General features: G+C 73.2%; 57 protein-coding genes (2 of these 57 only partly in view). 20 read left to right on the plus strand and 37 right to left on the minus strand.

Translation table 11 applies throughout. From position 1 onward, the window contains the following. A protein-coding gene (locus PV410_RS13440; RefSeq protein ID WP_500324337.1) for a hypothetical protein crosses the window boundary here: on the minus strand, positions 1 to 1310 show its 5' portion. The gene continues 991 nt to the left of window position 1, outside the view; the window shows 1310 of its 2301 coding nt (coding positions 1-1310); it begins with the start codon at positions 1308 to 1310; its stop codon lies beyond the left edge, outside the window. 249 nt (positions 1311 to 1559) lie between these two features. On the opposite strand from PV410_RS13440, the gene PV410_RS13445 reads away from it, so the two are divergent. Beyond that, positions 1560 to 2423: a DeoR/GlpR family DNA-binding transcription regulator gene (locus tag PV410_RS13445; RefSeq protein ID WP_500324338.1), complete on the plus strand. Its 864-nt coding sequence runs from the start codon at positions 1560 to 1562 to the stop codon at positions 2421 to 2423. A 25-nt stretch (positions 2424 to 2448) separates the two neighbouring features. Next, the gene (locus PV410_RS13450) at positions 2449 to 2925 is read left to right on the plus strand and encodes an SRPBCC family protein (protein WP_500324339.1); all 477 of its coding nucleotides are present in this window, start codon (positions 2449 to 2451) and stop codon (positions 2923 to 2925) included. A 26-nt stretch (positions 2926 to 2951) separates the two neighbouring features. Here PV410_RS13450 and PV410_RS13455 read toward each other — a convergent pair whose 3' ends face one another. The 3 genes from PV410_RS13455 to PV410_RS13465 all read right to left on the minus strand — a co-directional run bounded on the left by PV410_RS13455 (position 2952) and on the right by PV410_RS13465 (position 6824). Then, complete coding sequence (locus PV410_RS13455) at positions 2952 to 4142, minus strand: hypothetical protein (protein WP_500324340.1); 1191 nt, start codon at positions 4140 to 4142, stop codon at positions 2952 to 2954. A gap of 90 nt (positions 4143 to 4232) precedes the next feature. Next, on the minus strand, positions 4233 to 5633 hold the full coding sequence (locus PV410_RS13460; protein ID WP_500324341.1) for a GlnX family signal transduction membrane protein: 1401 nt from the start codon (positions 5631 to 5633) through the stop codon (positions 4233 to 4235). Between the two features lie 93 nt (positions 5634 to 5726). Further along, a complete protein-coding gene (locus PV410_RS13465) occupies positions 5727 to 6824 on the minus strand; it encodes a PLP-dependent cysteine synthase family protein (protein WP_500324492.1) in 1098 nt (365 codons plus the stop codon). A gap of 158 nt (positions 6825 to 6982) precedes the next feature. Here PV410_RS13465 and PV410_RS13470 point away from each other — a divergent pair, with 158 nt between their 5' ends. Both PV410_RS13470 and PV410_RS13475 read left to right on the plus strand, forming a co-directional pair. Beyond that, on the plus strand, positions 6983 to 7291 hold the full coding sequence (locus PV410_RS13470; protein WP_500324342.1) for a hypothetical protein: 309 nt from the start codon (positions 6983 to 6985) through the stop codon (positions 7289 to 7291). A gap of 188 nt (positions 7292 to 7479) precedes the next feature. Further along, positions 7480 to 8037: an ATP-binding protein gene (locus PV410_RS13475; protein ID WP_500324343.1), complete on the plus strand. Its 558-nt coding sequence runs from the start codon at positions 7480 to 7482 to the stop codon at positions 8035 to 8037. Positions 8038 to 8101: 64 nt separating this feature from the next. Here PV410_RS13475 and PV410_RS13480 read toward each other — a convergent pair whose 3' ends face one another. Genes PV410_RS13480 through PV410_RS13490 form a run of 3 tightly spaced genes read right to left on the minus strand, consistent with a single transcriptional unit; the run spans position 8102 to position 11750 of the window. Further along, positions 8102 to 10678 (minus strand): ABC transporter permease, encoded by a 2577-nt coding sequence (locus tag PV410_RS13480; RefSeq protein ID WP_500324344.1) that lies wholly within the window; start codon positions 10676 to 10678, stop codon positions 8102 to 8104. Next, on the minus strand, positions 10675 to 11445 hold the full coding sequence (locus PV410_RS13485) for an ABC transporter ATP-binding protein (protein ID WP_500324345.1): 771 nt from the start codon (positions 11443 to 11445) through the stop codon (positions 10675 to 10677). Before PV410_RS13485 ends, PV410_RS13480 begins: the two co-directional genes overlap by 4 nt. Further along, on the minus strand, positions 11442 to 11750 hold the full coding sequence (locus PV410_RS13490) for an SHOCT domain-containing protein (protein ID WP_500324346.1): 309 nt from the start codon (positions 11748 to 11750) through the stop codon (positions 11442 to 11444). The genes PV410_RS13485 and PV410_RS13490 overlap by 4 nt, the downstream gene beginning before the upstream one ends. 148 nt (positions 11751 to 11898) lie before the next feature. Between PV410_RS13490 and PV410_RS13495 the strand changes: the two genes are divergently transcribed. Continuing rightward, positions 11899 to 12795: a DUF2797 domain-containing protein gene (locus PV410_RS13495; protein ID WP_500324347.1), complete on the plus strand. Its 897-nt coding sequence runs from the start codon at positions 11899 to 11901 to the stop codon at positions 12793 to 12795. 30 nt (positions 12796 to 12825) lie between these two features. Here PV410_RS13495 and PV410_RS13500 read toward each other — a convergent pair whose 3' ends face one another. After that, positions 12826 to 14049, minus strand: coding sequence for an ROK family protein (locus PV410_RS13500; protein ID WP_500324348.1), 1224 nt, complete (start codon positions 14047 to 14049; stop codon positions 12826 to 12828). Between the two features lie 17 nt (positions 14050 to 14066). On the opposite strand from PV410_RS13500, the gene PV410_RS13505 reads away from it, so the two are divergent. The 3 genes from PV410_RS13505 (at position 14067) to PV410_RS13515 (ending at position 16805) form a co-directional block, all read left to right on the plus strand. Next, positions 14067 to 15305 carry an MFS transporter gene (locus PV410_RS13505; RefSeq protein WP_500324349.1) on the plus strand — a complete coding sequence of 413 codons (1239 nt, stop codon included), beginning with the start codon at positions 14067 to 14069 and terminating at the stop codon, positions 15303 to 15305. Between the two features lie 216 nt (positions 15306 to 15521). Next, positions 15522 to 16268: a maleylpyruvate isomerase family mycothiol-dependent enzyme gene (locus PV410_RS13510; protein WP_500324350.1), complete on the plus strand. Its 747-nt coding sequence runs from the start codon at positions 15522 to 15524 to the stop codon at positions 16266 to 16268. A gap of 69 nt (positions 16269 to 16337) precedes the next feature. Further along, the gene (locus tag PV410_RS13515; RefSeq protein WP_500324351.1) at positions 16338 to 16805 is read left to right on the plus strand and encodes a DUF4442 domain-containing protein; all 468 of its coding nucleotides are present in this window, start codon (positions 16338 to 16340) and stop codon (positions 16803 to 16805) included. Between the two features lie 30 nt (positions 16806 to 16835). On the opposite strand, the gene PV410_RS13520 is transcribed toward PV410_RS13515, so the two are convergent. Further along, complete coding sequence (locus PV410_RS13520) at positions 16836 to 17231, minus strand: MarR family winged helix-turn-helix transcriptional regulator (RefSeq protein ID WP_500324352.1); 396 nt, start codon at positions 17229 to 17231, stop codon at positions 16836 to 16838. Between the two features lie 87 nt (positions 17232 to 17318). Here PV410_RS13520 and PV410_RS13525 point away from each other — a divergent pair, with 87 nt between their 5' ends. Continuing rightward, entirely contained in the window at positions 17319 to 18815 is a 1497-nt protein-coding gene (locus PV410_RS13525; protein ID WP_500324353.1) for an MFS transporter, read from the plus strand. A 55-nt stretch (positions 18816 to 18870) separates the two neighbouring features. Here the strand turns inward: PV410_RS13525 and PV410_RS13530 are convergent, their stop codons facing one another. From PV410_RS13530 to PV410_RS13540, 3 genes are read right to left on the minus strand one after another with little or no spacing between them, the layout of a single operon-like run. After that, the gene (locus tag PV410_RS13530; protein ID WP_499510704.1) at positions 18871 to 19536 is read right to left on the minus strand and encodes a transcriptional regulator; all 666 of its coding nucleotides are present in this window, start codon (positions 19534 to 19536) and stop codon (positions 18871 to 18873) included. Then, positions 19533 to 20798, minus strand: a complete 1266-nt coding sequence (locus tag PV410_RS13535; RefSeq protein WP_500324354.1) for a sensor histidine kinase — start codon at positions 20796 to 20798, stop codon at positions 19533 to 19535. The genes PV410_RS13530 and PV410_RS13535 overlap by 4 nt, the downstream gene beginning before the upstream one ends. A 58-nt stretch (positions 20799 to 20856) precedes the next feature. After that, a complete protein-coding gene (locus PV410_RS13540) occupies positions 20857 to 21576 on the minus strand; it encodes a TetR/AcrR family transcriptional regulator (RefSeq protein WP_500324355.1) in 720 nt (239 codons plus the stop codon). Positions 21577 to 21726: 150 nt separating this feature from the next. Between PV410_RS13540 and PV410_RS13545 the strand changes: the two genes are divergently transcribed. Continuing rightward, positions 21727 to 22185, plus strand: a complete 459-nt coding sequence (locus tag PV410_RS13545) for a nitroreductase/quinone reductase family protein (protein WP_500324356.1) — start codon at positions 21727 to 21729, stop codon at positions 22183 to 22185. Here PV410_RS13545 and PV410_RS13550 read toward each other — a convergent pair. Both PV410_RS13550 and PV410_RS13555 read right to left on the minus strand, forming a co-directional pair. Further along, positions 22178 to 22849, minus strand: coding sequence for a DUF4230 domain-containing protein (locus PV410_RS13550; RefSeq protein ID WP_500324357.1), 672 nt, complete (start codon positions 22847 to 22849; stop codon positions 22178 to 22180). The genes PV410_RS13545 and PV410_RS13550 overlap by 8 nt on opposite strands. A 57-nt stretch (positions 22850 to 22906) precedes the next feature. Next, a complete protein-coding gene (locus PV410_RS13555) occupies positions 22907 to 24136 on the minus strand; it encodes a geranylgeranyl reductase family protein (protein ID WP_500324358.1) in 1230 nt (409 codons plus the stop codon). Between the two features lie 157 nt (positions 24137 to 24293). On the opposite strand from PV410_RS13555, the gene PV410_RS13560 reads away from it, so the two are divergent. Beyond that, on the plus strand, positions 24294 to 25652 hold the full coding sequence (locus tag PV410_RS13560; protein WP_500324359.1) for a dipeptidase: 1359 nt from the start codon (positions 24294 to 24296) through the stop codon (positions 25650 to 25652). 35 nt (positions 25653 to 25687) lie between these two features. Here the strand turns inward: PV410_RS13560 and PV410_RS13565 are convergent, their stop codons facing one another. Then, the gene (locus PV410_RS13565) at positions 25688 to 26728 is read right to left on the minus strand and encodes an NUDIX hydrolase (protein ID WP_500324360.1); all 1041 of its coding nucleotides are present in this window, start codon (positions 26726 to 26728) and stop codon (positions 25688 to 25690) included. A gap of 155 nt (positions 26729 to 26883) precedes the next feature. Between PV410_RS13565 and PV410_RS13570 the strand changes: the two genes are divergently transcribed. After that, positions 26884 to 27213 carry a hypothetical protein gene (locus PV410_RS13570; protein WP_500324361.1) on the plus strand — a complete coding sequence of 110 codons (330 nt, stop codon included), beginning with the start codon at positions 26884 to 26886 and terminating at the stop codon, positions 27211 to 27213. A 151-nt stretch (positions 27214 to 27364) separates the two neighbouring features. Here PV410_RS13570 and PV410_RS13575 read toward each other — a convergent pair whose 3' ends face one another. Further along, positions 27365 to 28372 (minus strand): ROK family protein, encoded by a 1008-nt coding sequence (locus tag PV410_RS13575; protein ID WP_500324362.1) that lies wholly within the window; start codon positions 28370 to 28372, stop codon positions 27365 to 27367. 86 nt (positions 28373 to 28458) lie between these two features. On the opposite strand from PV410_RS13575, the gene PV410_RS13580 reads away from it, so the two are divergent. Beyond that, positions 28459 to 29445 carry a LacI family DNA-binding transcriptional regulator gene (locus PV410_RS13580; protein WP_500324494.1) on the plus strand — a complete coding sequence of 329 codons (987 nt, stop codon included), beginning with the start codon at positions 28459 to 28461 and terminating at the stop codon, positions 29443 to 29445. A 16-nt stretch (positions 29446 to 29461) separates the two neighbouring features. Here PV410_RS13580 and PV410_RS13585 read toward each other — a convergent pair whose 3' ends face one another. Both PV410_RS13585 and PV410_RS13590 read right to left on the minus strand, forming a co-directional pair. Next, on the minus strand, positions 29462 to 29800 hold the full coding sequence (locus tag PV410_RS13585) for a hypothetical protein (RefSeq protein ID WP_500324363.1): 339 nt from the start codon (positions 29798 to 29800) through the stop codon (positions 29462 to 29464). Continuing rightward, complete coding sequence (locus PV410_RS13590) at positions 29790 to 30281, minus strand: hypothetical protein (RefSeq protein ID WP_500324364.1); 492 nt, start codon at positions 30279 to 30281, stop codon at positions 29790 to 29792. Before PV410_RS13590 ends, PV410_RS13585 begins: the two co-directional genes overlap by 11 nt. 84 nt (positions 30282 to 30365) lie before the next feature. Between PV410_RS13590 and PV410_RS13595 the strand changes: the two genes are divergently transcribed. Next, positions 30366 to 31349 carry an acetylxylan esterase gene (locus PV410_RS13595; protein ID WP_500324365.1) on the plus strand — a complete coding sequence of 328 codons (984 nt, stop codon included), beginning with the start codon at positions 30366 to 30368 and terminating at the stop codon, positions 31347 to 31349. 24 nt (positions 31350 to 31373) lie between these two features. Here PV410_RS13595 and PV410_RS13600 read toward each other — a convergent pair whose 3' ends face one another. Continuing rightward, complete coding sequence (locus PV410_RS13600; RefSeq protein ID WP_500324366.1) at positions 31374 to 31784, minus strand: Fur family transcriptional regulator; 411 nt, start codon at positions 31782 to 31784, stop codon at positions 31374 to 31376. A 380-nt stretch (positions 31785 to 32164) separates the two neighbouring features. Between PV410_RS13600 and katG the strand changes: the two genes are divergently transcribed. Continuing rightward, positions 32165 to 34396: a catalase/peroxidase HPI gene (gene katG, locus PV410_RS13605; protein WP_500324367.1), complete on the plus strand. Its 2232-nt coding sequence runs from the start codon at positions 32165 to 32167 to the stop codon at positions 34394 to 34396. A 72-nt stretch (positions 34397 to 34468) separates the two neighbouring features. Here the strand turns inward: katG and PV410_RS13610 are convergent, their stop codons facing one another. The 5 genes from PV410_RS13610 to PV410_RS13630 form a co-directional block, all read right to left on the minus strand. Next, on the minus strand, positions 34469 to 35752 hold the full coding sequence (locus PV410_RS13610; protein ID WP_500324368.1) for a DUF6986 family protein: 1284 nt from the start codon (positions 35750 to 35752) through the stop codon (positions 34469 to 34471). Positions 35753 to 35922: 170 nt separating this feature from the next. After that, complete coding sequence (locus PV410_RS13615; RefSeq protein ID WP_500324369.1) at positions 35923 to 36885, minus strand: electron transfer flavoprotein subunit alpha/FixB family protein; 963 nt, start codon at positions 36883 to 36885, stop codon at positions 35923 to 35925. Between the two features lie 45 nt (positions 36886 to 36930). After that, a complete protein-coding gene (locus PV410_RS13620; protein ID WP_500324370.1) occupies positions 36931 to 37716 on the minus strand; it encodes an electron transfer flavoprotein subunit beta/FixA family protein in 786 nt (261 codons plus the stop codon). A gap of 191 nt (positions 37717 to 37907) precedes the next feature. Beyond that, on the minus strand, positions 37908 to 38513 hold the full coding sequence (locus PV410_RS13625; protein WP_500324371.1) for a flavin reductase family protein: 606 nt from the start codon (positions 38511 to 38513) through the stop codon (positions 37908 to 37910). 217 nt (positions 38514 to 38730) lie between these two features. Then, positions 38731 to 39144 (minus strand): TlpA family protein disulfide reductase, encoded by a 414-nt coding sequence (locus PV410_RS13630; protein WP_499510722.1) that lies wholly within the window; start codon positions 39142 to 39144, stop codon positions 38731 to 38733. A gap of 87 nt (positions 39145 to 39231) precedes the next feature. On the opposite strand from PV410_RS13630, the gene PV410_RS13635 reads away from it, so the two are divergent. Together PV410_RS13635 and PV410_RS13640 are read left to right on the plus strand one after the other, a co-directional pair. Next, positions 39232 to 39648: a DUF4395 domain-containing protein gene (locus tag PV410_RS13635; RefSeq protein WP_500324372.1), complete on the plus strand. Its 417-nt coding sequence runs from the start codon at positions 39232 to 39234 to the stop codon at positions 39646 to 39648. 139 nt (positions 39649 to 39787) lie between these two features. Continuing rightward, entirely contained in the window at positions 39788 to 40528 is a 741-nt protein-coding gene (locus PV410_RS13640; RefSeq protein WP_500324373.1) for a lysophospholipid acyltransferase family protein, read from the plus strand. A gap of 14 nt (positions 40529 to 40542) precedes the next feature. On the opposite strand, the gene PV410_RS13645 is transcribed toward PV410_RS13640, so the two are convergent. Both PV410_RS13645 and PV410_RS13650 read right to left on the minus strand, forming a co-directional pair. Beyond that, the gene (locus PV410_RS13645) at positions 40543 to 41247 is read right to left on the minus strand and encodes a B3/B4 domain-containing protein (protein ID WP_500324374.1); all 705 of its coding nucleotides are present in this window, start codon (positions 41245 to 41247) and stop codon (positions 40543 to 40545) included. Further along, on the minus strand, positions 41244 to 41861 hold the full coding sequence (locus PV410_RS13650; protein ID WP_500324375.1) for a transglutaminase-like domain-containing protein: 618 nt from the start codon (positions 41859 to 41861) through the stop codon (positions 41244 to 41246). Before PV410_RS13650 ends, PV410_RS13645 begins: the two co-directional genes overlap by 4 nt. A gap of 85 nt (positions 41862 to 41946) precedes the next feature. Here PV410_RS13650 and PV410_RS13655 point away from each other — a divergent pair, with 85 nt between their 5' ends. Next, complete coding sequence (locus PV410_RS13655; protein WP_500324376.1) at positions 41947 to 42963, plus strand: DUF3048 domain-containing protein; 1017 nt, start codon at positions 41947 to 41949, stop codon at positions 42961 to 42963. A gap of 2 nt (positions 42964 to 42965) precedes the next feature. On the opposite strand, the gene PV410_RS13660 is transcribed toward PV410_RS13655, so the two are convergent. Continuing rightward, on the minus strand, positions 42966 to 43358 hold the full coding sequence (locus tag PV410_RS13660) for an STAS domain-containing protein (RefSeq protein WP_500324377.1): 393 nt from the start codon (positions 43356 to 43358) through the stop codon (positions 42966 to 42968). A gap of 131 nt (positions 43359 to 43489) precedes the next feature. Continuing rightward, positions 43490 to 44614: a M24 family metallopeptidase gene (locus PV410_RS13665; RefSeq protein ID WP_500324378.1), complete on the minus strand. Its 1125-nt coding sequence runs from the start codon at positions 44612 to 44614 to the stop codon at positions 43490 to 43492. A 71-nt stretch (positions 44615 to 44685) separates the two neighbouring features. Here PV410_RS13665 and PV410_RS13670 point away from each other — a divergent pair, with 71 nt between their 5' ends. After that, positions 44686 to 45306: a uridine kinase family protein gene (locus PV410_RS13670; RefSeq protein WP_500324379.1), complete on the plus strand. Its 621-nt coding sequence runs from the start codon at positions 44686 to 44688 to the stop codon at positions 45304 to 45306. A gap of 395 nt (positions 45307 to 45701) precedes the next feature. Continuing rightward, the gene (locus PV410_RS13675; protein ID WP_500324380.1) at positions 45702 to 47606 is read left to right on the plus strand and encodes an AAA family ATPase; all 1905 of its coding nucleotides are present in this window, start codon (positions 45702 to 45704) and stop codon (positions 47604 to 47606) included. 58 nt (positions 47607 to 47664) lie between these two features. Here PV410_RS13675 and PV410_RS13680 read toward each other — a convergent pair whose 3' ends face one another. The 9 genes from PV410_RS13680 to PV410_RS13720 all read right to left on the minus strand — a co-directional run. Next, on the minus strand, positions 47665 to 48777 hold the full coding sequence (locus PV410_RS13680) for a hemolysin family protein (protein ID WP_500324381.1): 1113 nt from the start codon (positions 48775 to 48777) through the stop codon (positions 47665 to 47667). Then, positions 48774 to 50114 carry a hemolysin family protein gene (locus PV410_RS13685; RefSeq protein ID WP_500324382.1) on the minus strand — a complete coding sequence of 447 codons (1341 nt, stop codon included), beginning with the start codon at positions 50112 to 50114 and terminating at the stop codon, positions 48774 to 48776. The genes PV410_RS13680 and PV410_RS13685 overlap by 4 nt, the downstream gene beginning before the upstream one ends. A 136-nt stretch (positions 50115 to 50250) precedes the next feature. After that, positions 50251 to 50742, minus strand: a complete 492-nt coding sequence (locus tag PV410_RS13690; protein WP_500324496.1) for a PH domain-containing protein — start codon at positions 50740 to 50742, stop codon at positions 50251 to 50253. After that, entirely contained in the window at positions 50739 to 51599 is an 861-nt protein-coding gene (gene hisG, locus PV410_RS13695) for an ATP phosphoribosyltransferase (RefSeq protein ID WP_500324383.1), read from the minus strand. The genes PV410_RS13690 and hisG overlap by 4 nt, the downstream gene beginning before the upstream one ends. Positions 51600 to 51672: 73 nt before the next feature. After that, positions 51673 to 51945: a phosphoribosyl-ATP diphosphatase gene (locus tag PV410_RS13700; protein ID WP_499510735.1), complete on the minus strand. Its 273-nt coding sequence runs from the start codon at positions 51943 to 51945 to the stop codon at positions 51673 to 51675. A 34-nt stretch (positions 51946 to 51979) separates the two neighbouring features. Beyond that, the gene (ribH, locus tag PV410_RS13705; protein ID WP_499510736.1) at positions 51980 to 52465 is read right to left on the minus strand and encodes a 6,7-dimethyl-8-ribityllumazine synthase; all 486 of its coding nucleotides are present in this window, start codon (positions 52463 to 52465) and stop codon (positions 51980 to 51982) included. Positions 52466 to 52551: 86 nt separating this feature from the next. After that, on the minus strand, positions 52552 to 53841 hold the full coding sequence (locus PV410_RS13710; protein WP_500324384.1) for a bifunctional 3,4-dihydroxy-2-butanone-4-phosphate synthase/GTP cyclohydrolase II: 1290 nt from the start codon (positions 53839 to 53841) through the stop codon (positions 52552 to 52554). Further along, the gene (locus PV410_RS13715; RefSeq protein WP_500324385.1) at positions 53838 to 54491 is read right to left on the minus strand and encodes a nicotinamide mononucleotide transporter family protein; all 654 of its coding nucleotides are present in this window, start codon (positions 54489 to 54491) and stop codon (positions 53838 to 53840) included. Before PV410_RS13715 ends, PV410_RS13710 begins: the two co-directional genes overlap by 4 nt. Then, positions 54488 to 54675, minus strand: the 3' portion of a protein-coding gene (locus tag PV410_RS13720) for a riboflavin synthase (RefSeq protein WP_499510739.1). 433 nt of this gene lie beyond the right edge of the window; 188 of the gene's 621 nt are visible here — the last part of the coding sequence; the start codon falls outside the window, past its right edge; it ends in the stop codon at positions 54488 to 54490. The genes PV410_RS13715 and PV410_RS13720 overlap by 4 nt, the downstream gene beginning before the upstream one ends.

The raw sequence follows: 54675 nt of genomic DNA on the forward strand, positions 1-54675 counted from the left end.
AGCACCAGCAGCAGCAGCGGGATCGCCGATGCCTGCCAGGACAGCAGCACGGGCGGCCCGGCGACGGCTCCGTCCCCGCCGCCCGGCGTGGCCCCGCGGTCCAGCCAGTCCGCGACCCGCTGGGCGATCCCTCCGGTGAGCACCCCGCCGAGCGAGCACGCGAGCAGGGCCACCGCCGGCCCGCCGAGACCTCGCAGCTCCGCCCGCCCGCCGCCGGAGCGGTGCATCAGATGCGCGACGCATGCCAGCGCCACGAGCAACAGCCCCTGTGCCAGGGCGAGCCAGCCGAAGGCCTCCCCTGCGGGCAGCCGCCCGCCGGCGTTCCATCCCGGCCGGTGCCAGCAGGCGTATCCGGCCGTGGCCAGCAGCGCGGCGGCCGCCCCGCCCAGCATCGCCCGGGCGAGCCGTGGATCCAGGGCCTCGTCCGGCGCGTGCTCGCTGCGTCCCATGCCGCAGGTCACGGCGATCGCCGCGACGGTCAAGCCGGCCAGGGCGCCCGTCAGCAGCCAGCCGACCGCGGCGAGTATCCGGATCCCGCCGACGTCCATGTCCCTTTCGAGCGGCGGGACGACCAGGGCGACCGCGACCGTGAGCAGCCCCGCCGCCGTATGGGCCGCACGGAGCCTGGCGACCAGCCGCCGCCCGTACCAGAAGCCTCGCCGGGCCAGCGGCGTGACGTCCGGCCCCTCCCGCTCTTCCGGATGCGGGCCCGGCAGGGGCCGCTGGGACTCGTAGGCGTACCAGGTGCGCCGGGAGAGCCACCACAGCAGCAGGGTCAGCCCGACGGGCAGCGCGGCCCCGGCGGCGATCCGGCGCCCCGGCTCGCCGGCGGCGAGGAACGACAGCCAGCTCTTCCCGCCCGCACAGGCCGCGTTGCCCGCGCACTGCCAGGCCACCAGGTCCATCGCGACCTCGCAGGCCGCCGCCACCAGCAGCACCGTCAGCGACAGCGCCAGCAGCCGCACCAGCACGTCGTACGCCCGGTCCAGGCGCGGCCGGGAGACCGGCGGCCGCATCCAGTGCGCCAGGTTGGCCACCATGAAGGGCAGCAGGAGCAGCCACAGCGCACGACTGCCGTCCCCGGACGTCAGATTGCACCAGGAGTAGGCGTCGGGCACCGGGCCCTCGCCGTACTCCTGCGGACGCCGCTCCGCGTCGGCGTCGTCGGCACGCCGGTAGATCCCGGCGGTGTCGTCACCGCAGACGCGCGTGATGCGCGGGTCGTTGAGCATCGTCTGCGGCGTCGTCCCGCCGACGCCATGGACCAGCAACTCCAGCGCCAGTTCCGTCCTTACCGTATCCGACCGCATCGCGATCGCCTCCCCGTACTTTCCCCGTGACGCGCGTACGGCATCGCGCGTATTCAGAATCGGGCACACGTACCAGTACGGGACAGAGGTGTTCACGAATGCCACCCGAACGTGTCACACGCGGTACGTGTGGGACCGGTCACCCCGCGCCCTTCGTCCCCCGTCCGGCGGGGGCGGTCGTGGAAGGATGGCGAGACTGCCGGTCCGGGCAGCATCGGGATCACATCAGAGGATGGGACGGGACCTCGGGTGAGCGACAACCAGAACCTGCTCGCGGAACAGCGGCGTGCGCTGATCCTGGACGAGGTCCGGCGCCGCGGCGGGGTCCGGGTCAACGAGCTGACCCGGAAGCTGAACGTGTCGGACATGACCGTCCGCCGCGACCTCGACGCGCTCGCCCGTCAGGGCGTGGTCGAGAAGGTCCACGGCGGCGCCGTGCCGGTCGCCCCCGCCAGCAGCCACGAGCCGGGCTTCGAGGCGAAGGCGGGTCTCGAGCTCGGGGCCAAGGAGGCCATCGCGCGCGCCGCCGCCCGCCTGGTCACCCCCGGCAGCGCCATCGCGCTCACCGGCGGCACGACGACGTACGCCCTGGCGCAGCACCTCCTCGACGTGCCCGACCTCACCGTGGTCACCAACTCCGTCCGCGTCGCCGACGTCTTCCACTCCGCGGCCCGCGGCGCGGGCGGCGGCCGCGAGGGCGCCGCGACCGTCGTCCTCACCGGCGGTGTGCGCACCCCCTCGGACTCCCTCGTCGGCCCCGTCGCGGACCGGGCGATCGGCTCGCTCCACTTCGACCTGCTCTTCCTCGGCGTCCACGGCATCTCGGTCGAGGCCGGCCTGTCCACCCCCAACCTCGCCGAGGCGGAGACCAACCGGCGCTTCGTCCGCTCCGCACGCCGGGTGGTCGTCATCGCCGACCACACCAAGTGGGGCACCGTGGGCCTGAGCTCCTTCGCCACCCTGGAGGACGTGGACACCCTCGTCACCGACGCGGGCATCCCCGAGGTGCTCCGGGCGGAGATCGCCGAGCACCTGTCGGACCTGATCGTCGCCGGCGAGCCCGGGGAGGCCGAGCCGGGCGGCGCCTTGCGCGAGAGCCCCGCAGACAACTGACGGGGCATCAACTACCGTACGGTCCATGACCCGCCGACTGCGCCCCACACGTCAGGTGGACCTGGGCTTCCTCGCCTCGGCGCCGCTGCGTCTCGTCTTCGCCGCCGACGTCACGGCACCGCCCGACGCCGTGCACGCCGCCCTGGCCAAGGACACCGAGGGCTGGACGGCGTGGTTCGGCGCCGTCACGGCCGCCGTGCCGACCGCCACGGGCCGTGCGATCGGGCTCCGGGCAGGAGTGCGCTTCGAGGAGACCGTCCTCGCCGACGAGCCCCCGCGGCGCTTCGCCTACCGCGTCGACGCCACGAACGCCCCGGGCCTGCGCGCCCTGCTGGAGGAATGGGCGCTCTCCCCCACCCCGGGCGGCGGCACCCACGTGCGCTGGACCTTCGCCGCCGACGGCCCCCCGCCCCTGCGCACCTTCCTGCTCCTGTCCCGCCCGGGCCTCGGCCTGTCGTTCCGTTCCGCGGTCCGCTCGCTGGACCGCCGGCTGGCCTCCTGAACGGGCCTCCCGGCGGGGCCGGGGCCTCAGGTACGGGAGACGGTGCCGCAGCCCTCTGACCCCGTCCGCTCGGCCTCGAGGTCCCTGCTGCGGTCGTAGGGGTCCACGGTGGGCCCCGACCGACCGGGGTCGTCACCCGGCGAGGCGCCGGAGGCGAACTGCGGGTGGAGCCAGCCGTCGTGGACGGAGCAGGCCGTGTTGGCGACGTCGTCGACGTACAGGGTGATCGCGAGCTTGCCGGGGGTCACCCGGTAGCGGGACGGGTCGGGGAACTCCACGTCCAGGATGCGGCGGATGATCGTCCGGGCGACCTCGGTGGAACCGGACCCTGCCTGCACCAGGGGGTACACGAAGGTGTAGTCGGCGTGGACGACGACGGCGCGGTCCTTGCCCTTCGCGAAGGTCATCCGGCCGCGGGTCTTGACCACGTCTCCCGCCAGGGCGACTTCGGAGGGCTTGAAGCGCACCGCGAGCCGGAGCGGGTCGTTCTTCTCGGTCGGCTTGCGGAAGGCCGTCTCGAACCGGGTGCGCAGGTCGCGCTGGCTCGGATCGATCATCCCCAGGGCGGCGTCGGGCCGTTCGCCCCGAAGCGTCGCGGGGTTCAGGTTGGTGTCGACCAGGTACGCCTTGACGTTCTTGAGGGCCGCCTTCACCTGCGCCGACGTCATCCAGCCGGCCGACCGCGCCTTCGGCGGGACGATCCCCGCGGCGCCGTCGGCGTACTGCTTCGCCGGGGAGCCGGCGAACGGGTCCCCGAGCGTGGGCGTGCCGGGGAACGCCTCCTTCGACGGGGCGCTCGTCGGCCGCGCGGTCTCCGCGGGGAGCGGCGAGGGGGCCGGGGCCGCGCTGCCGCGCATCGCGTCCAGCGCCCAGCCCGGGTTCAAAGCGAACAGCAGCACCCCGACGGCGACGAGGACGCCGACCAGCCCGAGCCACCGGCGGCGCCGGTGGCCGCGCGCCTCGACCGCGTAGACCGCCGGGCCGGTGCGCCAGCCCTCGGGCTGCGCGGGCGGCGGGTTGCCGCGCCCTTTGCGCTTGGTGCGGCGCGCCGCCTCCGCGTCCTGCTGCCGCAGTCGCTCGGTGACCATACGGGCCCGCGCCGAGGGTTCCTTGGGCGCCGACGCGCGGATCTCCGCCTCGCTGTCCTGGACGAACCGCTCCCAGACGTCGTCGGGCACGGAGGGGACGTCGTCGGGGGGCGGTGGAGTGGTGGTCACCGGAGGCTCTTTCACAAGATCGGACTGACAGGCCTTTCTATAACCGAACGCAGTTTCCCCACAAGCCCCGTCGGCCCCGGGACCACCGCCTCACCGGTACTCCGCGAGCCGCGGCCGCACACCGACCACGACGAGGGCCGCGGCGATGCCGAGGACGCCCGCGGGAACGGCGGGCCAGCCGTCGAGCGCGGAGCGCGCGGCGTCCGTGCGCACGGTGAAGTCGGCCTGCTGTTCCTGCGCGAGGACGTCCAGGGTGGTCGAGAAGTCCCAGAAGTCGAACCCCACCTCACCGCGTCCGACGTCCGTGAGCACCACGGCCGCCTCGTCGATCCGCTGGCCGGCCATCAGCTCGACGAGCTTGCGGTCGTCGGCGCGGAAGTGCCCGTAGCGCTCGTTGACGTCGGCGTACGCGGGACGCTCGTCCGCCGCGGCCCAGCCGTCGGGGGCCAGCAGGCCGTCCAGCCGCCGGTTGAGCGCGTCGAGTTCGGCGCGCTGCTGCGGCTCGGCGCCGTTGACGAGCCAGCGGCTCTGCGTGGCGGCGGCCTCCGCGGCGACCGCGCGGGCCTGTGCGAGCCGGGACCAGGGGCGCAGTCCGTCCCGGGTCCCGGCGTCGAGGTCGGCGGCGGCGCCGGTGAAGGAGAACACGCCGGCGAGGGTGACCCCGAGCGCCGCGGTCGTGGCGGCGGCCAGCGCCGGGTTGAGGACACGGCGGTAACGGCGGGTCAGGTCCCGCTGCCACCACAGGAGCACGGCGACGGCGACCAGGCCCAGCAGCCCCACGGTCACGGCCGAGCCCACGGCGGCGTCCTGCGCGGTGCGCGACGCCGCCGTGGCCTGCGCGTCGTAGGCCTTCGCCAGGGTCGCGACCTTGGGCAGCAGGTGGCTGTGCATGATGTCGCCCGCCTCGGCGGAGAAGGCGACGGCGACCACCGGCGGGTGGCCCGCGGCCCGCTCGTGGTGCTGCTCGTCGACGTAGGCGGCACGACCGCTGGCGTCGTCGTAGCGCCCGAGCAGGTCGAGGATGCCGCGCACCTGCGCGGCATGGGCCTCGTCGCCGCCGAGCTGCCGGAGGAGGTCGCTGGCCTGGGCCCGGCGTTGCTGGGCGGTGATGAGTGCGAGGAGGCGGTTGCCGACCGACACCTCGGGGTCGTCGACCGCGTGGCCGGGCACCAGCTGGTTGGCGCGCTGGGCGTCCAGATCGGCCAGGGCGAAGCGGAGTTCCGCCGTGACGGCGGCGCGGTGCGCGGAGGTGTCGCGCAACTGCTCGGCGTCCGACCGTACGGTGACGGCCCCGACGACCACGGCGAGGCACAGGGCGAGGACGGCCACCAACGCGGCGGTCGCCTGGACGACCAGGCGCGCCGGGGGCGGCATGCGCCGGCGCCGCGCCTGGACGGGCGGTACCGGCGCCCGGCGCACCGGCGGTGCGGCCGCACCGGGCGCGGGGGTCGGCGGCGCGACCGCCGGAGGCGCGACGTGAGAGATCGTCATATCCGGACGCTAAGAGCGCCCGTGGAAGGGAAGGCGGTACTCCGGCGGACTCCTGGTGACCACGACGTAACAGAACGGAACGGGCGGACCGCGTCAGTCCGGCCAGGTCCCCGCCGTCAGGAAGGTGTCGATGGTGACGGCGTACGGCGTGACGTCCAGGCCCTGTCCGGTGACCCAGGCATCGGAATAGTACTTGTCCAGGTACCGGTCGCCGGGGTCGCACAGCAAGGTGACGACACTGCCCGTGCGGCCCGCCGCGAGCATCTCCGAGACGATCTTGAAGGCGCTCCACAGGCCGGTGCCCGTCGATCCCCCGGCCTTGCGCCCGATGGCCGCCTCCAGGGCGCGGACCGCCGCCACCGACGCCGCGTCCGGCACCTTCATCATCCGGTCGATGGCACCGGGCACGAAACTCGGCTCCACCCTCGGGCGGCCGATGCCCTCGATCCGTGAACCGCGGTCGCAGCACACGGAGTCGTCGCCGCTCACCCAGCCGTCGAAGAACACCGAGTTCTCCGGGTCCGCGACGCACACCAGGGTTTCGTACTGCATGTAGTGGATGTAGCGGGCGAGGGTGGCCGAGGTCCCGCCGGTGCCGGCGGTGGCCACGATCCACGCCGGGCAGGGGTTCCGTTCCAGGCGCAGCTGCTGGTAGATCGACTCGGCGATGTTGTTGTTGCCGCGCCAGTCGGTGGCGCGCTCGGCGTAGGTGAACTGGTCCATGTAGTGGCCGCCGGTCTCCTCCGCGAGGCGGGCGGAGACCTCGTAGACCGTCCGCGGATCGTCCACCAGGTGGCACCGGCCGCCGTGGAACTCGATCAGCCGCTGCTTCTCCCAGCTGGTGGTGCGCGGGATCACGGCGATGAACGGCACGCCGATCAGGGCGGCGAAGTACGCCTCGGACACCGCGGTCGAACCGCTGGAGGCCTCGATGACGGGCTTGCCCGGCCGGACCCAGCCGTTGCACAGGCCGTAGAGGAACAGCGAACGGGCGAGGCGGTGCTTGAGGCTGCCGGTCGGGTGGGTCGACTCGTCCTTCAGGTAGAGGTCGATGCCCCAGGCGTCGGGGAGCGGGAAGCGCAACAGGTGTGTGTCGGCGGAGCGGTTGGCGTCCGCCTGGACCCTGCGCACGGCCTCTTTCAGCCACCCCCGGTAGTCCGGGTCGGTCCGGTCCACGTCGACGGTGGGCATCGCCTCCGCCGGCCTCGCACGGTCTTCGCGGTCGCCCTTCTCGCTGCTGTCCACCTGCGCCGCCTTCCGTTCGCGCCTGTCTCCCGATCATAGGCAGGCGCTGGTGCCACGCCCCCCGGAGCGGGCAGACTTCGAGCGGACGAAGGAGGGGATGCGCCGTGGCCGAAGCGGAGTTCACCGCCACAGGGGTGCGGATCGGACGGCGGCTGCGGTCGCTCACCCGGGGCGGGCAGGTCCTGATCCGTGACGGCCGCCTGGTGCTGCTCACCAGCCGCGGGCGGGAGATCGACAGCGCCCCGGTGGAGGACGTCCACGCCCTGACCCCGCGGTTCGCGGTGCGGCGCCGCACCCTGACACGGCTCAACGGCACCGGCTACCTGCTGACCCTGCGCACGCAGGGCGCGGCGTCCGCGGGCCGCTTCCTGGACGCCCTGCGCACGGCCCGGGAGCGGGTCGCTCGCCGCTGAGCCGAACGGAACGGCACTCTCCGCGTTCACGGAGTTGCGGTAAGCATCCATCGGGGTGATCCTTGAGTGGCGTCACGGAGTCACTGCAGCAGTCACTCACAGCAATCCCGCAAAGGTGTTCCCAACCATGCGGGCGGGGCATGCCCCGATCACAGGGGCGCGCCCTCACCGCGGAGGGAGTCGCAGCCGTGATCAGCTCAGAAGGCAGTAAACGGCAGTGTGCCCTGGAACTTGAGGCACTGCCGTCCCGGATCCAGCAGGTACGCCGCATCGTCGCCGCTCAACTGCGGTACTGGCGGCTGGACCCCCTGATCGACCCCACTCTGCTGGGCATCACCGAACTGCTCGGCAACGTCCACCGGCACGCCCGGCCGGACAAGCGCTGTTCCGTCGAGCTGAGTTTCGCCTCCGGCTGGCTCACCGTCGCCGTCTCGGACAATGATCCGCGCCTGCCGCGGGTCCGCGAGTTCGAGCCCCTGGCCACCTGCGGCCGCGGCCTCGCCATGGTCGTGTCGATGAGCGACAGCTGGGGCACCGAGACCGTCAACGACGGTGGCAAGGTCGTGTGGTTCACGCTCCGGGCCGAGGCGACGGTCTCGTCCAGGGCGATGACCGAGCAGGTGTCGGCGACAGTCGTCCGCAAGGTCGCCCCGCGGACGCTGCCGGTGCTCCCCGAGACGCCGGAGGCCTGGGCCCCGGTACTCGATCGGCTGGTCCCGGCCGCGGCCGAACCGGTGCTGGTCTGACGCGCGGCCGCCGCACCCCCGGAGGGGCACGGCGGCCGTGGCCCCCGGGCCGTCGTCGGCGGAGTCACTCCGCTGCGATGGCCCTCAGTACGTCCAGACGCGCCGCGCGCCGGGCCGGACGCCATCCGGCCAGGACTCCGGCCGCCAGCCCGACCAGCACGACGACCGCGAGCTGGACGGGCGGCACCGCGAAGGCGCTCGTGCCCGCGCCGTCCGACGCCTTGACCAGTGCCCAGCCGAGGAACCCCCCGAGCGCCAGGCCGCCGGCCGTGCCGAAGGCGGCGACCAGGACGGACTCCCCGCGGACCATGGCCCGTAGCTGGCTCCTGGTCTGCCCGACCGCGCGCAGCAGCCCGAGCTCGCGGGTGCGCTCGTGCACCGCGAGGGTGAGCGTGTTGGCGATGCCGAGCAGCGCGATGAGGACGGCCAGCGCGAGCAGTGCGTAGACGAGCGTCAGCATGATTTCCACGCCCGAAGCGGCGGATTCCGCGTACTCCTCGCGGGTCTGCACCTCGGGGTTGCCGTACTGCCGGGCGATTCCTTGGACGGCCGTGCGGCCCTCGTCGAGGGCGACGCCCTTCTTGAAGGCGACGGCGACGAGGTCGTCGGCGTCCTGCACCTTGTGCGGTGCCCAGGCAGTGCGGGTGACGATGTAGTCGCCGCCGAGGCCGGCCTCCGGGTAGACGGCGCGCACGGTGAAGGTCTGGCGGGTGCCGTCGGCGAACGCCAGCATCATGGTGCTGCCCGGCTTCCAGTGGTGCTTGTCCGCTTCCTGGCGGGAGACGGCGACGCCGTCCCGGCCGAGGCCGCTCAGGGAGCCGTCGACGGCACCGAGGTCGAGCACGCGCGTCAGGGCGACGGGGTCGGTGACCGTCAGCCGCCGCCCTCCGCCGTCGACTTCGGCGACGCCCTTGCCGAGCCCGACCGCCGTCGCCACCTCCGGCAGCTTCGCCACGGCGGGGGCGAGCCCCGGGCTGAGACCGTTCGCACCCGCACCGAACCCCGAGGCGGTCAGGGCGACGTCGCCGGCGAAGGAGCGGTCGACGGTCCGGTCCATGGTGGCCTTCAGGGAGGCACCGAAGACCGTGAAGAGCGACACGACCGCGACGCCGATCATCAGCGCGGTGGCGGTGGCCGCCGTCCGCTTCGGGCTCCGCAGCGCGTTCCGCCGGGCCAGCGCCCCGGTGGCACCGCGCAGCCGGGCCAGCGGGGCTCCCAGGACGCGTACCGCGTACGAGACGGCGACCGGCCCCAGGACGACGAACGCGACGACGACCACGGCGGCTCCGGTGGAGGCGAGCCACACCTCGGGCGTGCCCGCCGCGCCCGCCACGGTCGTCGCGCCACCGGCCACCGCCAGCGCAGCCCCCAGCGCCGCCCGTCCGCGCAAGGAACCGGAGTGGTCCACCGCCGTCTCGCGCAGCGCGGCGAGCGGCGCCGTACGCCCGGCCCGGACGGCGGGCAGCACGGCCGAGCCGGTGCAGACGAGCAGGCCGACGCCGAGCGGTACGGCCATGGCGGTGGCGCCGACGACCAGTCCCCCGTCCGGGAAGGGGAATCCGACGGCCGGGAACAGCGCCTGGAGCCCGGCCGCGATGCCGATCCCACCCAGGAGCCCGGCGGCCGAAGCGGCCAGCGCCACGGCCACGGCTTCCGTGAGGGTCGAGCCGAGCACCTGGCGCCGCGATGCGCCGAGCGCCCGCAGCAGGGCGTTCTCCCGGGTGCGCTGGGCGACGACGATCGCGAAGGTGTTGTGGATGCTGAAGGTCGCCACGAGCAGGGCGATCCCGGCGAAGACCGTCAGCAGGGTCGTGAACAGCGACAGGAACCGGCCCGAGACCTGGTCGAGGTTCTCGTCCGTGGCCTGCTGACCGGTGATCGCCTCGACACCGTGGGGCAGCACGCCCGCGACGCGCCTCGCCAGCTCTTCCTGGCCGACGCCGGAGGCCGCGCGCACCTTGATCGTGGACGCCCGGCCGGGCCCGGGCATCAGTTGGCGCTCGGCGTCGGCGCGGGTGAGGCCGGTGAAGGTGGACTGGCCCATGCCGTCCTCGCCGCCGAAGGTCACCAGTCCGACGATCGTCACCCGCAGCGGGTCGGGGGTGCGCAGCACGGTCGTGTCGCCGATGCCCAGCCCTCCCTGCTCGGCCGCGGCACGGTTCACCACGGCCTCGCCGGCGGCCCTGGGGGCGCGGCCCTCGGCGAGGGCGTACGGGTTCAGCCCGGCGTCGTCGATCCAGTTCCCGGCGAGGGTCGGCGGGCCCTGACCGCCGACGGGCTCGCCGTCACGGCCGACGAGTTGGCCCGCGCCCTCGATGTCGGGCGCGACGGCCGCCACCCCGGGCACGGCCCGCAGCGGCGCGACGAGCGCGCTGTCGACAGGTTCGCGGGTGCCTTGCCCCTCCCCGGGGACGGTGACGACGTCGGCGCTGCGGACGACCACGTCGGTGCCGCTGTTGGCGTGTCCGAAGAGCGTGTCGAAGCCGGCGCGCAGGGTGTCGCCCATCACCATGGTGCCGGCCAGGAAGGCGACACCCAGGAAGACCGCCAGGAAGGTGCCGGCGAACCGGCGCTTGTGGGCCCTCAGGGAGGACAGGCTCAGCCGCAGGGACGCGCGGACCGGCCCGGCCGGCGCGCTCATGACGTCACCCGCTGCCGCGGTGCGGTGCCGCGTCCCGCGTCGCGGGCGGTGTCGAAGGCCTTCATGCGGTCGAGGACCTTCTCCGCGCTCGGCTCGGGCATCGTGTCCACCAGGCGTCCGTCGGCGAGGAAGACGACCTCGTCGGCGTGGGCGGCGGCGACCGGGTCGTGGGTGACCATCACGACCGTGCGGCCCATCTCGTGGACGGCCCGTCCCAGCAGGCGCAGCACCTCCTCGCCGGACCGCGAGTCCAGGTTGCCGGTGGGCTCGTCGGCGAAGACGACCTCGGGCCGCCCGGCCAGCGCCCTGGCCACCGCCACGCGCTGCTGCTGGCCCCCGGATAGCTCGCTCGGGCGGTGCCGCAGGCGGTCGCCCAGGCCCACGACGTCGATCAGGGCGTCCACCCACTCGCGGTCCGTCCCGGCACCGGCCAGGTCCTGGGGCAGGGTGATGTTCTCCGCCACGGTCAGGGTCGGCAGCAGGTTGAAGGACTGGAAGACGAAGCCGACCCGCTCCCGGCGCAGCAGCGTCAACTGCCGGTCGCCGAGCGCCCCCAGCTCAGTGTCGCCGATCCAGGCGGTCCCGGAGGTGAGGGTGTCCAGGCCGGCGGCACAGTGCATGAGGGTGGACTTCCCGGATCCGGAAGGACCCATGATCGCGGTGAACCGCCCGCTGGGGAACCCGACCGTGACCCCGTCCAGGGCGCGCACCTGGGCGTCGCCCGCCCCGTAGGTCTTGACTGCGTCGACGACGCGGGCGGCGGTCATCGCTCCCCGCCCTTGGGGAAGCGGCCGAACTGCTCGTCCAGGACGGACAGCCGGCGCCAGTACTCGTCCTCGTCGATCTCGCCCGCGGCGAAGCGGCGGCCCAGTACGGCGATCGGCGAGTGCTCGCCGATCGCGGCCCGGGCGTGCCAGGGGCCGCGGCCGGGGCCCCTGCGCCACGCGGCGCGGCGCAGCACGAATGCGACGCCTCCGATGACGGCGGCCCAGATCAGCGGGAAGAACAGGATCCAGGGGCCGGGGCCCCCGTCCCAGTGGTCGGCGAGCGAGGTCAGTGCGTTGGCGTCCATCGCGAATCGTCTCCTTGGTGATGCCGTGGTTTCCCGGCACCACGAGACTGGTCCGCGCGCGGCCGCTGGTCGTCGTACGGCCAGCGGCACCGCGGGTACCACCCGGGGAGTACGGCCGCTGTCGGTGCCTGCGCCTAACATGCGGATCATGTGGCGATGCACAGGTCTGCGATGGGTGTCCGGGGGCCCGGCGTGGACCTGGTGGCACCCCCGCCACGGCGACCGGCGCAGTCCCGTGCGCCTCGGCGACCCGCTGGCGCTCGCCGTGGAACCGGGCGCGGTGCGGCAGTGCATGGGCGTGTGGCGTTCGGGGCGCTGGACTCCGTGCCCCCAGGCCGCGGAACTTCCCGCGCGGGCCCGCCGCGACCAGTGCGAGCAGTGCGCGGCGCTGGACCGCTCCCGGTCCGTGGCGGCGGACACGCGGCTGGACGACCCCCGGACCTTCGCGGTGTACCTGGCCTGGTTCGGCCCGGGTCTGGGCAAGGTCGGCATCACGGCGGCCGAGCGGGGCAGCGCACGGCTGCTCGAACAAGCCGCGATCTGCTTCACGTTCCTGGGCCGGGGGCCGCTGATGGCCGCGCGCCGCGCCGAGTCGGTCCTCGGGACGGCGCTGGGCATCCCGGACCGGGTGGCGACGTCCGCGAAGCGTGCCGCCCGTGCCGCGCTGCCACCTGCACCCGCACGGGTGGCCGGGCTGCGGGCCCTCCACGAGGCGGCGGCCGCGGTCCCCGACTGGCGGGACACGCTGACCGCCACCGGGTTCCAACCCGTCGACCACGCGGTGGTGTTCGGCCTGGAGCCCGACGCGCCCCAGGCCACCGCCGCGGTGACCGGGCTCGCCCCGGGTACCGCCCTGGGCGGCACCGTCGTGGCGGTGGCCGGCGGCGACGTCTACCTCCGCACGGCCGGGCCGGCCGACGGTGTCCTGCTGCTCGACACGCACCTGGTGCCGGGATGGCCGCTCACGGCGTCGGCGGAGGACCTGCCGGCCCCGCCCACGAAGGCACTGCCGCAGGCCACCGAGCCTCCGGAGCCGCTGTTCTGACGGTGTGCCGGCGGCTCCGGGGGACGGACCTCAGGCGCCGAGCGCCGTGAGCGGGTCGTCCAGCACGGGCTGCCAGGCCAGTTCCGCGGCCCCGACGAGGCTGTTGTGGTCCAGGGCGCAGGCGAGCAGCGGGATGCCGCCGCTGCGCCCCCACAGGCTGCGTTCGGCGACGACGGCACGCAGCCGTCCCGGGTCGGCGTCGAGCAGCCAGCGGTGCAGGCCGCCGAGCAGGATCCGGTCGGGGTTGAGGACGTTCACCAGTCCCGCGAGTCCCTGGCCGAGGTGGTCGATGAGGCTGTCGGCGGCGCGCCGCACCGCCGGGTCGTCGTACTCCTCGCGGAGCAGGGCACGGCACTGGTCGGGCAGCGAGCCCTCGGGGCCGGGGATGCGGCCGGCGGACTCCAGGAAGGCGAGGGGGTCCACTTCGACGTCGAGGCAGCCACGGCTGCCGCAATGGCAGGGGCGGCCCTCGGGGTTGACCGTGAGGTGGCCGACCTCCAGGGCGAGTCCGGCACTGCCGGTGTGGAGCTTGCCGTGCAGGACGAGCGCACCACCCACGCCGCGGTGGCCGGTGGCGACGACCAGCAGGTGCTCGGCTCCCTGTCCGGCGCCGTGCCGGTGCTCGGCGAGAGCGGCGACGTTGACGTCGTTGCCGACGAAGCACGGCGGCGGCGCCCCGTTGGGGGAGATGATGCCCGACCGCTCGATCTGCTCGCGGAAGATGTCCAGGACGGGTGCGCCCGCGGGCCAGGCGAGGTGCAGGGGGTTGAGCGCGGCGCCTTCCGGCTCGGCGACGGCGGAGGGCACGGCGAGACCGGCACCCGCGCACGCCCGGCCGGAGGCGCGCAGCAGCTCCGCACCGGCCTCGACGACGGCGCCGAGGACCCGGGCGGGGTCCGCGGGCACGGTCATGGTGACCGGAGCGGACGCGAGGATGTGGCCGCCGAGTCCGACCAGGGCGGCGCGGAATCCGTCGGCGTGGATCTGCGCGGCGAGGACGACGGGCCCCTCGGGGTTGACGGCGAGCCGGTGCGAGGGCCGGCCCTGCGCTCCGGCGGGTCCGCCCGGCCGGGTGTCGACCCGGATCAGGCGCAGTGCCTCCAGCTCGGCTGCGACGGCCCCCGCGGTCGCCCGCGTCACGCCGAGTTCGGCGGTGAGCACGGCGCGGGTGGGGGCACGCCCGGTGTGCACGAGCGCGAGCGCGGGACCGAGCGCACCACGGCCCCGCTCCAACCTTGTCCGAGTCTGGGTCACAGTCCTATTCTCACTTTGTGCCGAGCCTAAACAAAATACGGAGCGTACTCGCCCGGCAAGATCGCGCAAGTCCGCCGCCCCCGTTGCGGCGCCTGCGTGTCGCCCTGACCGCGTTCTTCGCCCTGGACGGATTCGTCTTCGCCGGCTGGGTCGTTCGCATCCCCGCCGTCAAGGAGCAGGTCGGCGCCTCGGCCGGAGCGCTCGGCCTCGCGCTGCTCGGCGTGTCTGCGGGGGCGGTCGCCACCATGATCCCCAGCGGGCGGCTGTGCCGGCGCTTCGGGGCCCGGCAGGTGACCGTCGGCACCGGTGCCGTCCTGTCACTGGGCGTCGCGTTGCCCCCGTTCACCCACTCCCCCCTCGCCCTCGGTCTCGTACTGCTCCTGCTCGGCGTGGGCTTCGGCGGCATGAACGTCGCGATGAACAGCGTCGCCGTCGACCTGGTGGCCGCGCTGCGGCGCCCCATCATGCCCGGTTTCCACGCGGCGTACAGCCTTGGCGGACTGGTCGGGGCGGGCGTCGGCGGGCCACTGGCCGCGCGGCTGACGCCAGCCCAGCACCTCGTCGGCGTCGCGCTGTTCGGACTCCTGGCCACGGTGCTGCTCGGGCGGCTCCTGCTCGGACACGCCGTCCCCCGTACCGCGGAGCCCGCGGATCCGCCGGCCGTCACCATGGACGGTGCGCACGACACGGCGCGCCAGGCGGGCGCCCGGCGGATGGTCGCTGTCTTCGGCCTGATCGCGCTGTGCACCGCATACGGCGAGGGAGCGCTCGCCGAATGGGGTCCGCTCCACCTTCAGGAGGACCTGCACACCGGTCCGGCCCTCGCGGCCACCGGATACGCCGCCGTCGCCCTCGCGATGACCGTCGGACGCCTGTCCGGCACCGCCCTCCTGCTGCGGCTCGGCCCGACCCGGGCGGTGGTGCTGGGCGGACTCACGGCCTGCACCGGGATGCTGCTGGGGGCGTTCGGCCCCGAGGTCTGGCTCGTCCTGGCCGGTTTCGCGCTCACCGGGCTCGGGCTCGCCAACGTCTTCCCCGTGGCCATCGGCCGGGCCGGTGCCCTCGGCGGCCCCGGCGGTGTGGCCACCGCCTCCACCCTGGGGTACGCGGGCTTCCTGCTCGGGCCGCCCACGATCGGCTTCCTTGCCGACGCCTTCGGGCTGCCGGTCGCGCTGACCACGGTCGCCGCGCTGGCGGCGGTGGCCGCCGTGGTCGCGCACACGACCCGGCACGCGTCCGCGGCGGCCGGAGTCTGACGCGTCGCATCCGGGTTCCCCCGGCGTGCGGGGACTGGACGGCCGACGCCGCCCGAGGCTGGGGTGGCTGGTCGGCGGCCGTGGCAACGGCCGTGGCGTCGGCGGTCCTCGACGCGGTGCTGTCCGGCCTGGTGGGCGCGGGCCCGGCGCCGGCGTCGACCCGCGCACTGAGCTTTCACGGGCCCGGCTGTCGGTGCCGGCTGCCACAATCGCGTCATGGAGACAGCCGAGTTCATCGAGGTGCTGCGACGCGACGGCGGACTGCTCGCCGACGCGGCGGAAGCGGCCGGGCTCGACGCCGAGGTGCCGTCCTGCCCCGGCTGGCGCGTGCGTGAACTGGTCCGCCATCAAGGGGTCGTGCACCGCTGGGCGACGCGTTACGTCGCGGAGGGACGGCGGCAGCCGGAGCCCATCGAGGCCGAGGCACCCAGGGACGACGCCTCGCTCCTCCCCTGGTTCCGCGAGGGCCACGGGCTGCTGGTCGCGGCCCTCGATGCCGCACCCGCCGACCTGGAGTGCTGGCACTTCCTCAAGGCCCCCTCCCCGCGGGCCTTCTGGGCGCGGCGCCAGGCGCACGAGACGGCGGTCCACCGGGTCGACGCGGAACTGGCCCTGGGCCGGGCCCCGTCCCCGGTGGATCCTGGGTTCGCGGCCGACGGCATCGACGAGTTGCTCGCCGGTTTCCACGCCCGGCCCAGGAGCCGGGTCCGCAGCGGGACGCCCAGGACGCTCCGGGTGCGCACGACCGACACCGACGCCGCGCGGGACGATTGGCTCGCGCGCATGTCGGCCGATCCCCTGGCCGTCGAAAGGCCCGCGCCGGGCGAGGCGGACTGCACGGTGAGCGGCACCGCCGAGGAGCTCTACCTCACCCTCTGGAACCGGGGTGCGTACGAGAAGCTGCAGGTGACGGGGGATGGCTCCGTGATCGAACTGTGGCGGCGCACGGCGGCGATCGACTGACGCACCGGGCGCGACGCAGGGGCGGCACCGTGATTACCAACCGGTAACTTCACGTGCTAGCGTCTCCGCATGGCACGACGTTCCCTCACGCCCGCCGCCCTGCGCCGCGCGATCACCTGGTGGCCGCCCTACCTGTTCTCCGGCATCCGCGTCCTGCACATCGCCGACGACTGGAGTTCGGCCCGGGTCCGCCTGCGGCTCCACCGCTTCAACCGCAACTACGTGGGCACCCACTTCGGCGGATCGCTCTTCTCGATGAGCGACCCCTTCTGGATGCTGCTGGTCATGAACCGCCTAGGGCGCGACTACCTGGTGTGGGACCGCGCGGCGGAGATCGAGTTCGTCTCACCCGGCAAGGGGGACGTGTTCGCCGACTTCAAGCTGACCGAGCACCGGCTCGAGGAGATCAGGGGGCTCACCGCGGGCGGCGACAAGGCCCTGGTGTGGTTCGAGAACGACGTCGTCGCGGACGACGGGACGGTCGTGGCCAGGGTCAGCAAGCAGCTGTACGTCCGCCGGAAGCGCGACTCCCGCTGAGCGGAAGGACGGCTGCGACGCCGGGCGTCCTCAGGCCTGGCCGAGCATCCGCTCCAGGACGGCGCGCTGCACGGGCTTGACCTCCTCGTGGCGCACCCGGCCCGCCTCGGTCAGCGCGACCCGCACCCCGCGCCGGTCCTCGCTGCAGATCCCCCGGCTGACGAGGCCGTCCTTCTCCAGCCGGCCGACCAGCCGGGAGAGCGCGCTCTGGCTCAGGTGCACGCGGTCCGCGAGCTCCTGGACGCGGTAGGTGCATCCGCCGTCGTCGGGGTTGCCCTCGGCGAGCAGGTCGAGCACCTCGAAGTCGCTCGCCCCGAGTCCGTGCGGGTTCAGCTCACGGTCGAGTTCGCACGCGGTGCGCGCGTGCAGGGAGAGGACCTCCCGCCACCGCTCCACGAGCACATGCTCACTCTTCACGCCGGTCATGGCCGCAGGATACCAGAAAATCAACACTAGATGTACGCACATTAAATGCGCTTGCATCTGATGCACATGCATGTAATGTTCCTCGGCATGACCTCTCCGCACACCGCCGTCCCCGGTTCCGACGGGCGCTGGAGCGCCCGGCAGTGGGGCACCCTGCTGGTGCTCTGCGCCGCGCTCTTCCTCGACGCCCTGGACGTCTCGATGGTCGGCGTGGCCCTCCCGTCCATCGCGGACGACCTCGACCTGTCCACCTCGTCGCTCCAGTGGGTCGTCAGCGGCTACATCCTCGGCTACGGCGGCCTGCTGCTCCTCGGCGGCCGTGCCGCCGACCTGCTCGGCCGGCGCCGGGTCTTCCTCGTCGCGCTGGCCGTGTTCGCCCTCGCGTCCCTGCTCGGCGGACTCGTCGACTCCGGTGAACTGCTCATCGCCAGCCGCTTCATCAAGGGTCTGAGCGCGGCGTTCACCGCCCCGGCGGGACTGTCCATCATCACCACGACCTTCGCCGAGGGACCGGTCCGCAACCGCGCCCTCAGCATCTACACCACCTGCGGCGCGACCGGCTTCTCCATGGGTCTGGTCCTGTCCGGCCTGCTGACCGAGGTGGGCTGGCGCTGGACGATGCTGCTGCCCGCGCCCGTGGCCGTCCTGGCCCTCGTGGCCGGCATGCGGCTGATCCCGTCGAGCCCCCGCGAGCGGCACACCGGCCGCGGTTACGACCTGCCCGGCGCCCTGACCGGCACCGGGGCGATGCTGCTGCTGGTCTTCACCGTCGTCCAGGCCCCCGAAGCGGGCTGGAGTTCCGCCCGCACCCTGCTCTCCTTCGCCGCCGTCGCCGCCCTGCTGGCGTCCTTCGCGGTGATCGAGCACCGCAGCAGCCACCCGCTTATCCGGCTGGGCGTCCTGCGCTCGCCCCACCAGATCCGCGCCAACCTGGGCGGCGCCGCCTTCTTCGGCTCCTACGTGGGCTTCCAGTTCCTCGTCACCCAGTACATGCAGTCGCTGCTGGGCTGGTCGGCGCTGCAGACCGCGCTCGCCTTCCTGCCCGCGGGGGCGCTGGTGGCGCTCGCCTCCACGCGCATCGGTCCGCTGGTGGACCGCTTCGGCACACCGCGGGTGATCGCCACCGGGTTCACCCTGCTTTTCGTGGGCTACGTGCTCTTCCTGCGCGTCGACCTCACCCCCAGTTTCGCCGCGGTGATCCTGCCGTCCATGCTGCTGCTGGGCGCCGCGTGCGCGCTGGTCTTCCCGTCGCTCAACATCCAGGCCACCAACGGCGTGCGCGACGAGGAGCAGGGCATGGTCTCCGGCCTGCTGAACACCTCCTTCCAGGTGGGCGGCGCCATCTTCCTCGCGGTGGTGACCGCCGCGATCACCGCCGGGTCCGATGACGGCCACCCCGCCTCCCCGCAGGCGGTGCTCGACAGCTACCGCCCGGGGCTGGTCGTGGTCAGTGCGATCGCCCTGGCCGGACTGCTGATCACCCTCACGGGGCTGCGCCGCAGGGTGTCGTACGGCTTCGTGGTCGCCTCCTCCGACACCGCCACGCCGGTGGGCGAGGAGCGCAAGGTCCCGGTGCGGGACTGACCTGCTCGCCGCCTGGGGGCCCGTGCGGACCACGGTCCGCGCGGGCCCCTGCGGCTCAGCCGAGCCAGCCCGGCCGCACCAGACCGGATTCGTAGGCGAGGACGACGAGTTGGGCCCGGTCCCGGGCGCCGAGCTTCACCATCGTGCGGCTGACGTGCGTCTTGGCGGTGAGCGGGCTCACCACCAGGCGGCGCGCGATCTCCTCGTTGGACAGACCGATCCCGACCAGGGCCATCACCTCGCGCTCCCGCTCGGTGAGCCGGTCGAGTTCCGCCGCGGCCGAGGGCTCCTTCGACCGGGCGGCGAACTCGGCGATGAGCCGTCGGGTCACGCCGGGCGACAGCAGCGCGTCGCCGTCCACCACCGCCCGTACGGCACGCACCAGTTCCTCCGGCTCGGTGTCCTTGACCAGGAAGCCCGAGGCGCCCGCCCGGATGGCCTCGAAGACGTACTCGTCGAGCTCGAACGTGGTGAGGATGACGACCCTGACCCCGGTCAGCGCCGCGTCCTCGGTGATCAGGCGGGTGGCCTCCAGTCCGTCCATGACGGGCATGCGGATGTCCATCAGCACCGCGTCCGGGGTGAGTTCGCGGACCAGGCGCAGCGCCTGGGCGCCGTCGGAGGCCTCCCCCACGACCTCGATGTCTGGCTGGGCGTCCAGCAGGGCGGCGAAGCCGGCGCGCACCAAGAGCTGGTCGTCGGCGAGCAGGACCCGGGTCATGGGTTCTCCTTGTCGGGGGCGGGCGCCGCCGCGGCGCCGGCGGCGAGCGGCAGACGGGCCAGGACGCGGAACCCGCCGTCGGCACGGGGTCCGGCCTCGACCGTGCCACCGAGCGCCGCCGCCCGCTCGCGCATGCCGAGCAGGCCGTTGCCGCCACCGGAGTCGGGGGCGTGGTCGGCGGTCGTGGTGGCGGGGCCGTCGTCGTCGACCCGCAGCTCGACGGCGTCCCGGCGGCGGGTGACGTGGACGCGGGCGGTACGGGAGCCGGAGTGGCGGATGACGTTCGTCAGCGCCTCCTGGACGATGCGGAACGCCGCCAGGTCGACGCCGGGTGGCAGGGCGCCGGTGCGGCCGTCGCGGGTGATGTCGACGGCCAGGCCCGCGCCCGCGGCCTGTTCGAGCAGTTCGGGCAACCGGTCCAGGCCCGGTGCGGGCGAGCGGGGTGCCTCCCCGGGGCTGCGCAGGGTGCCGAGCACCTGGCGGACCTCGCCGAGCGCCTCCTTGCTGGCCGCCTTGATGGTGGTCAGTGCCTGCCGGGCCTGCTCGGGGCGTTCGTCCATGAGGGCGAGCGCGACCCCCGCCTGCACGTTGATGACCGAGATGCTGTGCGCGAGCACGTCGTGCAGCTCGCGGGCGATGCGCAGCCGCTCCTCGTCGGCGCGGCGCCGCTCGGCCTCGGCCCGCTCCCGCCGGTCGCGGACGAACTGTTCCCTGCGCAGCCGCCACAGCTCGGCGACGGCGAGGATCGCCAGCAGCCAGGCGGCGGCCCCCGACACCTGGGCCCACGAGGCGGCCTCGTCCCCGGCGGGCGGCAGCCAGCGGTACAGCCACACGGTGATGAGCAGGTAGGCCGTGTACAGGGCGGCCGCGATGATCAGGACGGCTCTGCGGCGACCGGCGGCGACGGCCGTGAAGTACGCGGCGACGATGCTCAGGAAGACCGGACCGTACGGGTAACCGGCGGCGACGTACGCGAGCGTGACGGCCGAGACGGCGGCGGCGACCGCGACGGGCGCGCGGTTGCGCCACAGGAGCAGCACCGGCCCCGCGAGCAGGAGCGTGTACCCGAAGTGGCCGAGGGTGACCCGGTCGGGCGCGTTGTGCGCGGCGGCCGTGGTGCCGACCACCTGGACGACGGCGATGACCAGCGACGAGACCCACGGGTGGCGCAGGCACTCGCCGCCGTGGGAGTGGCCGGGCCCGGTGTGGCGCCACCAGGGCCCCCAGGGCGGGCCGCCGCCCCGTGTCACATCGTCGGTCATGCGGCCACGCTAGACCGGGGGGCGGCGGGTCGGCGTCCGGTCGGCGGGGTGATCGCGTCTACTCCCCGTGGAGTACGCGCTCACGGCGGAGCCCCGCCTGGTGCGCGAGGCCCGCGACGGCGTGGTCGAAGAAGTCGTCCCGCGCCTCGACCACGTTGTTGAACTGGCCGAACACCTCGAAGCTGACGAGGCCGAACAACTGCGCCCAGGCGGCCACGAGGGAGGGGATCGCCCGTGCCGGCAGGTCGCGGTCGAGGTCCTTGCTGAGCCGCCAGGCGTCGGCGTGGGCGGCCTCCGACAACGGGGCGTCGGCCGGGGCGGCGGCGAGCGCCCCGGCGGTGTGGGCCTGCTCGGCCACGGCGATCAGTGCCAGCCCGACCCGGGACGCGGGTCCGATCGTGTCGAGCGGCGCGGAGTAGCCGGGCACGGGGGAGCCGTAGATGAGGGCGTACTCGTGCGGATGCCCGAGGGCCCAGCGGCGTACGGCCCGGCAGACCTCGCTCCAGCGCTCCACAGGGTCGCCGCCTGCGCGGGCCAGGGCTTCCTCGGCGGCGGCGCCCACCGCGTCGTAGGCGTCGATGATGAGGGCCGTGAGCAACTCGTCCCGGCTCGGGAAGTAGCGGTAGAGCGCGGAGGAGACCATGCCCAGCTCCCGCGCGACGGCGCGGAGCGAGAGCCTCGAGGCGCCTTCGTCGGCGAGCTGCCGGCGCGCCTCTTCCTTGATGGCCGCGGTCACTTCGTCGCGGGCCCGTTCCCTGGCCGTTCGGATGACGCTCATGCGATCAGTGTACGCACGAATGGAGCGGCGACCAAGAACGAGAGCAGTGCTCTTGCCATGGAGCGGCAGGACGTGCACACTGTTCTCAAGCGAGAGCACCGCTCACGGACCGCCCTCGGTCCACGGCCCGCGCGTCACGGAGGAGTCCTCATGTCCGAGCACGTCATCAAGCCCGGCTGGTTCACGGTCAACGTCTTCAACCGCGCCGTGGCCTGGCTGACCCGCCGCGGTCTGAGCGTGTGGGGCTCCCGCGTGCTGGCCGTCCGCGGCCGCAAGAGCGGGGAGTGGCGGCGCACCCCGGTCAACCTGCTGGTGGTGAACGGGGAGCGCTACCTCGTGGCGCCGCGCGGGCACGTCCAGTGGACGCACAACATGCGCGCCGCCGGCGGCGGTCAGCTGCTGCTGGGCAAGAAGGTCGAGGAGTTCAGCGCGACCGAAGTCGGCGACGACGTCAAGCCCGAGGTGCTGCGTGCCTACCTCAAGCGCTGGAAGGCCGAGGTGGGCGTGTTCTTCGGCGGCGTGGGGGCGGACTCCACCGACGAGGAACTGCGCGCCATAGCCCACAAGCACCCGGTCTTCCGCATCACCGAGCTCCGGCCCGTCAGCTGAAGCGGACCTCCACCTTCTCGAACCCCAGCGAGGTCAGCAGCTGTTCCAGCATGGCCCGGGTGTTGGTCTCCGCCCGCTTCGCCAGTTCGGTGGACTTGGCCGCCTGCTGGATCTTCTTCGCGGCGAGTTGCTGGACCTGCTGTTCGTCCCCCGGGTGGGAGGAGAAGAAGTCGCCGAGCCGGTCGAAGAAACCGCGCTCCTGGGCCACCACGTAGGAACGGTCGGGGTCGAGCGAGGCCCGCTCGAGTTGGGCGTGGGGCAGGGTGATGACGGCGGAGGTCCGGTCCTCGGAGACGGTCACGCCCTTCGGGCCCACGTTACCGAGGTCCACGTAGGCGTCGACACTGCCGGACCCCACGTAGAGCGTGCGCCTGCCGCGCACGGCGTCGGGAAGGAACTTGGCGTCCTTCTCCAGGTCGACCACGACCTGGAACTGGCCACTTGCTCCTTCGAAGCGGCTCATGTCCTGGATCGCCTTGAGCACCACGGGACCACTGCGGTCCTTGGTCTCCTCGGCGAAGGGATTGGGCAGACCCGGTATCAGGTCCGCGCGCGCGACCAGGAACAGAAGTCCGCCGAGCACGACGAGCCCGGTGAGTGTACGCACCCACCACGGCAGTCTTCCGTCTACGTTCCTCAAGGGCATGACGAGGACACCTCCCATAACGTCTCTGCCCCTCAACTCCGCCTTTATGACGCCCAGGAGGGTGCCATCAGGAGGTCAACGACGGTCGAACGACTCCAGCGCGCGACGGGCCAGCGGATGCGTACGGACCAGCTCGGCGAGCGAGCTGGAACCGCGGGTGATCTTAGCGAAGGCGTTCCACGCCGGGGGGAGGGTTGTGAGAGCCGCGTGCAGCAGACCCGGACGCTTCTCGAAGACGCCCAGCATCCGGCGGCCGACGCCCATCTCGACCCCGAGGCCGGCCTTGACGGCGAACGCGTAGTTCAGGGCCTGGCGACGCGCGTCCACCGCGTCGCTCGCCTCGGCGATCCGCACCGCCCACTCCCCCGCCAGGCGGCCGGAGCGCAGCGCGAAGGAGATGCCCTCGCGGGTCCACGGCTCCAGCAGGCCCGCCGCGTCACCGCAGACCAGCACGCGGCCGCGGGAGAGCGGGGAGTCGTCGGCGCGGCAGCGGGTGAGGTGGCCGGAGGAGATGCTCGGCTCGAAACCGGCCAGCCCCAGCCGGCCGATGAAGTCCTCCAGGTAGCGCTTGGTGGCCGCCCCCTCGCCGCGCGCCGAGATGACGCCGACGGTCAGGGTCTCGCCCTTGGGGAAGACCCACCCGTAACTGCCGGGCAACGGGCCCCAGTCGATGAGCACCCGGCCCGCCCAGTCCTCGGCGACCTCCGCGGGCACCGGGATCTCGGCCTCGAGCCCCAGGTCGACCTGGGCCATCTTGACGCCGACGTGGGCGCCTATCCGGCTCGCCGAGCCGTCGGCGCCGACCACCGCGCGGGCGAGGATCGTCTCGCCGTCGTTGAGCACCACCGCGACGGTCCGCCGGTCCGGGACGGAGGTGCCGTGCTGTTCGACCCGGGAGACCTGGGCCCCGGTCCGCAGCCGCGCGCCCGCGTCGACGGCCGCGTCCACCAGCTGGGCGTCGAACTCGGGCCGGTTGATCAGCCCGAAGAGCATCTGCCGCGACCGGCGGGTCCGGCTGAGCCGGCCGTTGAGGCTGAAGGTCACCGCGTGCACCCGGTCGCGCAACGGGAGCTCGAAGCCCGGCGGCAGCGCGTCGCGGGAGGGCCCGATGATGCCGCCGCCGCAGGTCTTGTAACGCGGGAGTTCGGCCTTCTCCAGCAGGAGCACACGGCGTCCCGCACTTGCCGCGGCGTAGGCCGCCGAGGCCCCGGCCGGTCCGGCACCCACCACGACGACGTCCCACACCGGCGTACCGTCGACGTCCTCCGCCGAACCGCCGTCCTGCGCCTGGTACTCGCTGCTCACGTGTGCTTCCGCTCCCGTTCGACCTGCCGACTGCCGTCGCCCCTGCTCAGCCGCATACTAATCCGCGGGGTGAGCGAGGCCGCCTGTGGCACCATCGATCACGACCACCGGTCCACGAACATCGCGTTCGACCCTGTCCCACCCATCAGGAGCGCCCATGTCCGCCGCACCACTCGCCGCAACCGTCGCCGCACTGATGCCGCGGGCCAGGACCGAGCTGGCCGAGCTGGTGTCGTACCGCTCGGTGGCGGATCCGCGGCAGTTCCCCAAGAGCGAGTGCGAGCGAGCCGCCTCCTGGATCGCCGACGCGCTGCGTGCGGAGGGCTTCGAGGACGTCGCCCTGCTGGACACCCCGGACGGCACGCAGTCGGTCTACGGCTACCTGCCCGGGCCGGAGGGCGCGCCCACGGTGCTGCTGTACGCGCACTACGACGTGCAGCCGCCGCTGGACGAGGCCGGCTGGCTGTCGCCGCCGTTCGAGCTCACCGAGCGCGACGGCCGCTGGTACGGGCGCGGCGCGGCCGACTGCAAGGGCGGCCTGATCATGCACCTCACCGCCCTGCGCGCGCTGCGCGAGAACGGCGGGGTCCCGGTCGGCGTGAAGATCATCGCCGAGGGCTCGGAGGAGCAGGGCACCGGCGGTCTGGAGCGCTACGCGGAGGAGCACCCCGAACTGCTCGCCGCGGACGCGATCGTCATCGGCGACTCCGGCAACTTCCGCGTCGGCCTGCCGACCGTCACGGCGACCCTGCGCGGCATGGCGCTGGTCGACGTCAAGGTGACCACCCTGGAGGGCAACCTGCACTCCGGCCAGTTCGGCGGTGCCGCACCGGACGCACTGGCCGCCCTGGTCCGCATCCTGCACACGCTCCACGACGACTCCGGTGCCTCCACCGTGGCGGGCCTCACCGCCGACGCCGCCTGGGACGGGCTGCAGTACGACGAGGGCGACTTCCGCGCCGACGCCAAGGTGCTCGACGGCGTCGAGCTGATGGGCACCGGCACGGTCGCCGACCGCCTCTGGGCACGTCCGTCCGTCACCGTCATCGGCATCGACGCCCCTCCCGTGGTCGGCGCCACGCCGTCCGTGCAGGCCACCGCGGGTGCCAAGGTCAGCCTCCGGGTCCCGCCGGGCGTGGACGCCCAGCAGGCGGCCAAGCTGCTGATCGCCCACCTGGAGGCGGCCGCCCCCTGGGGGGCCCGCGTGGAGGTCACCCAGGTCGGCAGCGGCCAGCCGTTCCGCGCGGACACCTCCAGCCCGGCGTACGCCTCCATGGCGGAGGCGATGCGCACCGCGTACGGCACGCAGATGGAGATCGCCGGTATGGGCGGCTCGATCCCGCTCTGCAACACCCTGGCGACGCTCTACCCCGAGTCGGAGATCCTGCTGATCGGCCTGAGCGAGCCGGAGGCGCAGATCCACGCGGCGAACGAGAGCGTCTCCCCCGAGGAACTGGAGAAGCTCTCGCTCACCGAGGCGCTCTTCCTCCAGAAGTACGCCGCCAAGGCCGTCTGAGCCCCGGTGGGCGGCCGGGACGCGCCCGCCGCCTCTCAGCCGCCCACCGGCACGCCCGCCTCCAGGTTGAGCACGGTGGCCCGCTCCCGCGCCCGCAGCGCCCAGCGCAGCCGGGTGTGCCGGACCGGCGGCAGCATGGAGGCGGCCTCGTCCTCCGTGGCGAAGCGCCAGCCCCGCAGCTCGGCGCCGGGCAGCAGGAGGCGCTCGGCGTCGGCGGCGGGCAGCCGCCCGCCGTCGAAGAGCAGCCGCAGACCGCCGTATCCGGGCGGCAGCGGCGGTTCCCAGTCGACGACCAGCAGCCGGGGCACCGCCGGGAGCCGCAGTCCGAGTTCCTCGGCGACCTCCCGCATGCCGGCCCGGGCGGGCGGCTCACCGGGCTCGACGACCCCGCCGGGGAATTCCCAGCCGGGCTTGTAGGTCGGGTCGACCAGCAGCACCCGGTCGTCCTCGTCGAAGAGCAGCACGCCCGCCGCGAGGGTCTCGGCGGTGGGCTCCGGGGTCTGCACGATGTCGCAGGAGCCCGCGCCCTCCCGTATCGCCTCGGCGATCCGCTCGGCTGTCGCGCGGGAGGTGAGCCCCGCGGTGTCGACGACGTGGGCGTCCGCCGTGAGCCAGGGCAGTGCCTCCTGGTAGGCGGGCAGGTGGTCCAGACACCAGGCGCGGACCCCCGCGCTGGCCTCGGCGTCGCCCGGGATGTCGGCGCGCTGGTCGATCCGCTCCCGCAGAACCGTTTCCTCAGCGTGCAGCAGCACATGCCGCACAGTGATCCGGCGGGCCGCGAGCCCGCCGAAGATCTCGTCCCGGTACTCCTGCCTCAGCAGGGTCATCGGCACCACCAGCGGTCCCCCGCCCACCTCGGCGAGCAGCGCGGCGGCGGTGTCCACGACCAGCTTCCGCCACGCGGGCAGCTCCTGGTAGTCGGAGACCTCGCCCAGCCGCTTCTCCGGGAGCATCAGCCGCAGTCCGCTGCCGACGAGTTCCGGATCGTAGAGCACGCTGCCCGGCAGCAGTTCGAGCAGTTCGCGTGCCGCAGTGGTCTTCCCCGCGCCGAACGTGCCGTTGAGCCAGACGATCACGGTGCCCCCTCTTCCGTAGCCCGGTAGCCCCCTACGAATTGCCCGGATCATCGGCGTCGGCAAACGCGCAGGCCCGGCCATCGGCGCATACCGGCGGCTTCGGCACCCGCGAACCCGGTGGTCAGCCCTCCTTGGACCCCGGGGTCAGTCGGGCGATGAACTGCCTCCGCAGCAGCATGGTGGTCCCGGCCCGCGACGGCCTCGTCGTCGCCTCCCGCGACCACCACGAGCTCGGCCGCACGCCTCGGCCGATCGTGGAGATCCACGTGTTCCTGGACGGCGTCGGCACGCACCACGCCTGCCTCGTCCACCGCAACGACCGGATCGTCGCGCTGTTCCGGACGACGACACCTCTGCCGACCCGGTGGGCGGACGCCCGCAGCGACGCGGCCATGGCGCGCCTGCTCCGCCTGGGCTTCACGCTCGGGCCCGAGGTCGACAAGCCCGAGAAGCAGGCGCGACCGACCTCGCCCACCGGGCCGTGACGTGCGCGTCGCGACGTCCACGAGGGCAGCGCGCGACGACGCGGGGGCACGAGTGTGCGCTCCCGCGCGAACGGGTGAATCTCCTCCTCCGCGAGGCACACCGGACCTCGCCCCCGGCCGTAGGCCAGGGGAGGGACTGCGACGAGCCGGACTAGGCCCCGGTCGCGAAGGCCTCCAGCCGCAGCGCCTGCGCCGCGGCGGCGGCCGCGCCGACCAGGCCCGCGTCCGTGCCGAGCACGGCGGGAACGACCTTCACCCCGGAGGCGAACGACAACGTGGCGTACCGGCGCATGTGCGCGCGGAGGGGCTCGAAGAGCAGCGGGCCGGCGCCCGCGACACCGCCGCCGATCACCGCGACGTCGATCTCCACCAGGGTGGCCGTCGCGGCGATGCCCGCGGCCAGCGCCTGCGCCGCACGGTCGTACGAGGCGAGGGCGAGGGCGTCGCCCTCACGGGCGGCCCGGGCGACGGCGGCGGCGTCCGACTCCTCGCCGTGGGCCGGACGCCAGCCGGACTCCAGGGCGCGCCGCACGATGTTGGGCCCGCTGGCCAGGCGCTCGACACAGCCTCGGCTGCCGCAGGGGCACACGTCCCCGTCGAGGTCGACGCTGATGTGGCCGATGTGCCCGGCGTTGCCCGTCGGGCCGGGGTGGAGCTTGCCGCCGAGGACGAGACCGCCGCCGACGCCGGTCGACACCACCATGCACAGCGCGTTGTCGTGCCCGCGGGCGGCGCCCTGCCAGTGCTCCGCCGCGGTGATCGCGATGCCGTCGCCGGTGAGGACGACGGGCAGCCCGCCGACGCGTTCGCCCACCTGGGCGACCACGGGGAAGTCCCGCCAGCCGGCGATGTTGACCGGGCTCACCGTGCCGCGGGAGGCGTCGATCGGCCCGGCGCTGCCGATGCCCACCGCGACGACCCGCGGCCAGCCCGCGGACTCCCGCAGCCCGGCCAGGACCTCCGCGAGCGATCCCATCACCGTCGCCGCGTCCCGGTCCGCGGGCGTCGGGCGCTGCACGCGTACGAGCAACTCGCCGCGGGCGTCCACCAGGGCGCCCGCGATCTTGGTGCCGCCGATGTCCACGGCGGCGATCAGCGGGCCCGCACCGGCGGCACCCGACGGCGGGACGATGGACTCGGCAGAGCTCTCGAACGGCATGGGCGTAGTGTCGCCCTTTGTTGACAACGTTGTCCAGCCCATAGGATCACGCCGTGACCGATATTCCGCGTACCGCCCGTCCCACCATGAAGGATGTCGCGGCCCGGGCCGGTGTCGGCCTGAAGACGGTATCGCGTGTCGTCAACGAGGAACCAGGCGTCACCGAGGACACGATCTCGCGTGTCCAGGCGGCCATCGACGCCCTCGGATTCCGCCGCAACGACAGCGCGCGGCTGCTCCGCAAGGGCCGTACGGCCAGCATCGGGCTGGTCCTCGAGGACCTCGCCGACCCCTTCTACTCCCCGCTCAGCCGGGCCGTCGAGGACCTGGCACGGGCGCACTCGACGCTGCTGTTCACCGGATCGAGTGCCGAGGACGCGGACCGCGAGCAGGAACTGGTGCTCGCCTTCTGCGCCCGGCGTGTCGACGGGCTGGTCATCGTGCCCGCCAGCGAGGACCACCGCTACCTCGAACCGGAGATCGCGGCCGGCGTGGCCACCGTGTTCGTGGACCGCCCCGCGGGCGGCATCGACGCGGACGTGGTCCTCAGCGACAACGCAGGAGGCACCCGCGAGGGCGTCGCCCACCTCATCGCCCACGGGCACCGGCGCATCGGCTTCATCGGCGACCTCCCCCGCATCCACACCGCGGCCGAGCGTCTGCGGGGCTACCGCGAGGCGATGGCCGCCGCCGGGCTCCCCGTGCACGAGGGCTGGGTCTCCTGCGGGCCCACCGCCCCCGACCGCGTCCGCGCCGCCGTGGAGTCCATGCTGAGCGGCCCGGAGCCGGTCACCGCCCTGTTCGCCGGCAACAACCGGATCACCGTGACCGCGGTCCGGGTCCTCGCCGACCGGCCCAGCGTGGTCGCCCTCGTGGGCTTCGACGACTTCGAGCTCGCCGACCTGCTGCGCCCGGCGGTCACCGTCGTCGCCCAGGAGCCCGGACAGCTCGGCCGGACCGCGGCCGGCCTGCTCTTCCAGCGGCTCGACGGCTCGGCGGGCCCCCCCAAGCGGGTCGAGCTCGCCTGCCGCCTGATCCCGCGCGGTTCGGGCGAGCTCCCGCCCGTGCCGTGACGGCGCGGCGGACGGTTCAGGACGGCTCCTCCTCGACCAGCCCGCAGGTGAAGCCGAAGGACTCCAGGGCGCGGCGCCGCGCCGGGTCCGGCTCGGCCGCCGCCAGGTCGTCGAGCACCCGCAGGAACCGGGCGCGCTGACGGGGTGGCAGGTTGTGGAGCACCCACCCGGCGTGCTCCGCCGTCCGCACGGCGACATCGGCGGCGACCTCGCCGTCGGCGTAGGTGTCGAGGAAGTGGACGACGTCCACGACGATTCCGGCGAGTACCGGCACGAGCGGGTCGGTGTCCGTCGCCGGGGCACCGTGGCCGAGCGCGTGGCGCGGGCGCGCCGTGCCCGGACCGTCAGCAGGCATGTGCCATGGCGGTGAAGGTCAGCGAGGTGAAGGACCCCGGCCCGCCGTCGTACGCGACCGTCACCGTCCAGCCACCCTTTCCGAGGTTGACGTACGTACCGCCGCCGGGGCTGTTCTCCCGGCGCAGTTCCGTCCACCCGTGCTCGCGCAGGACCGCCGTCACGGCGGCGTACTCCCGCTGGCCCGCCCCCTCGGCGGCCGCCCAGGCGAGCATGCACTGCTCGCTGGGCCGGTCGGACTCCTTGTCGGTGGTCACGGTCAAGCCCATCACGGTGTTCTGCGACCTGTGTACGCCGGACTGGTCCGCCGCCGCGTCGAGTTCCGCCTCCACCGCGGCGCGGCTCAGGGGAACCGCCGTCACGGGCACGGCACTTCCCGGCCCTGCCGCGAACGCGGCGAGCACGGTGACGGCGCCCACCCTGAGCAGCGCTCGCGTCACCGGCGAGCGGGGCGCCGGTTCCCAGCCGATCTCCTCCACCACGACACCATCCCACGACGGACGGACAACCGGCACGCACCGGCCGGCCGTTGACACCCCACCCCGTGAAACGATTCGATACCGGCCATGCCGCTCACCGACCTGCCGCTGGACGAACTGCGCCGCTACGCCCCGGAGATCGCCGAGCCCGGGGACTTCGACGCCTTCTGGGCCAAGACCCTGACCGCCGCCCGCGAGGCGGGCACCGCCCCGGCCGAGTACCGCGCGGTCGACTCGCCGCTGGCCACGGTCGAGGTGTTCGACGTGCGCTTCCCGGGCTGGGGAGGCCAGCCGGTCGCGGCCTGGCTGCTGCTGCCCCGCGGGGCGGCCGGGCCGCTGCCGGGGGTCGTCACGTACATCGGCTACGGCGGCGGGCGCGGGCTGCACCACGAGAACCTGCTGTGGAGCGCCGCGGGCTACGCCCATCTGGTCGTCGACTCCCGCGGCCAGGGCCACGACACGCCGGACCCCGACCCCGCCCCGGGCCCGCAGTACGTCGGCGGGTTCATGACCCGCGGCGTGGAGGGCCCGGAGCACTACTACTACCGCCGCCTGATGACGGACTGCGTACGCGCCGTGGACGCCCTGCGCGCGCACCCGGCCGTCGACGCGGGCCGGGTCGTCGTCTCCGGCGGCAGCCAGGGCGGCGGGCTCGCCCTGGCGGTGGCCGGACTGGCCCCGGACGCGGTCGCGGCGGCCCTGGTCGACGTGCCGTTCCTCTGCCACTTCCGGCGGAGCGCGGAGACCGCCACCGAGGGGCCGTACCCGGAGCTCGCCCAGTACCTCGGCGTCCACCGGCGCATCGACCCCGAACGGCTCTTCGGCACCCTCGACTACTTCGACGGTGTCCACTTCGCCCCGCGCGCCACCGCGCCGGCGTTGTTCAGCGTGGGCCTGATGGACCCCGTCTGCCCGCCGTCGACGGTGTTCGCCGCCTACAACCGCTACGCGGGGCCCAAGGACATCACGGTGTGGCGGTTCGGCGACCACGGCGGCGGACGCGGCTCCCAGCCGTACGAGCAGATGCTGTGGCTGCGCGGCCTCGGGCTCGCCCCTGCCACGGACCGGTAGCCGCCGCTCCCGCAGGTGGCACGCTCAGGCGCAGGACGGGCACAGGCCGCGGTAGGTGACCTCGGCCGCGGAGACCGTGAAACCGAAGCGCTCGTCGGCCGGGAGGTCGGCCAGCGGGTCGCCGGTGGGGTGGACGTCGCGGACGGTGCCGCACCTGGAGCACACCAGGTGCTGGTGCGGACGGTGCGCGTTGGGGTCGTAGCGTTTGGCCCGGCCGTCGGTGGAGACCTCTATGACCTCACCGAGGGAGACCAGCTCGCCCAGGGTGTTGTAGACGGTCGCCCGGGAGATCTCGGGCAGCAGCCGCGCCGCGCGGGCGTGCACCTCGTCGGCCGTGAGGTGCACGTGGTCGCCGTCGAGGACCTCCGCGACGACACGCCGCTGGGACGTCATGCGCCAGCCGCGCCCGCGCAGTCGCTCCAGCAGGTCGCTCATGTGTGCTCACCCGTTCCGCTCGGTGGACGTCCGGAATTCACCCCGTGGACGCGTCCGGGTTCTGATCGCCTAGGGAATTGACGCTCTTCTTGACTTGGACTGCGTCCATCGTAGGATCGGTTCCGGCGCCAGCCAAGGGACAGGAAGACTCCAGTACGGCAGAAGAGAGAGACGTGACGGGACCACCGCCGAGCAGCCGCGCGGTGCCGCCTGGGAGTTACGGGCGCCCGCGTCGCACTGCCGCAGCCGGTCCGGGACCCGCTCTCCCTGTCATGCCGCCGGTGAGGCCCCCGTGCGCTCACCGCGACGGCCCCCGCCCGAACGCGTCCGACGGCCCGCAGTCCTGAGCACCGTGATCCGCCAGGTCCGGAAGGATTCCCATGTCTGAGAACCACGAAGCAATCGTCACAGACGCCAAGACGGAGGGTGTGAACGGCTGCCCCGTCGCGCACGGGCGCGCCCCGCACCCGACCCAGGGCGGCGGAAACCGGCAGTGGTGGCCGGAACGGCTGAACCTGAAGATCCTCGCCAAGAACCCCGCGGTGGCCAACCCGCTCGGTGAGGACTTCGACTACGCCGAGGCGTTCAAGGCCCTCGACCTCGCTGCCGTGAAGCAGGACGTCCTCGAGGTCCTGACGACCTCTCAGGACTGGTGGCCCGCGGACTTCGGCCACTACGGCCCGTTCATGATCCGCATGGCCTGGCACAGCGCGGGCACCTACCGCATCAGCGACGGCCGCGGCGGCGCCGGCGCCGGCCAGCAGCGCTTCGCCCCGCTCAACAGCTGGCCGGACAACGGCAACCTCGACAAGGCCCGCCGCCTGCTGTGGCCGGTGAAGAAGAAGTACGGCCAGAGCATCTCGTGGGCCGACCTCATGATCCTCACCGGCAACGTCGCGCTGGAGTCGATGGGCTTCGCGACCTTCGGCTTCGCCGGCGGCCGCGAGGACGTCTGGGAGCCGGAGGAGGACGTCTACTGGGGCCCCGAGTCCACCTGGCTCGGCGACCAGCGCTACACCGGCGACCGCCAGCTGGAGAGCCCGCTCGGCGCCGTCCAGATGGGCCTGATCTACGTCAACCCGGAGGGCCCCAACGGCAACCCGGACCCGATCGCCGCGGCCCGCGACATCCGTGAGACCTTCCGCCGGATGGCGATGAACGACGAGGAGACCGTCGCCCTCATCGCCGGCGGGCACACCTTCGGCAAGACCCACGGCGCGGGCCCCGCGGACAACGTCGGTCCCGACCCCGAGGCCGCCTCGATGGAGGAGCAGGGCCTCGGCTGGCGGAACAGCTACGGCACCGGCAAGGGCGCCGACGCGATCACCAGCGGTCTCGAGGTCACCTGGACCAGCACCCCGACCCAGTGGGGCATGGGCTTCTTCGAGAACCTCTTCCGCTACGAGTGGGAGCTGACGACCAGCCCCGCCGGCGCCAACCAGTGGGTGGCCAAGGACGGTGCCGGCGCGGGCACCATCCCCGACGCGCACGACTCCTCCAAGAGCCACGCCCCGACGATGCTGACCACGGACCTCTCGCTCCGGTTCGACCCGGTCTACGAGCAGATCTCGCGTCGCTTCCTGGAGAACCCGGACGAGTTCGCGGACGCCTTCGCCCGCGCGTGGTTCAAGCTGACCCACCGCGACATGGGCCCGGTCGTGCGCTACCTCGGTCCCGAGGTCCCGTCCGAGACCCTGCTGTGGCAGGACCCGCTGCCCGCGCGGACGCACGGGCTCGTCGACGCCGCCGACGTCGCCGCCCTCAAGGAGCAGGTCCTCGCCTCGGGCCTCACCGTGTCGCAGCTGGTGTCCACCGCGTGGGCGTCGGCCTCGTCCTTCCGCGGCAGCGACAAGCGCGGTGGCGCCAACGGCGCCCGTCTGCGCCTGGAGCCGCAGCGCGGCTGGGAGGTCAACGAGCCCGACGAGCTCGCCGTGGTGCTGCGCACCCTGGAGGGCGTCCAGGAGTCCTTCAACGCGGCGCAGTCCGGCGACAAGCGGATCTCGCTGGCCGACCTGATCGTGCTGGCCGGTTCCGCCGCCGTCGAGAAGGCCGCCGCGGACGGCGGTCACCGCGTCGAGGTGCCCTTCACGCCGGGTCGTGTGGACGCCGCCCAGGACCAGACGGACGTGGAGTCCTTCGCGGCGCTCGAGCCGGCCGCCGACGGGTTCCGCAACTACCTCGGCAAGGGCAACCGCCTGCCGGCCGAGTACCTGCTGCTCGACCGGGCGAACCTGCTGACCCTCAGCGCCCCCGAGCTGACGGTCCTCGTCGGCGGTCTGCGCGTCCTGGGCGCGAACCACGGGCAGTCGTCGCACGGCGTCTTCACCGCGACCCCCGGGTCGCTGACCAACGACTTCTTCGTCAACCTGCTCGACCTGGGCACGTCGTGGAAGGCGACCTCCGAGGACCAGTCCACCTTCGAGGGCCGTGACAACGCCACGGGCGAGGTCAAGTGGACCGGCACCCGTGCCGACCTCGTCTTCGGCTCCAACTCCGAGCTGCGCGCGCTCGCGGAGGTCTACGCGAGCGACGACGCGAAGGCGAAGTTCACCGAGGACTTCGTCGCGGCGTGGGCGAAGGTCATGGACCTCGACCGGTTCGACCTCGTCTGATCGTCCACCTCTGCAGGACGGCCGGGCCGGCCCCCGCTGGGGCCGGCCCGGCCGTCTTCGCGTGGAGGGTCCTCAGACGGCGGGGCCGCCGCGGCCCGCGAGGGCGTCGAGGTCGGCGCGGGTCAGCCCGGTGGCGGTGGCGACCTCCGCGAAGTCCACGGCGCCGCAGTCGAGTCCGCGCAGCAGGTAGCCGCTCAGGGCGCGGGCGGTGGCGGGTTCGTCCATGACGTCGCCGCCGGCCTTGGCGACGTACGCCGCGAGCCGGGCCGCCGCCGCGTCCAGGCCTTCGCGGTAGAAGGCGTAGACCGCGGCGTACCGTGTCGGCAGATGCGCGGGGTGCAGGTCCCACCCCTGGTAGTACGCGCGGGCCAGCGAACGGCGGACCAGGCCGTAGTGGAGCCGCCAGGCCTCGTGGACCTGGGGGCCCGGGCCGACGGGCAGCACATTGGTGGAGCCGTCGGAGAGCCGTACGCCCGTGCCGGCGGCCGCCACCTGCATGACGGCTTTGGCGTGGTCCGCGACCGGGTGGTCCATGGACTGGTACGCCGCGCTGACCCCGCACGCGGCGCTGTAGTCGAAGGTCCCGTAGTGCAGCCCCGAGACGCGGCCTTCGGCGGCGTCGATCAGCCGGGCGACCGTGGCCGTGCCGTCGGGCCCGAGGATGGACTGCGTGGTCTCGATCTGGATCTCGAACCCGAGACGTCCGGCCGGGAGTCCGCGTGCCGTCTCGAACTCCTCGGCGAGCCGCACCATCGCCGTGACCTGCTGGGGGAAGGTGACCTTGGGCAGGGTCAGCACCAGGCCGCCCGGCAGCCCGCCGGAATCCATCAGGCCGGTGAGGAAGATGTCCAGGGTGCGGATGCCGCGGTCGCGCACGGCGGCCTCCATGCACTTCATGCGGATGCCGACGTACGGGGGCGCGGTCCCGTCCGCGACGGCTGCGGCCACGAGCCGGGCGGCGCGGGCGGCCGCCGCGTCCTCCTCGGCGTCGGGCCGGGTCCCGTAGCCGTCCTCGAAGTCGATCCGCAGGTCCTCGACCGGTTCGCGCCGCAGCTTGGCCCGTACGCGGTCGTGGACGGGCGCGGCGAGGGCGGGCGACAGGCCCAGCACGCCGGCGAGCCGCACCGCGTCGGGGGCGTGCTCGTCCAGGGCGGCGAGGGCGCGGTCGCCCCAGCTGCGCACGGTGTCGGCGGCGAAGGCGTCGGCGGGGACGTAGACGGTGTGCACGGGCTGCCGGGTGCCCGGGTCCCCGGGGTAGCGGCGGGCGAGTTCGGCGTCCACGGCGGCGAGCGAGGCGTCGACGTCCTGCCGGACCGCGTCGCCGAGCGATGTGCGGACCGTCTCGTTCTGCGCCATCGGGCACCCTCCCGGTCTTCAACAAATCGTTGAAGTGAAGCTAACGCCCCCTCCGTCGCACCGTCAACGACCCGCGGGGGGAGCCAGGAAGCGCCGGAGCCCCGTGGTGCCGTCAGGGGGCGTCACGGGGCTCCGGTGGGTGTGTGCTGCCGGCCGGTGGTGTGCCGGGGTCAGCCCTTGCGGGCGGTGACCTCCTCGGTCAGCTGCGGCACCACGGCGAACAGGTCACCGACCACGCCGTAGTCGACCAGCTCGAAGATCGGCGCCTCCGGGTCCTTGTTCACCGCCACGATCGTCTTCGAGGTCTGCATACCCGCCCGGTGCTGGATCGCACCCGAGATCCCCGCCGCGACGTACAACTGCGGCGACACCGACTTACCCGTCTGACCCACCTGATTGGTGTGCGGATACCAGCCCGCGTCCACCGCCGCACGCGACGCACCCACCGCCGCACCCAGCGAGTCCGCCAGCGCCTCGATCACCGCGAAGTTCTCCGCACCACCCACACCCCGGCCACCGGACACCACGATCGCGGCCTCCGTCAGATCCGGACGCCCCGTCGCCTCCCGCGGCGTACGCGCCACCACCTTCGTCCCCGCGGCCAGCGCACCGAACTCCACCGCCAGCTCCTCCACCGCACCCGCCGCCGAAACAGCCTCCACCGGCGCAGAATTCGGCTTCACCGTGATCACCGGAACACCCGTGGTGACCCGCGACCTCGTCGTGAACGACGCCGCGAACGCCGACTGCGTCGCCACCGGACCCTGCTCACCGGCCACCACATCCACCGCATCGGTGATGATGCCCGACCCCAACCGCAACGCCAGCCGCGCCGCGACCTCCTTGCCCTCACCCGAGGACGGCACCAGCACCGCCACCGGACTCACCACCCGCGCAGCCGCCTCCAGCGCGTCCACCTTCGGCACCACCAGAAACTGCGCGAACTCCGCAGCCTCATTGACCAGCACCCGCACCGCACCATGCCCGGCCAGCACACCCGCCGCCGCACCGGCACCCGCACCCAACGCGAGGGCCACCGGCTCACCCAGCCGACGCGCGATCGTCAGCAACTCCAGCGTCGGCTTGCGGACCGCACCATCCACATGATCGACGTAAACGAGGACTTCACCCATGGGAAATCAGATCTCCTAGCAGAACGAGGAACGAACGACGACGCTTCAGATGAACTTCTGGCCCGCGAGGAACTCCGCGAGCTGCTTGCCGCCCTCGCCCTCGTCCTTCACGATCACACCGGCCGTCCGCGGCGGACGCGCCACCGCCTCATCCACCGTGCTCCACGCACCCGCCAGACCCACCTGGTCCTCCTCGACACCCAGATCCGACAGATCCAGGGACTCCACCGGCTTCTTCTTCGCCGCCATGATCCCCTTGAACGACGGATACCGCGCCTCACCCGACTGATCCGTCACCGACACCAACGCCGGCAACGACGCCTCAAGCAGCTCGCTGGCGGAGTCACCATCCCGACGACCCGTCACGATGCCGCCCTCGACCTTCACCTCCGACAGCAACGTCACCTGCGGCACACCCAGCCGCTCCGCCAGCAACGCCGGCACCACACCCGCCGTCCCATCGGTGGACGCCATCCCCGTCACCACCAGATCGAACCCCACGTGCTCGACCGCCTTCGCCAGCACCAGCGACGTCCCCATCACATCACTGCCATGCAAACCGTCGCCCTCGACATGGACCGCCTTGTCCGCACCCATCGACAACGCCTTGCGCAACGCGTCCTTCGCATCCTCCGGACCCACCGTCACCACGGTCACCTCGGCGCCGTCCGCAGCCTCCGCGATCTGCAGCGCCTGCTCCACCGCATACTCGTCCAGCTCCGACAGCAGACCATCCACCGCATCCCGATCCGTGGTCAGATCCCCCGCGAAGTGACGATCACCCGTGGCATCAGGCACGTACTTCACTGCGACAACGATCCTCAAGCTCACGCCTGCACTCCTACTGCTGCATGGGTACGTCAACTGCCCTTGTGAAGGCAGCATAGGCGCCTTCGACGGCGGCTCCCCGTTGGGACGCACGGCGCTCCGGCAGAAATATTACTCGCCAGTACAGCCGTCGGTCCCCCGGCAGGCAAGGGCGGTGGACTGTGACCTTGCCGACCCGGGCCTGATGGAGGGACTCAGTGGCGCAGCGCGTTGTAACGCCCGTGGTGGTAGAGCAGCGGGCGGGCCGCTTCGCCCTCGGGGGCGCCCGCCACGGCCTGGGCGACGACGATGCGGTGGTCACCGGCGGGTATGCGCGCCACCACACGGGCGACCAGCCAGGCCTGGACATCCTCCAGGAGCGGTACTCCATACGGGCCGGGTCCCCACGCGGTGGGCGGCGCGAAGCGATCGGCACCGCTGCGGGCGAAGGTGGCGGCCACCTCCTCCTGGTGCTCGCCGAGGATGTGGACGCCCACGTGGGTGGCTTCCGCGACGGTGCGCCACGCGGAGCCGGCGGTGCTGATCCCGAAGGACAGCAGGGGCGGCTCGGCGGACACGGAGGTGAGGGAGGTGGCCGTGAAGCCCGCGGGACGGGTGCCGGCCGCGGTGATGACCGCGACCCCGGCGGCGTGACGGCGGAACACGGCACGGAAAGCGGTCGGGTCGAATTCGGTCGGGTCGAAGGCGCCGGTCACGGCGGGCGGCGGGGCCAGGGGGACCGGGGCAGGCGCGGGGATCGAGGTGGGCACCGCGCCCAGGGAGGTCGCGGCCGGCGTGCCGAGGTCGGGAGAGGCGGTCATGGAGTTGTCCTTCGTCGTGCTGTCGAGCCGGAGGGGTGCGGAGTCCTGGGCACTCAACGGCCGTGACAGCGGGCGCTCGCGTGCCGACCGAGGTCGACGTCGAAGCGGGAGTACAGAAGGAGGTCTCGCGACATAACGTCAGACTGACGATCAGACCGGCGCCGCGTCAAGGGCGCCCCGGCGGGTGGGACCGGGGTCATGACACCGCGCGCGGGTGTCACACCGCCGCGCCGAGCGCCGCGATGACGTCGGCCTTGCGCGGCGCGCCCGACGCGCGCCGCACCACGGTGCCGCGGGCGTCGAGGACCAGGACGGTCGGCGTCCTGACGACGCCCAGCCGGCGCACCAGGTCGAGGTGGGCCTCGGCGTCGATCTCCACGTGCCGCACGCCGTCGACCATGCCGGCCACCTCGCCGAGAGTGCGGCGGGTGGCCCGGCAGGGCGCGCAGAAGGCGGTGGAGAACTGGAGGAGCGTGGCCCGCTCTCCGAGTTCCGCGCCGATCTCACCCGCCGTCAGCTGTTGTGCCGCGTCCTTGTCCCGCACCCGTACCCTTCCGTCCCTGCGCTTGTGGAGGATGCCGAAGATCCCCGCCGCCACGAGCACGGCGACGCACACCACCAGTCCCGTCATTTCGCCCCTCCCTGCCGTTGCAGCGTTCACACGACCGCCATGATTCCCGGGGGTCCGGACGGCGTCCGTTCCGGAATCATGGCCGGTATGAGCCCTCACGCCATTGATGCCCGTGGACCGCGCTTCGGCGCAAGCGTGACCAGTGTCGTCCTGGCCGCCGTCCTCGTCACCGGAAGTGCCTGGCTGCTGGCCGTCCAGGCGCTGGTGTTCGCGGTGGGCGCCGCCGCGGGTGTCCAGAACTCACCGTACGGCCTGCTGTACCGGGTGGCGGTACGGCCCCGGCTGGGGCCGCCGACCGAGACCGAGGACCCGGCGCCGCCGCGCTTCGCGCAGGCGGTCGGACTGGCGTTCGCGGTCGTCGGGCTCGCCGGCTACGCCACGGGGCTCGCCTGGCTGGGCCTGGCGGCGACGGCCTGCGCGCTCGCGGCGGCCTTCCTCAACGCGGTGTTCGGCTACTGCCTCGGATGCGAGATGTACCTGCTGGTGCGTCGTACGACCGGGTGACGTGACGAGAATCTCGCCACACGGCGGGCACGCGGGATGACACGGCACCCGTTTACGGGGCACGATCAGCCGGCGGCCCAAACCTACGGCCGCGTAACTTCCGCCGGGGGCCACCCCCTACGAAGAAGGGGCCCCACACATGGCCGAACTCGTCTACCCGCCCGTCATCGGCTTCGCCCGCACCATGTTCAAGGTGCAGGGACTGCGCTTCGACATCGCCGGCACCGAACATGTGCCGCGCAAGGGCGGCGCTTTGCTCGTGAGCAACCACATCGGGTACCTCGACTTCGTGTTCGCGGGGCTGACAGCGCTCCCGGCGAAGCGGCTGGTGCGTTTCATGGCGAAGGAGTCGGTTTTCCGGCACAAGGTGTCGGGTCCGCTGATGCGGGCCATGAAGCACATCCCGGTGGACCGCTCCGAGGGCATGCACGCGTACAAGCACGCGCTGACGGCGCTGCGCTCGGGCGAGATCATCGGGGTCTTCCCCGAGGCGACCATCTCCCAGTCCTTCACCCTGAAGTCCTTCAAGTCCGGTGCCGCGCGCCTGGCGATGGAGGCGGGCGTGCCCCTGCTGCCGGTCGCCCTGTGGGGCACGCAGCGGCTGTGGACCAAGGACCAGCCGCGCCAGCTGGGCCGCAACGGCTTCCCCATCACCATCCGGGTGGGCGAGCAGATGACGCCCCACGCGGACGAGAAGCCGGGCGCGCTGACCCGGCGGCTGCGGCTGCGCGTCCAGGAGCTGCTGGAGGACGCGCAGCGCGTGTACACCGGGCGCCCGTCGGGCCCGAACGACCACTGGTGGCTGCCCGCGCACCTGGGCGGCAGCGCCCCCACGCCGGAGGACGTCGCCGCGCGGGAGCGCGGCGCGAAGGCGGAGTGACCGGGGCGCGGGGGTCAGACCGGCTCGTGCACGGTGACCTCCGCGCCGGGGTTGAACCTCCGCAGGTGAGCGGCGAGTTCCTCACCGGCGGCCCGCAGGTCGGCCATCGGCATCGGATCCATCCGCTCCAGGAGGAAGAGCGCGTTGACCGACTTCTCGGTCAGCCGGGTACGGATCCCCTGCCGCCAGTTCCAGCGGCGGCAGGTGACGCCGGTCCCGTCGCGCCAGACGACCTCGCCGGGCTCGGGGTGCTCGACGGCGGGCTCACCGCCGGCCACGGTCTCGAACTTCTCGTCGCCGGTCGCCCGTACGAGGGTCATGCCGCCGTGGATGTGGTCGGTGTCCTCACCGCCGACGGGCACGAGGTGGGCGACGCTGATCGCGTTGTAGAGGTCCACCAGCCGGTTGATGCGGGGCAGCCCGCCTTCGGCGAGGGCGCGTTTGGCCAGCGCCTCCGCGGAGTTGCGGGTGCGCGAGGGCTTGGCGCCGAAGGCGGTGTACGCCGCGCGCCAGGCGGCCATGTGGGGGTCCTCGTGCGGGGCGCGGCCGCCGAGGCGCTCGGTCAGGCGGCAGGCCGCGTCGTCGAGGAGGGCCGCGCTCGCATCGTCGCTCGGCCCGTTGACCAGGCCGCGGGCCTCGACGGCGAGGTGGGCGAACCCCGGGGCCAGGGCGCGCACGGCGGGGTCGACGGTCAGGGTCAGGGGGGTGTGTGAGGTCATCGGTCTTCTTGGTCCGGTAGGTCGGTGGGCAGCAGCCGCCACAGATGCGGCCGGTCGACAGCCTGCCGCAGGGCGGTGAGCACGGCGGGCGGCGGGGTGGCGTGGAGACCGGGGTAGTCGCGTTCGCCGAGTCCGGGGCGGGGCACCCAGGCCAGCCGTTCCTCCCGGAGGGAGAACCGGGCGTCGACACCGGGCTTGTTGCCGCGCGGGTCCTGTCGGGCCCAGCGGTCGTGTCCGGGCAGCTTGAGGGCGATGAGCCCGTGGATCAGGGCGCCGGTGCCGTCGTCGTCGGCGAGCCGCTGGTAGCACAGCCCCGTGGGGATGCCCTCGGCGCGCAGCAGCGCGGTCAGGGCGTGGGCCTTGGCGTGGCAGATGCCGGTGCGCTGCTCCAGGACGTCGGAGGCGCGCCAGGTGACGCGCGGGTCCCCGGAGTCGGCGGAGTGCGGGATGGCGTCGCGAACGAAGGTGTAGGCCGCTTCGGCATAGTCATACGGATCGGGGGCTTCCGCCCGCAGCCGGGCGGCGGTCGCCCGGACCAGCGGGTGGCCGTGGTCGATCACCTCGTCCGCTGCGAGGTAGGCGGTCGCGTCCGCCGTCTGGGGTACCGGCTCCATGTGGCGGATACTAGGAATACGCGCAGCGATTCGGCAAATGGCTTTTCCGTAGGCAGCATACCTATGCAGCACGGGGGTGGCCGTCGTGGCCCGAGCACCCAGACGTCCCGCGAGAGCGGCGGTCCTGGTCGTGCTGGCGGTTTTCACCGTCTTCCTGGTCAGCCGGGGCTGCGGCGGCCCCGAGCGGACGCCCGGCGGGCCCTCCCCCTCCTCGACGGGTTCGGTGCCCGCCACCACCGCGGTCGCGCGCTCGCCCTTCACCGGACTGCCCGGACGCACCCGCGGCCCGGTCCTCGCGGTGAAGATCGACAACGTCGGGCCCGCCCGCCCGCACACCGGGCTGGACCGGGCCGACCTCGTCTACGTGGAGCAGGTGGAGTCCGGTCTCACCCGTCTGCTCGCCGTCTTCTCCTCCCAACTGCCCGAACGGGTCGGCCCGGTGCGCAGCGCCCGCGAGTCGGACCTGGAACTGCTCCGCCAGTTCGGCCGCCCCGCCCTCGCCTTCTCCGGGGCGCAGTCCAGGTTGCTGCCGGTGGTGGCGGCGGCGCCGGTGCACGACGTCTCCCCCGCCCACGCCCCCGGTGCCTACGTGCGCGACGGCTCGCGCCCCGCCCCGCACAACCTGTACGCCACTCCGGAGCGGCTGCTCGCCGCGGCCCCGGACGCCTCGGCCGCCCGGGACATAGGCTTCCGCTTCGGTGCCGCACCGCCCGGCGGCACCCCCGAGCGCGACCGCACCGTGCACTACCCGAACGGCTCGGTGGGCCTGCACTGGTCGGCCGACGGCGACCGCTGGCTGATCTCGTTCGACGGCGACCCGGCCACCACCACCGACGGCGGCAGGCTGGGCGCGCCGACGGTGGTCGTGCAGTACGTCACGGTCCGTTCCTCCGGCTTCCAGGACCGGTGGGGGAACACCTCCCCGTACAGCGAGACCGTGGGCACCGGGCGCGCGGTGGTGCTGCGCGACGGCAAGGCGTACGACGCCCGGTGGTCACGGCCCGACGCGGCCGGGGGCACGCACTTCACCACGCCCGACGGGCAGCCGGTGAGCTTCGCCCGCGGCCAGGTCTGGATCGTGCTGGCGCCGCTGCCCGGGTGAGCTCACGCTATGGCGCCGTCCGCCGCGGGGGGATCGGGGGCACCCGGCGCGGCCAGCGCGGAGGCCAGGTCGTCGTGGACGGTGAAGACCCGGATCGTCCGGGTGAGCCGCAACAGCCGCAGCACGCAGGGACTGTCGCCGACGATGCCGAACCGGCCACCGCGGTCGAGGGTCCGCTTCCGCGCCCGGATGAGCACCGACAGACCACTGCAGTCGATGAAGCTCACTCCGCGCAGGTCCACCACGACGTCGGGCCGCGGCCCGCCGGTGACCGCGTCCAGACGCGCGGCCGCCCGCACGCCGGCGCACAGGTCGAGCTCCCCCGTCAGTTCCACCACGGTCGTGCCGCCGACCGTCCACTGCCGCACCCCGAAGTCACGCTCGTCGTCGAACATGCCCGGCCCCCCGACTGCCGCTTCCTGCTGGGCCCTTGACACGACGTGTGCGCCGCGCGCGGCGAACGCACCGCGCACACGGTCGCGTGTACGGAATACCCCCCTGCCGTACCGGGAGTCAACACATCGGACTAAACAGACAGGACGACCAGGTCCCGGGAGGTCTGGTTGAGCCGTTCCCCGCCCTCGGGCGTGCAGACGGCGATGTCCTCGATGCGGGCGCCGAAACGGTCCGGGAGGTAGATCCCGGGTTCGACGGAGAAGGCCATGCCCGGCTCCAGCAGACGGGAGCTGCCCGCGACGATGTACGGCTCCTCGTGCGTCTCCAGACCGATGCCGTGCCCGGTGCGGTGGATGAAGTGCTCGCCGTAGCCGGCCGCGGCGATGATGTCCCGCCCGATCGCGTCGAGTTCCTCCGCGGTGATGCCGGGGCGGACGGCATCGGTCTGGGCGTGCTGCGCGCGCCGCAGCACCTCGTACATCTCGCGGAACTCGGCGGACGGTTCACCGACCGCGTAGGTGCGCGTGGAGTCGGAGCAGTAGCCCTCGTGCGTGGTGCCGCCGATGTCGACGACGACCGGGTCACCGGCCCGGATCACCCGGTCGGAGACCTCGTGGTGGGGGCTGGCGCCGTTCGGGCCCGAGGCGATGATGACGAAGTCGACGGTGGTGTGCCCCGCCTCGATGACGGCGTCGGCGACGTCCCGGGCGACCTCGCGCTCGGTGCGCCCGGCCCTGAGCCACTCCCCGATGCGGCGGTGCACCCGGTCGATGGCGCCCGCGGCCCGGCGCAGCGCCTCGGTCTCCGCCGGCGACTTGCGCATCCGCAGTTCGCGCAGCACGTCGCCGGCCAGGCTCTGCTCGGCGCCGGGGAGGGCCGTGCGGAAGGCGAGCACCTTCTCGGCCCACATGTGGTTGTCGACGGCGACCCGCGCGGTCCCCCGCGGCAGCCGGCCGGCGACCAGGGCGTACGGGTCCTCGGTCTCGCCCCAGCCGACGACGTCGACGCCGAGCGCGCCCAGCGGGGAGGCCTCGGCACCGGGCTTCTCCAGGTGGGGCACGACGAGGAAGGGGTCGCCGAGCACCGGCAGCGCCAGGCACACCAGGCGCTCGGTGAGGTGGGCGTGGTAGCCGGTGAGGTAGCGCAGATCGGGGCCCGGTGAGACGAGCAGCGCGTCGAGTCCCGCGTCGGCGGCGGCCTTGCGGGCGAGTTCGAGTCGCTCCGGGGGGTACAGGGATGCGGCAGAGTCGGTCACGACTCTTACCGTAGACGCCCCTGGCACCCACCGCAGTCCCTTGCGTCGGCGCAGGTCGTAGGCTGGGGCCGATGGACCACCAGACCACCCCCGGGGCGCTCCGCGCGCTCGCCGCCCGGCTGCGCGCCCTTCCGCCGTCCTGCGGGCCGGTGCGGCTCGTCGCCGTGGACGGGCACGCCGGATCCGGCAAGACGACCTTCGCCGCCGCGCTGGCGTCCGCACTGGACGGTGCTCCCGTCGTCCACCTCGACGATCTGGCCACGCACGAGGAGTTGTTCGAGTGGACCGGGCGGCTGCGCGAGCAGGTGCTGGAGCCGCTGCGCCGCGGTGACACCGCCCGGCCCGCGAAGTACGACTGGGTGGCCCGGCGGTTCGCGACGACCCTGGAGGTGCCGGCGGCCCCCGTGGTCCTGCTGGAGGGGGTGGGCGTGGGCCGCCGCGCGCTGCGTCCCCGGCTGGCGAGCCTGCTCTGGCTGGAGGTCTCCCGGGACACGGCACGGGAGCGCGGCGAGCTCCGCGACGGCCCCGCCCTGACCGCGTTCTGGGCCGGCTGGATGCGGGCGCAGGACGCGCACTTCGCCGCCGACCCCTCCCGGCCGTTCGCGGACCTGCTGGTCCACCAGCGTCCGGACGGCTACGAGGTACGGGAGCAGCACACGGAGACCCCGCTCGCCAACACCCTCCGTCACTGACCGTGACCGCGTGCAGCCGGTGCGCTGCACCCGCCCCGCGACCGCCGGAGCGACGCCCCGAGGTGGCTTGACCCGGGAGCCGCACAGGACTTACGTTCTCAATGCGCGGTCATCGTCGACCGCACCTCATGCGCGAAGCCCCCGGTTGTTCCCCCGTGACCGGGGGCTTCGTTCTGCCTACAGCCGGTGATCCGGCCCCGTACGGCGGCGGATCGCTCACCCACCGTCACCACCCGCGTCGCTCTACGGCCCACCAGGCCCGCACGGGTACCATGCCAACGGGTGCGCCACCCCGCGAAGGCGGTGCTCACCTGGCACCAACTCCCGCTTCGCGTAACCTGGTTGGAGCGGCGTACGGCGGGCGGCACCGGGGGGAACGGGCTGGTGGGGACCTGATGGACTTCGGCACAGAGCATTCCGGCGCCCCCTCCGACCTCGCCTGGGTGCGGGCCGTCGACGCCTACACCATGGGCGCCTACACCCAGGCCGAGGAGGAGTTCCGCGTGGCGGTCCGCCTCGACCCCGGCATGGCGGACGCCTGGCTCGGGCTGCACGCGCTGCGGGCGGACACCTCCACGGCGCTGCTGCAGATGTACCGGCACCGCGACCGTTTCGGCGAGCAGCGCAGCGCGCACCGCCGCTCCATGAACTCCTGGTACTGGCTGGGCTGGTGGGTGCAGCCGGTGCTGGAGACCCGCCGCGACCTGCTGCTGGCGCACGCCTCCCACTGGCTCGACGGCCGCCACATCGCGGAGCTGGACCGGGCCCTGGCCGAGTGCCCACCGATCGACACCGATCCGCACGTCCGTTTCCTGCACGCCTGCCGGGCCTATCTGGTCAAGGACTGGGACCAGTTGGTGCGCCACACCGAACCGCTCCTCGGCGACCAGGTCCTGGGCATCGAGGCCGGTCTGTTCGGCGGCATGGCCCGGGTCCGGCTGGAGCTGTACGGGCAGGCCGAGCCGCTGCTGGCGACGGCCCTGATGCGCTGCCGCAGCGAACAGCCGCAGCGCAAGGAACTCCGCTACTGGCTGGCCCGCGCGTACGAGGGCACGGGCCGCACGGCGGCCGCGCTCCCCCTGTACCGGGCGGTGCACCGGGTCGACCCGGCGTTCATGGACACCGCGGCCCGGCTCGCCGCGATCGACGAGTCCGACGGCCTCACCGACGGGACGGCCGACCTGGCCCCGGTCACGCTGCAGGGCTACGGTCAGACCGGGCCCGACACGCTGCCGCCCGACCCCGATCCGCTCGACGCCCGGGCGGGGGCGGCCGCCATGCCCGGTGGCCTCGGAGCGGGCTCGGTGCTGGACGACCCGCTGGGCGCGGTCGGCCCGATCGACGACGACATCCGGGAGAAGGCGATCCTGCCGGTCTCCCCCGTCCCGCCGCAGGTCCCGGTCGCGGCCCCGGACCCGGTGCTGCTCTCCCAGGCCCTGGCCGAACTCGACCGCATGGTGGGCCTGGAGCCGGTCAAGCGCCAAGTGCGGGCGCTGTCGGCACAGTTGCGGATGGCGCGGCTGCGGGCGGGACAGGGTCTGCCGGTGCAGCCGCCCAAGCGGCACTTCGTCTTCTCGGGCCCGTCCGGCACCGGCAAGACCACGGTGGCGCGCATCCTCGGCCGGGTGTTCTACGCCCTCGGACTGCTGGGCGGCGACCATCTGGTCGAGGCGCAACGCGCGGATCTCGTGGGCGAGTTCCTGGGTCAGACCGCCGTCAAGGCCAACGAGCTGATCGACTCCGCGCTCGGCGGGGTGCTGTTCGTCGACGAGGCGTACGCGCTGTCCAACTCCGGCTACAGCAAGGGCGACGCCTACGGCGACGAGGCGCTGCAGGTCCTGCTCAAGCGCGCGGAGGACAACCGCGACCGTCTGGTCGTCATCCTGGCCGGCTACCCCGAGGGCATGGACCGCCTGCTCGCGGCCAACCCCGGCCTCGGCTCGCGCTTCACCACCCGGGTCGACTTCCCCAGTTACCGGCCGCACGAGCTGACCAGCATCGGCGAGGTCCTCGCCGCCGACAACGGGGACCGCTGGGACGGCGAGGCCCTGGAGGAGCTGCTCGCCATCAGCGGCCACGTCGTCGAGCAGGGCTGGATCGACGAACTGGGCAACGGCCGCTTCCTGCGCACCCTGTACGAGAAGAGCTGCGCCTACCGCGACCTGCGGCTGTCCGGCTACGTGGGACAGCCGTCCCGGGACGACCTGTCCACGCTGCGGCTGCCCGACCTCATGCAGGCCTACGGCGAGGTGCTGTCGGGCCGCGGGCCCGGGCTGACGCCGCCCGAGCCGCTGGAGTGAACGACGCGAGAGGGGCCCGGGCGCATGCGCCCGGGCCCCTCTCGCGTGGGTCCTCGTGTCAGCTCGCCATCACACGCGACGGCCGGGCGGCCTCTCCGGTCTCCTGGGCGGCCGCGGTGTCGCCGGTCTGCGCAGGCTCCGGGACCTCCCGGTGCGCCGGGTCACGGACCTCGCCGACCAGCATCTCCAGCACGTCCTCCAGGGCGACCAGACCCAGCACGCGCCCGCCGGAGTCCGCGACCGACGCCAGGTGGGACGCGGCCCGCCGCATCTGGGTGAGCGCGTCGTCCAGCGGCAGCTCCGCGCGGAGGGTGGCCATCGGCCGCCACAGCCGCGCCGGGACGGGCCGGCCGGTGTCCTCCAGGTCGAGGACGTCCTTCACGTGGAGGTAGCCGAGGTAGGCGCCCTCCGGTCCGGCCACCGGGAAGCGCGAGTAGCCGGTGCGTACGGTCAGCTCCTCGACCTCGGCGGGGGTGACGGACGCGTCGACCGTCACCAGCTCCGCCGGGGACAGCAGGACGTCCGTGACCGGGCGGGTGCCCAGCTCCAGCGCGTCCTCCAGGCGTTCCTGGGCGTCGTCGTCGAGGAGTCCGGCCTGCCGGGCGTCCTCGACGAGCACGGTCAGCTCCTCGCTGGTGAAGACCGCGTCGATCTCGTCCTTGGGCTCGACCCGGAACAGCCGCAGCACGAGCTTGGCGCACCAGCCGAGCACCGCGATAACCGGCCGGAACAGCCGGGCGAAGCCGACGAGTCCGGGGCTGAGCCACAGCGCGGTCTTCTCGGGCGCGGCCATCGCCAGGTTCTTGGGGACCATCTCGCCGATGACGAGGTGGAGGAAGACCACGACGGCGAGCGCGATGACGTAGCCGAGCGGGTGGATCAGCCCCTCGGGCAGGTGGATCGCCTCGAAGAGCGGCTCCAGCATGTGGGCGACGGTCGGCTCGGCGACCGCACCCAGCGTCAGGGAGCAGACCGTGATGCCGAACTGGGCCGCCGCCATCATCTGCGGCAGGTTCTCCAGCCCGTGCAGGACCGTACGGGCCCGCCGCTGCGTGCCGGCGAGCGGCTCGATCTGGCTGCGCCGTACGGAGACCAGGGCGAACTCGGCGCCGACGAAGAAGCCGTTGCCCAGCACCAGCAGGCCGGCGAAGAACAGCTGCAGGAAGCTCATCGCCCGCCCTCCTGCCCGTCCTCGGGCTCCTCGAACCCGACGCGTACCAGGCGGACCCTTTCGGCACGGTGGTGCGCAACCTCGCGCACCCGCAGCTCCCAGCCGGGCAGCAGTGCGGTGTCCCCCGGCTCGGGAATGCGTTCGAGGAGGTCGGCGACGAGGCCGGCCACCGTCTCGTACGGCCCCTCGGGGGCCTCGAGCCCTATGCGCTCCAGCAGGTCGACCCGGCAGCCGCCGTCGGCGTCCCAGGCGGGGTTGCCGTTCTCCGCGGGGGCGGCCGCCAGCTCGGGCAGGTCGGCGCCGTCGTGCTCGTCGCGCACCTCGCCGACGAGCTCCTCGACGATGTCCTCCAGGGTGACGACGCCGGCGGTGCCGCCGTACTCGTCGACGACCACGGCGATCGGCTGCTCGCGGCGCAGCTGCTCCAGGAGCGGCTGCACCGGCAGCGTCTCCGGGACGAGCAGCGGGGCGACCGTGACCCGGCCGACCGGCGTGCGGTCGCGCAGGTGGGCCGGGACGGCGAGGGCGTCCTTCAGGCTCGCCATGCCGACGATGTCGTCCAGCCGCTCCCGGTAGACCGGGAAGCGCGACAGCCCGGTGGCCCGGGTCAGGTTGAGGACGTCGGCGGCGGTGGCGGTGTCCTGCAGGGCGCTGACCCGTACGCGCGGGGTCATCACGTTCTCCGCCGTGAGGTCGCCGAGGGAGATGGTGCGGACGAACAGGTCCGCGGTGTCCTGCTCGAGGGCCCCGGCACGGGCGGAGTGGCGGGCCAGCGAGACCAGCTCGGTGGGGGTGCGCGCGGAGGCCAGCTCCTCGGCGGGCTCCACGCCCAGCGCCCGCACCAGGCGGTTCGCGGCGGCGTTGAGGGCCTCGATGACCGGGCGGAACAGGGCGGAGAAGGCCCGCTGCGGCCCGGCCACGAAACGGGCCACCTCCAGCGGACGGGACACCGCCCAGTTCTTCGGGACGAGCTCGCCGATGACCATCTGGACGGCCGAGGCGAGGATCATGCCGATCACGACCGCGACGGCGGGCGCCGCGCCCTCGGGCACACCCACCGAGGTGAGCGGTCCGGCGAACAGGTCGGCGAGGGCGGGCTCGGCCAGCATGCCGACCACCAGTGAGGTGATCGTGATGCCGAGCTGGGTGCCCGAGAGCTGGAAGGACAGCTTGCGCAGCGCCTCCACGACGCTGCGGGCCCTGCGGTCACCCTCGGCGGCGGCGCGTTCGGCGGCCGGGCGTTCGACGGTCACCAGGCCGAATTCGGCGGCGACGAAGAAGCCGTTCGCGAGGATCAGGACGAAGGCTGCCGCGAGCAGCAGCAAGGGGGCGCTCATGCCGCCGCTCCCGTATGTCGGGGGGGAGAGGCGGCGCGGGTACTACCGGACGATCCGTCCATCGTGGATTGGGTGTCACTCCTCGGGTCGTTGCGAAGGTTCCAGAGTAATGAAGAAGCGGGCCGGGGCGGCAGGTCTAGTGCGCCGTCGGCTTGCCGGTACCGTACGCCTCCGCGAGGGCCCGCAGGGCGCGCGCGTCGCGCAACGCGCGGGCGCGTCCGATCCCCGGCTGGATGCCCATGGCGGCCAGGCTGGTGCCGTCGGCCAGGTCGAGGTACACCCACGGATCGCCGGGACGCAGGTTCACCCGGAGGACCTGCGCCCATTCCAGCCGGCGCCGGGTCGTCAGGTTGACGACGGTCACACCGTCGCGGTCGGCGGCCACCTTGGGCCGGCTGAGCAGCACGAGCACCCCGGCGATCAGCAGCCCGGTGAGCACGATCCAGATCCGGTCCGAGGTGTGCCAGGGCCGTGCGCCGTCCGCGGGGAGGAGCACGGCGATGACGACGAAGGCCGCGAGCAGCCCGGTGGCCAGGCCCAGCAGCACCGCGCGGGTGCGGGCGGGCCGGAAGGTGACGGGCAGCACGGGGAGTTCCACGGGCATGGCGTGCGGGGTGGGCGAGGTCACAGACGGCACGCGTGGATCCCGGTGGTGAGGATGGCCCGCGCGCCGAGGTCGTACAGCTCGTCCATGATCCGCTGGGCCTCGCGGCTGGGGACCATGGCGCGCACGGCGACCCAGCCCTCGTGGTGCAGCGGGGAGACGGTCGGCGACTCCAGGCCGGGCGTGAGGGCGATGGCCCGCTCGACGTGCTCGACGCGGATGTCGTAGTCCATCATCACGTAGCGGCGGGCCACCAGGACGCCCTGGAGGCGGCGCAGGAACTGCTGCACCTTCGGCTCGGCCGCCCCGTCCTCGCCGCCGGCGCCGGCCCGGCGGATGACGACCGCCTCGGAGTCGAGGATCGGCTCCCCGATGACCTCCAGGCCGGCGTTGCGCAGGGAGGTGCCCGTCTCGACGACGTCGGCGATGACGTCCGCCACACCGAGGTGGATGGAGGTCTCGACGGCGCCGTCGAGGCGGACCACCGAGGCCTCCACCGAGTGGTCGGCGAGGTGCTTCCGGACGATCTCCGGGTAGGAGGTGGCGACCGTCTTCCCGCCGAACTCCTTCACGTCGCTCACGCCGCCGGGTGTGGTGGCGTAGCGGAAGGTGGAGCGGGCGAAGCCGAGCTGCAGGATCTCCTCGGCGTTGGCACCCGAGTCCAGCAGCAGGTCGCGGCCGGTGATGCCGATGTCGAGGCGGCCCGAGCCGACGTAGATGGCGATGTCGCGCGGGCGCAGGTAGAAGAACTCGACGTCGTTCTCGCCGTCGACGAGGACGAGTTCCTTGGAGTCCTTGCGCTGGCGGTAGCCGGCCTCATGCAGCATCGCCGACGCAGGTCCGGACAGTGAACCCTTGTTGGGGACGGCGATGCGCAGCATGACAGCGTTCCTTTGCAGCTCGGATGTGGGTGGGACAGGGCTCGTGGGGCGGGTCCGGCCTGGGGCGATCCGCTCAGAGATGAGCGTAGACGTCGTCGAGGCCGATGCCCCGGGCGACCATCATCACCTGCAGGTGGTACAGCAGCTGGGAGATCTCCTCCGCGGTGCGGTCGGCGCCTTCGTACTCGGCTGCCATCCACACCTCGGCGGCCTCCTCGACCACCTTCTTGCCGATCGCATGCACTCCCTTGCCGACCAGTTCGGCGGTGCGGGAGCTGCTGGGGTCGCCGGTGGCGGCCTTGTGCTGGAGCTCGGCGAAGAGCTCCTCGAATGTCTTCTTGGCCATGGTGGTCCCCACCCTACGCGGAAGTCCCCTTACCTCACCGCCACGGCTCGGATACTGAACGCAGGACGGTCGCGGTGGCGATCGCGGCGGTGACGGCCTCGTGCCCCTTGTCCTCGTTCGAGCCGGGCAGTCCGGCCCGGTCCAGGGCCTGCTCCTCGGTGTCGCAGGTGAGCACGCCGAAGCCGATCGGCACGCCGGTGTCGACCGAGACCTGGGTCAGGCCCTGGGCGACGCCCTGGCAGACGTACTCGAAGTGCGGCGTACCGCCGCGGATGACGACGCCTAGGGCGACGACCGCGTCGTAGCCCCGGCTCGCCAGCACCTTGGCGGCGACCGGCAGTTCGAAGCTGCCGGGAACGCGCAGCAGGGTGGGCTCGTCGATGCCCAGGTCGCTCAGGGCGCGCAGGGCGCCGTCGACCAGCCCGTCCATCACCTGCTCGTGCCACTGCGCCGCGATCACGGCCACGCGCAGGTCACCGCAGTTCTTCACGGTCAGCTCGGGGGCGCCCTTACCGCTCACGTCCGTCTTCTCCTTGCTCGTTCTTGCTCTGGTCGTTCGGGTCGTTCTTGGTCGTACAGGTGTCGTGGTACTGCTTGGGGGCGGGCCTACTGGTTGCGGCAGGCACCGGTGGGGGCCGGGTCCAGCCAGGGCAGGTCGTGGCCCATGCGGTCCCGCTTGGTGCGCAGGTACCGCAGGTTGTGCTCGCCGGCCGCGATCGGCATGGCGACGCGCTCGGCGACCTTCAGGCCGTGCCGCTCGAGGGCCTCGGTCTTGTCGGGGTTGTTGGTCATCAGGCGCAGGGAGTGCACGCCGAGGTCGGACAGCATCTGGGCGGCGGCGCCGTAGTCGCGGGCGTCGGCGGGCAGTCCGAGTTCCAGGTTGGCGTCGAGCGTGTCCCGGCCGCGCTCCTGGAGCTCGTACGCGCGCAGCTTGGACATCAGGCCGATGCCCCGGCCCTCGTGGCCGCGGAGGTAGACCACGACGCCCCGGCCCTCGGCTGCCACCCGTTCGAGTGAGGCCTGGAGCTGCGGTCCGCAGTCGCAGCGCAGCGAGTGGAAGACGTCGCCGGTGAGGCACTCGGAGTGGACGCGGACGAGGACGTCCTCGCCGTCGCCGATCTCGCCGGCCGCGAGCGCGATGTGCTCGACGCCGTCGACGGTGCTGCGGTAGCCGTACGCGCGGAAGTCGCCGAAGGCGGTGGGCAGCCGGGTCTCGGCCTCGCGGCGCACGGTCGGCTCCGAGCTGCGGCGGTAGGTCACCAGGTCCTCGATGGAGATGATGGCCAGGCCGTGCTTGCGGGCGAAGTGGACCAGCTCGGGCAGGCGCGCCATCGTGCCGTCCTCGTTGGCGATCTCCACGATGGCGGCGGCCGGGCGCAGTCCGGCGAGCCGGGCCAGGTCGACGCCCGCCTCGGTGTGGCCGTTGCGGGTGAGGACGCCGCCGGACTTGGCGCGCAGCGGGAAGACGTGGCCGGGCCGGACGAAGTCGCCGGGGACGGAGTCGCCGGAGGCCAGCAGCCGGATCGTGGTCGCCCGGTCGGCGGCGGAGATGCCGGTGGTGACCCCGTGGACGGCGCTCGCGTCGACGGAGACGGTGAACGCGGTCTGCATGGACTCGGTGTTGGAGTCCACCATCTGCGGCAGGTCGACCCGGTCCAGGTCGTGCTCCTCCATGGGCACGCAGATCAGACCACGGCACTCGGTCATCATGAACGCGACGATCTCCGGGGTGGCCTTCTCGGCCGCGATGATGAGGTCGCCCTCGTTCTCGCGGTTCTCGTCGTCCACGACGACGACGGGCCGGCCGGCCGCTATGTCGGCGATCGCACGCTCGACGGGGTCGAGGACGATCGGGGCGTCCTCCGCCACGTAGAGGGTGTGCAGTGCGGTGGTCATGCGGCCGCTCCTTCCAGGACGGGCCCGCCGTGCCGCGGGACCCGGGTCTGCTGCCACCAGGCGTACATGCCGGCGATCACGAGAACGAAGTAGATGACGTACACGAGCGCGGAGAACTTCAGGTCGCTGTTCCAGGCGAGGGGGACGCCGACCGCGTCGACGGCGAGCCAGGCGAACCAGAACTCGACCCAGCCCCTGGCCATGGCCACCATCGCGGCGACGGTGCCGACGAAGATGTAGGCGTCCGGCCAGGGGTTCCAGGACAGCGACGGGTAGAGCGTGAAGAGGCCGACGACCCCGAACAGTCCGGCCGCCGTGCCGGCGACCAGCAGGCCCCGCTCGCGCCAGGTGGCGAAGCGGACCCGGATCTCGCCGCCGTCCCGGACGCCGCGGCGCCACTGGAACCAGCCCCACACGGCGACGCCGATGACGAGCAGCTGCTTGCCGACGCCGCCGGTGAGCTGTGCCGACCAGTACGCGGCGACGAGCACCGCACCGGACAGCAGCTGGACCGGCCAGGCCCACACCGAGCGGCGCCACCCCAGGGCGAGACCGGCCAGGCCGAGGCCGTTGCCGACCACGTCGGTCCACTTGAAGTGCTCATCGAAGGCGGAGAAGGCGACACTGTTCAGGGTGTCGAGGGCGCTCATTCCGCCGGAGCCCCCTTCGGTGCCCCGGCCCGCTCCCCGTACAGCCGCTCGACGTACTTGGCGATCACGTCGACCTCCAGGTTCACCGGGTCGCCGGGCTGCTTGAAGCCGAGCGTGGTGAGGTCGAGGGTGGTCGGGATCAGGCTGACGGAGAAGAAGTCGGGACCGGCCTCGACGACCGTGA

The sequence above is a fragment of the Streptomyces sp. PA03-5A genome (genome assembly GCF_033792725.1).
Taxonomy (GTDB): Bacteria; Actinomycetota; Actinomycetes; order Streptomycetales; family Streptomycetaceae; genus Actinacidiphila.

Bases quoted from the DNA above. Each gene is read 5' to 3' on its own strand.
- PV410_RS13450 (WP_500324339.1), top strand. From the start codon at position 2,449: ATGACCCGCCGACTGCGCCCCACACGTCAGGTGGACCTGGGCTTCCTC.
- PV410_RS13460 (WP_500324341.1), bottom strand. From the start codon at position 5,633: ATGACGATCTCTCACGTCGCGCCTCCGGCGGTCGCGCCGCCGACCCCC.
- PV410_RS13465 (WP_500324492.1), bottom strand. From the start codon at position 6,824: ATGCCCACCGTCGACGTGGACCGGACCGACCCGGACTACCGGGGGTGG.
- PV410_RS13480 (WP_500324344.1), bottom strand. From the start codon at position 10,678: ATGAGCGCGCCGGCCGGGCCGGTCCGCGCGTCCCTGCGGCTGAGCCTG.
- PV410_RS13485 (WP_500324345.1), bottom strand. From the start codon at position 11,445: ATGACCGCCGCCCGCGTCGTCGACGCAGTCAAGACCTACGGGGCGGGC.
- PV410_RS13490 (WP_500324346.1), bottom strand. From the start codon at position 11,750: ATGGACGCCAACGCACTGACCTCGCTCGCCGACCACTGGGACGGGGGC.
- PV410_RS13495 (WP_500324347.1), top strand. From the start codon at position 11,899: ATGTGGCGATGCACAGGTCTGCGATGGGTGTCCGGGGGCCCGGCGTGG.
- PV410_RS13510 (WP_500324350.1), top strand. From the start codon at position 15,522: ATGGAGACAGCCGAGTTCATCGAGGTGCTGCGACGCGACGGCGGACTG.
- PV410_RS13515 (WP_500324351.1), top strand. From the start codon at position 16,338: ATGGCACGACGTTCCCTCACGCCCGCCGCCCTGCGCCGCGCGATCACC.
- PV410_RS13520 (WP_500324352.1), bottom strand. From the start codon at position 17,231: ATGACCGGCGTGAAGAGTGAGCATGTGCTCGTGGAGCGGTGGCGGGAG.
- PV410_RS13525 (WP_500324353.1), top strand. From the start codon at position 17,319: ATGACCTCTCCGCACACCGCCGTCCCCGGTTCCGACGGGCGCTGGAGC.
- PV410_RS13530 (WP_499510704.1), bottom strand. From the start codon at position 19,536: ATGACCCGGGTCCTGCTCGCCGACGACCAGCTCTTGGTGCGCGCCGGC.
- PV410_RS13535 (WP_500324354.1), bottom strand. From the start codon at position 20,798: ATGACCGACGATGTGACACGGGGCGGCGGCCCGCCCTGGGGGCCCTGG.
- PV410_RS13540 (WP_500324355.1), bottom strand. From the start codon at position 21,576: ATGAGCGTCATCCGAACGGCCAGGGAACGGGCCCGCGACGAAGTGACC.
- PV410_RS13545 (WP_500324356.1), top strand. From the start codon at position 21,727: ATGTCCGAGCACGTCATCAAGCCCGGCTGGTTCACGGTCAACGTCTTC.
- PV410_RS13550 (WP_500324357.1), bottom strand. From the start codon at position 22,849: ATGGGAGGTGTCCTCGTCATGCCCTTGAGGAACGTAGACGGAAGACTG.
- PV410_RS13560 (WP_500324359.1), top strand. From the start codon at position 24,294: ATGTCCGCCGCACCACTCGCCGCAACCGTCGCCGCACTGATGCCGCGG.
- PV410_RS13570 (WP_500324361.1), top strand. From the start codon at position 26,884: ATGAACTGCCTCCGCAGCAGCATGGTGGTCCCGGCCCGCGACGGCCTC.
- PV410_RS13575 (WP_500324362.1), bottom strand. From the start codon at position 28,372: ATGCCGTTCGAGAGCTCTGCCGAGTCCATCGTCCCGCCGTCGGGTGCC.
- PV410_RS13580 (WP_500324494.1), top strand. From the start codon at position 28,459: ATGAAGGATGTCGCGGCCCGGGCCGGTGTCGGCCTGAAGACGGTATCG.
- PV410_RS13585 (WP_500324363.1), bottom strand. From the start codon at position 29,800: ATGCCTGCTGACGGTCCGGGCACGGCGCGCCCGCGCCACGCGCTCGGC.
- PV410_RS13595 (WP_500324365.1), top strand. From the start codon at position 30,366: ATGCCGCTCACCGACCTGCCGCTGGACGAACTGCGCCGCTACGCCCCG.
- PV410_RS13600 (WP_500324366.1), bottom strand. From the start codon at position 31,784: ATGAGCGACCTGCTGGAGCGACTGCGCGGGCGCGGCTGGCGCATGACG.
- katG (WP_500324367.1), top strand. From the start codon at position 32,165: ATGTCTGAGAACCACGAAGCAATCGTCACAGACGCCAAGACGGAGGGT.
- PV410_RS13610 (WP_500324368.1), bottom strand. From the start codon at position 35,752: ATGGCGCAGAACGAGACGGTCCGCACATCGCTCGGCGACGCGGTCCGG.
- PV410_RS13615 (WP_500324369.1), bottom strand. From the start codon at position 36,885: ATGGGTGAAGTCCTCGTTTACGTCGATCATGTGGATGGTGCGGTCCGC.
- PV410_RS13625 (WP_500324371.1), bottom strand. From the start codon at position 38,513: ATGACCGCCTCTCCCGACCTCGGCACGCCGGCCGCGACCTCCCTGGGC.
- PV410_RS13630 (WP_499510722.1), bottom strand. From the start codon at position 39,144: ATGACGGGACTGGTGGTGTGCGTCGCCGTGCTCGTGGCGGCGGGGATC.
- PV410_RS13635 (WP_500324372.1), top strand. From the start codon at position 39,232: ATGAGCCCTCACGCCATTGATGCCCGTGGACCGCGCTTCGGCGCAAGC.
- PV410_RS13640 (WP_500324373.1), top strand. From the start codon at position 39,788: ATGGCCGAACTCGTCTACCCGCCCGTCATCGGCTTCGCCCGCACCATG.
- PV410_RS13645 (WP_500324374.1), bottom strand. From the start codon at position 41,247: ATGACCTCACACACCCCCCTGACCCTGACCGTCGACCCCGCCGTGCGC.
- PV410_RS13650 (WP_500324375.1), bottom strand. From the start codon at position 41,861: ATGGAGCCGGTACCCCAGACGGCGGACGCGACCGCCTACCTCGCAGCG.
- PV410_RS13660 (WP_500324377.1), bottom strand. From the start codon at position 43,358: ATGTTCGACGACGAGCGTGACTTCGGGGTGCGGCAGTGGACGGTCGGC.
- PV410_RS13670 (WP_500324379.1), top strand. From the start codon at position 44,686: ATGGACCACCAGACCACCCCCGGGGCGCTCCGCGCGCTCGCCGCCCGG.
- PV410_RS13675 (WP_500324380.1), top strand. From the start codon at position 45,702: ATGGACTTCGGCACAGAGCATTCCGGCGCCCCCTCCGACCTCGCCTGG.
- PV410_RS13680 (WP_500324381.1), bottom strand. From the start codon at position 48,777: ATGAGCTTCCTGCAGCTGTTCTTCGCCGGCCTGCTGGTGCTGGGCAAC.
- PV410_RS13685 (WP_500324382.1), bottom strand. From the start codon at position 50,114: ATGAGCGCCCCCTTGCTGCTGCTCGCGGCAGCCTTCGTCCTGATCCTC.
- hisG (WP_500324383.1), bottom strand. From the start codon at position 51,599: ATGCTGCGCATCGCCGTCCCCAACAAGGGTTCACTGTCCGGACCTGCG.
- PV410_RS13700 (WP_499510735.1), bottom strand. From the start codon at position 51,945: ATGGCCAAGAAGACATTCGAGGAGCTCTTCGCCGAGCTCCAGCACAAG.
- PV410_RS13710 (WP_500324384.1), bottom strand. From the start codon at position 53,841: ATGACCACCGCACTGCACACCCTCTACGTGGCGGAGGACGCCCCGATC.
- PV410_RS13715 (WP_500324385.1), bottom strand. From the start codon at position 54,491: ATGAGCGCCCTCGACACCCTGAACAGTGTCGCCTTCTCCGCCTTCGAT.